Origin of the sequence: Lentisalinibacter salinarum, assembly GCF_040706555.1 — a bacterium.
Classification (GTDB): Bacteria; Pseudomonadota; Gammaproteobacteria; order Steroidobacterales; family Woeseiaceae; genus Lentisalinibacter; species Lentisalinibacter salinarum.
Map to the genome: position 1 here is coordinate 413,304 of NZ_JAPDRH010000004.1, position 56,134 is coordinate 469,437.

Sequence of the window (56,134 nt, forward strand, 5' to 3'; positions counted from 1 at the left end):
CCCCCCCCCCCCCCCCCCCGGATGATCGCTCGGGGTGGTCTCGGTTATGCTCCCCTCTGGCAGAAAGAGGGGAGTAGCCGACATGTCAGACCGTTTCCCGGGCCCGAAGACGCGCCGCATGCTCGAGCGTGGCATCCCCCTGTTCCGCAACGGCCTGAAGTTCGAGGCGGAGATGGAGAAAGCCGGCCTGCGCGGATTCCGTGCGGCCAACCAGATCGTGATCGACCGTGCCGCGGGGGACTTCATCTGGGACCTGGATGGCCGCAAATACATCGATTTCCAGAACGGCTGGGCCACCAACCCGCTGGGAAACGCGCATCCGGAAGTGGTCGAGGCGGTCGACGCTGCCCATCGCCGTTACGGTTTCCACTATGACCATCCGCTGCGCTACGACCTGGCAGAGCGGCTGGCGGATATCATGCCGGAGCGGGCGCTGCCGCGTTTCAGCTACGAGGTGTCCGGTACCGAGGCTGCCGAGGCAGCGGTGTATCTGGCGCTGACCCACACGAAGCGCCGCTACGTCATCACCTTCGCCTCGGCCTATCATGGTTCCGCACTCGCGACCAAGCTCATGAGCGGCTACGACCCGGGCGCCATGCGTTATCTGGAGGCCTGGGACGGCGGCATCATCAAGGCGCCGTATCCTTACAGCGATAGGCGGCCGGCCGGGATAGAGCCGGGGCAGTACGCAGAGTACTGCCTCTGGTATCTGGACAATCACATTCCGGGCTGCATTGCGCCCCGCGACAATATCGCCGCCGTGCTGGTGGAGCCGGGCCTCGCCGAGGGCGGCAACTGGATACCGCCGCGCAACTTTCTGCAGGGCATCCGCGAGATCTGTGACCGCAACGGCTGGCTGATGATCGTGGACGAGGTGCTGACCGGCCTCGGCCGTACCGGGAAAATGTGGGCGGTGGAGCACTACGGTGTGCTGCCGGACATCCTGGTGGTCGGCAAGAATCTCTCGGGAGGCATCGCTCCCTGCGCCGGCATCGCGGCGCGCGACGAGATACTGGGCGACGCCGACGACTTCGTGAGCGGCTCCACCTTCGCGGGCACGCCGGCAGGCTGTGCCGCCGGCCTGAAGACACTGGAGATCTTCGAGCGCGACGGTGTCGTGGAGCATGCGGCCCGGCTCGGTGCGATCGCGGCCGACATCATGGCGGGCTGGCAGCGCTACGGCATCGTGAAAGAGGTACGCGCCAACGGGCTGCTCATGGGCGTCGGTTTCCAGAGTCCGGACTCCGGGGAGAAGGACTGGTGGTATGCCCGCGCCGTGCGCAGCCGCATGCTGGACAACGGCGTCTGGGCCATCAGCGATCGCGAGTCCTCGATCCGGCTCTATCCGGCGCTGAACATGGACGAGGCGGTGATGCGCGAAGGGCTCGGGATCATGGAGGAGGCCATCGCCTGGGTGGATGGACACGGGCAGGACTACGGCGACAGCCCTGCCTGGCCGACGGGGGTGGCCGGTTTTTGAGCTCGATGGCGGCCAAGAAATCCAAATCCTGTCAACCGGCGCGCAGAGCGATATCGCAGAAGTCTGCCGTACTGGCGCGCTGAAAGATGCGCTCCTCGCTGCACCCGACTCGGGAAGAGGAATTCTGCGCTGGTAAGCGCCGCTGCTTCGATTCAGCCTCTGATCGACTGTCGCTTTGGTTCGGTGTCGGCCAACAGGGTGCATGACAATGGCAGGCACGATGATCTGGCCCATGCCCTATCGGGCAGCTTCGCCTTGTTGCCGATCTGCCCCCCGGAGTATTGTATACAGCGGGACGTCGCTCACAGGTCGCCTCACACAGTCCCGGCCGTGATGGCCGGCAGTATTTGCCAGTTCCCAAACAGGGGTGACTGTATGTCCACTTTTCAGAGGATGTTCGCGCTTGCCGTGGTGGTCGCGCTGGGCGCGCCGGCGGCTGCAGGGGCACAGGATTTCAGCTTCACCTACCTCGAGGGCGGCTTCATTGCCGGCTTCGTCAATGACGTGGAGGAGTCCGAGACGTTCACGGACAACGGCACATTCGATCTCGAGACCGATGCCGGCGGCGGCGGCTTCATCGGTGGCGCGTGGCAGTTCTCGAAGAACATGCACCTGTTCGGTGATTATTCCTTGACCGGTCAGGAGCTCGAGGTCAGGGACGGCATCGACACCGTCGAGGGTGATTTCGACGTGGTGCGGTGGCGGATCGGTGTCGGCTATGCCTACCCGTTCTCGCCGACAGCGAGCTTCTACGGGCGGCTCACCTTTGACAATGCCGAGTTCAAGGATGTGCGGGTCGCCGGATTCGATCTCGACGCCGACGTCGACGACGACGGTATTGGCGCCGAGGTCGGCATGATCTGGGCGGCGACACCAGTGCTCCACCTGCAGGGCCACGTGCGCTACACGTCGGTCGGCGAGGTCGTTACCAAGGGCTCCGATACCTTCGACTCGGACACCCTGGTCGCCCTGAACGGCCGCTGGTACTTGCGGCCTGACATCGCATTGATGACTGGCTACGAGTTCGGCAAGATCACCACCTGGAACGTGGGCGTGCGGTTCACGTTCTGAGTTTTTCCAATCCCGCTGCCTCTCCTACTTGAGCGAGCATGGCCGCGAAGCCCCTGTCGGAAGCGGTCATATTCCCGCAATCGGCCTTACGCTCGAGGCCGTGGACCCAGGATACAAGCCGTGCGTTTAGGGAGAACATCTTCCGGATAGAGCATGGCACTCCCAGTTGGGTTGTCGTCGTTGTCCAAATATCCAATTAATTATCCCAACGGCATGACATTCCTGCCATGAGCCACATGACTAATTGCCCACATCGCCGAGTAATACAGGTTGCGCCGATGATGGATTGGACGGAAGGGATCGGACTAGCATTGTAAGATCAGCAGCTTACGGATTCAGTCTATCGGCAAGACGCACCAATGTCGCACCTAATTTTCCGGTTGTTCTGCCATGAATTCGGTGTTGCAACGCTTTCCGGCGGCCATTTACCGACAAGCCCGTACTTCGTTGGAACACAGAATCTGGAGGAGCGGCCCGGAGACCCGATGGCCGAATCCAGGAGGGAAAGCCGCCGGCCGCCAGCGTGCTAAAGGTGCCGCGTAACGTCCATGCGGTAGTGCAAGACACGGACGATGAGAATCGCAGTATCCGTTGTCTGGTAGAACACGATGTGTGAACGGTGCTCGTAGCGGCGCAGGGCAGGCCCGAGCTGCTCGGCGCGTCGGCCGAGTCTCGCATTGGCCGCCAGTTGCTCAAAGCAGGTCCCAAGGTCGTCGCGATAGCGTCGCGCCTGTTCAATGCCGAATCGCTCGATCGTATATTCGGCGATCGCCTCGAGGTCCATCGCCGCCCGCTTTGAAAAACGGTAGTCAGCCATTCGATGCCCGGTATCGAGACTCCGCCGCGGCCCAGATATCGTCGAGACTGCGGTCGCTCGGGCCGCTGGCGAGGCCTTCGTCGATGGCGGCTTTCAGGGCACTGACCTTTTCCTGCTCCCGCCGGATCAGGTCGCGCAGATACTCGCTGTCATTGGTGTAATCACCGCTGGCAACCTGCGCCTTGATCCAATCGTCCTGGGCGTCCGTGAGTGTGATCGTCTTGCGTACTGTCGCCATCTACTAAGACTCCTCTATCGGCGTCATACGATTGATGCAATATAGCATAACGAAAGAGTACGCAGCTGCGTGAGCTGGATCGCGCGACGAAGGCCGGCGTGCTGCCTGAACGACTAGGTAGTTTATCTGATGCCCGGTCGAGTTCAGGTCAAAGACTCACTGTAAGTTCAGACGCCGTGGAGGCAGCTTTACGGGCAAGCAGGCCGGTGTCCAGAAAGCCGGGTTTTACTGGGCGGTCCGAGCTATTGGGGCCAAACCAACCGGCTACGAGCGGACGGTGAGCGATCTAAAGGCCCCGGGCGGGCCTTCTCAACCTGCCTGGGCCTGATCCCGGGCTTCACGGAACATCAAGATCGCCTGTAGCGCGAAGCCACCGGTCATCGCAACGAAGACGCCGAGCGATGCGTCTGCGCTCACGCCGAAAGCGTCGGTGACGAACAGGATCGCGGCGATGGGCATGATCGCCCGGCCACCCCAGCGGATTAGCCATGTGACGAGCCCTCGCTCGGGCAGCGTAAACGTGAATGCAACCAGCGAGAATGCGGCGAGGTGCAGTTTCATTCCCGAAACGAAGACATGCAGCGTGATCCGCTCGCCGGTGATTTCCTGCCCCGCGCCGGCGAGACCGAGCGAGCCCACCATCAGCAGGTTCTCGGATACATCCAGCACCATGGTGGCGAGAATCGCAAGCCCGCTAGCCCACGCGGCAGGCGGGCAGCGGTCACGAAAACCGATGACCGCGAAACAGACCGCCCCGGCATAGCAGAGTGCGAACAATCCATCGAGGAACAGCGCCGTTCGCAATGCCGGGTCGGCAGCCTGCAGAAAGGCGGTGAAGGTTGCCGGGTCCGAGAAGGTCTCCAACGGATCCTGTGCCGCCGTGCCTGATGACGCGAGGATGACAGCCGTACCCAGAAGCATCAGCGTGAGCGAGAGCACACTGAATACACCTGCAGTGCGAAGTGATTGCGCTACGTTCATACTGCGGACTCCGACACTTAGCGATAGGTTAGATCAACCGCCCAGGTAATCCCTGGACTACCAGCGCCGCTGAGATGCCTTACATCGCCGGTTCACGCTGCTTCCGCGCCGAATCGCCGGCATCGCCCGGCCACTTCCCGACGTAGCCGAGCCACCAAACTCTGAGACGTTCTCCGTCGGGCTAATCATCAAGCGCTTATCTTAAATTCTTGAAGACACGCGGGTCTATTGCCGCAGCGCCAAGCATCCCACCTAGCAGGGCTCCGGCGATGCCTGGCGTCGCAACGTCCTGACCCGAGAGGAACAACCCCGGCACCGGCGTCCGCGCATTGAGAGCGTCGGAAAGAAGACGGCGCGGTGTGGTTTCGATACCGTAGAAGCCGCCTTGCTCATGACCCGTGAAAGAGGCAGTAGCGAGTGGCGTGCCGAGCTCACAGTGGACAATTAGCGGTTCGAGCGCCGGGAACTTTGCAGCGAAGAACGCTACGAGCCTCGCTTCGACGTGCTGCTTGAGCGAACGCCACTCGTCTGCGCGTGTTTCGGTTCCGCCCTCGGCAAACTCAACCACATCGGACCATTCAGCCCAGACGAACGCCTCACCCGTATGTCGGTTCGAAGGCCCTGGATTGTGCATGGGATCCTTGAGCGACGGAAACGAGATGAACATCCACGGAATCGGCTCGTCGTCAGTCGGTGACCAGATGACGTCGTTGGTATTCCAGCTCTCGTAGAACCAGTGGTTTGCTCGCGTTGCGCCATGTCGGGCGATATCACCCTCGAAGCCGATGAAGATCTCGAAGTGACACATCGAGGGTTTGAATGTGGCTATCTCCCGGGCCCACTCCTGCTGACGAACATCCTCCGACAGCAAATGCCGAATGGTCACGTGGGCTCCGACAGCCGAGACGATGACCGGCGCCCGGAACTCTTCACCGGAGCTCGTGCGCACACCGACGGCTTTGCCGTCCTCGATCACGATGGCGCTGACCGGTGTGCCGGCGCGGGCGCTGCCGCCGGCTGCCTCGATCACCGGGACCAGACCCGCGGCGATCGCCGAGGCGCCGCCAAGGGGATAGGCGGCCCCTTCGAGGTAGTGGCCCATGATCAGTGCGTGCACAGCAAAGCTCGCCTCCGTCGGTTTGCCACCATAGGTGCCCCATTGTGCCGATAACACAGCGGCCAGCCGCGGATCGGATACGATTTCCTCGATCACCTCGTGAGTGGTGCGGCCACACCACCGCTCGAGCTTTCTCCTGTTCCACCAGCTATGGGCCGCGCGGAAGGGTTCGGGGAGTGCCCGCTCGGTGCTAACCGCCCGCATGGCGTCCTCGGCAGCGGCCAATGCTTCGAAATACGCGTCGATCTCCTCGGCGTGGCCGGGGAATCGATCCTTGAGTTCCATCTTGTATGCGTCGGCGGGGCGTCCGACAGAGATGTCCAGTCCATCCGGAAAGTGCAGCACGTCATAGACCGTGCCGACCGAACGGAACTCGATGGTCCTGCCGCTGAGCCAGTCGAGAATTCGCCCGGCGAACTGATCGTGGCCGAACAATCCGCAGTAGTGGAGACCGACGTCCCAGGTGAATCCGTCCCGGGAGAATGTGTGTGTGAGCCCGCCGATCGTCTGCGCCTGCTCCAACAGCAATACTCTGTGACCCAGGCGCGAAAGGGCGGCTGCCGTCGTCATGCCGCCCATGCCAGAGCCTATGACGATGACATCGAATCCATTGTCGTTTGTCTGCTTCTTCATACCATTGCCTCCCGATCTACACGGTGGCAACGTCACCAGCTCCGAGAATCCTGCATTTCTTCCCGAGCGCCTCTACCTCGCGTTTGAACCTCGCGTCATCCGCGACCCCGAACTTCCTCTTCCAAAGAAACGGAACATTGTAGTGACAGGGAATGACCAGTTCCGGATCGATAAGCTCGACCGCCTGGATTGCGTCATCGACATCCATCGTCCAGGTATTCTGGCCGAATCCTCCGATCGGGAGCATGAGTACAGTCGGTCTCAGACCCTCCCAATCGGTCAGAAGCAGCGAGTCACCGAGATTCAGTACCGATTTCTTCCCGATAGTGACCAGGAAAGCCATCGAACCGATGCCAACACGTTCGTCCGGGCCGGGCGCCTGCCTGTATGTGAATCCAAGCAGCGGCACCGCAATAGGCCCATGCACGGATCGAACGGCCTCAAAAGTGACGCCATCAAGCTTAATAGACTCACCGACATGGAGCGGGTGCAGGTTGTCGTATGGAACCCAGGATGTGAGCCCCCGACCACGCGGATCGACAACGAGCGTTTCTCCATTCTGCATCCTCGTCAGTCCGATACCGCACACGACATGAGCGCCCGACGCAGCGGCGATGCGGTCCGACTGCCAGTGATGGTCGGGATCGCCGTGCGTGATTACGATATGAGTAACCGTGGACCACAGTTCTTTCGGGATCAGACTACGGAGGGCGAAGATCCAGAGGTTCTGACCAGGATCGATTACGATTCTTGCGCCGCCCGCTTCGACGAGAAATGCGTTGTACAAGTAATGGGTGATCTTCACTGACACTACTCCATCTCCAGTCTCGGCCATTGCTGGAATCCGTCAATTATGGGTTGTACTGACGGCGGCTAACCGGAAGACGGCGTGCCTTCGAACCCGGTTGCGGTACCCTCGACCGTGGTGGGAGGAGTCGAGGATGTGTTCGGGACCCGGCGTCGAAATGCGAGATCTACAGATGAATGAGTGCCTGGCAATCCTACTAGCCGCATACCCACTCGTCCTTTCGGCGATCGCGATCTATTGGCAGCTTTCTGGTCGATACCGAAGCCGATCTGCTTGGGCTATTCGGACAATGGCGGCGTCGAGCATCACGGTCTTTGCTTATCTTGCGGCGCCGTGGGCATTTACCAGCTACTATCTTCGATTCATATTGCTCGGCATCTTTGCTGCCGTCTGCTGTTACTCGTACTGGAGGACCACGCGTAGACTCCTCCTTGTCCATGCGAGCAACATCAGCAGCCGCGCTCCCTCGGTGATCTTGCTCTTGCTGTTTGTCGGGCTGAACCTGTCAGCCGTCAGTCCACATTACTATCGCGCGGAGTCGCTTGGCGTGTCATTCCCGCTCGCGAGCGGTAGCTTTTACGTGCTGCAGGGTGGTCAGAGCTTCGCGACAAATCCGTTTCATGTCCTTGCAGACAGCAGTCACGCGCTGGATATTGTCAAGCTCAACGCCTTCGGAAACCGCGCCAACGGCATCGCGCCGCGAGAATTAACCGACTATATGATCTTTGGTGAACAGCTTCGTAGCCCTTGTGCGGGAAGTATCCGGAACATGCGAGATGGTCTGCCGGACAATCGCCCTGGTGAGCCGGATGTAGGACGTCCGGAAGGAAATTACATCGTCCTGTCTTGCTCGGGCATCGACGTGCTGCTCGCGCACCTGCGACGGGACAGTATCCGGGTCAGAGCTGGTCAAAGAGTCGCCCAGGGAGAGCTTCTGGCCAAGGTGGGCAGTTCCGGAAACTCAATGGAGCCCCACCTGCATATCGAGGCGAAGAGGAACAGCAAAGGAATCGGTCTCGTGTTTGATGAGCGAGTGTTGTCGACCAACAGCCTCGTGAGGGATGATCGTGTATATCCATGAGATATCCTACTTCTCCAAGAGTCGAGGGGCGCGTCCGGATAATTTTCACGCCAGAATAGCCACATGAATAATTGCTCACATCTCACGACGGGATGCCCGCCTGTTTCAAAGCCGGAGACGACAAGGCTCCCGTCGGGAGTTGAAAGTCGTCCGGCAACCCGCAATGCGCCGTCTACCGGGAGTCGACGCCGAGCAGGATTGTGCATTGTGCAGATATAGTGCCTGCATTGATGCGAATGCCTCGTGCGACCTTGAGTTATCGGCTCGGTTGGGCAGCGCGGAGAGAAAAGTCGCCACCGAACCGACGCCGGTACTGCGCCGGCGTTACGCCCACCAGCCGAACGAACAGACGGCGGAAGGAAGCCGGATCACTGTAGCCGACCGCGTCGGCGATGTCCTCGGCCGGGCGATCCGTACGCTCCAGCAGTTCCTTGGCGTACTCCACTCGCAGCTGTTGCAGATAACGCAGCGGCGTGACGCCGGCCGCGGCGCGGAAGCGACGCTCGAAGGTGCGCTGGGCCAGCCCGCTCGTCTCGCGGCTGCGGGCCAGGACGTCGCACTCCGTGAGATGTTCACCGATGAACTTCTGTGCGGCGCGCACGATGGAATCGGCGTGCTGCAGCCGTTCCTCGAGACAGGCATAGGGCAACTGGCTCTCCCGTGACCAGTCCACCAGATAGAGTTTCGACGAAGCGACGGCCGCCTCCTGGCCCAGCAGGCGCGCAATAAGATAGAGGACGAGTTCCGTCCAGAGCGAGCCGCCGCCGGCCGTCACCAGCCGGTGGCCCTCGCCGCTCGGGACCAGCGCGCGCTCGGGTTGCACGCGGATTCCGGGGTAGCGGCGCCTGAGCTCCCCGGCGTAGGCCCAGTGCGAGGTGGCGACCTGGCCGTCGAGCAGGCCGGCGGCAGCGGGGACTGCCACGCCTGAACATGCAGCCGCGATCACCGCTCCCGCGGCGTATTGTTGCCGGAGCCATTCCAGCACCGAGTCGTCGTGGGGCGGCATATCGCCGGTCGGCTCGCCCAGCGATGGGACGAAGACCGCGTCGAAGTTGTCGGCCTCGTGCACGGCGGCAGCCGGATGGATCAGAACGCCGTGCCAGCCGGTCACGGGCTTGCGGCCCGCCGCGACAATGACCGTCTCCAGGCCCGGGGCGCCGTCCATACCCCCGCCGCCGAGGCGCACGCCCGCGGTGCTGAAGATGTCCAGCGCGCCGAACAGCGCGCTCGCGTGCGCGGAGGGTACCGCGAGCAGGGCCACTCTGGGCTTGCCGACCGGATTTCGACTCTCTGTGGCGCGATCGGCCCGATTCTGTTCGTATCGCCTCTTCACGCTTCGCCCCCGCTGCGGAGAATGGCGGCCAGCTTCCCTAATTCGGAAAGGATCATGCTGGCAAGGACGGGAATTTTACTATACGGCGCGGTTGCCTACCTTTTGGCGCTCGCGAACATCGCCTACCTGATCGGCTTCATTGCGGACCGGGGCGTGCCGAAGGGCATCAACGACGGACCTGAGGGTCCGCTCTGGCTCGCGCTCGGGGTGGACGCCGGGCTGATCGCCCTGTTCGGGCTCCATCACTCGATTACTGCGCGGCGTCGCTTCAAGGCATGGTGGACGCGGATCGTGCCGCCGTCGATGGAACGGGCGACCTACCTCTATATGACGGCGGTCACTACGGCGTTGCTCGTCCTGTTCTGGCGGCCGATTCCGGTAACGCTCTGGGAGGTGGAAGGCGGCGTCGCCGGCGCCGCGATCGCGGCTGCCTATCTCGGCGTCTTCGGGATGATGTTCCTGGCCACCTTCCATTTCGGCCACCTCGAGTTCTTCGGGCTGCGCCAGGCCTACGACCGTTTCCAAGGCCGCGTTGGCCGTGGCACCGGGTTCGCGGCACGCTGGCTGTACGCCGTCGTGCGCCATCCCATCGGTCTCGGCTGGATGGTCGCGCCTTGGCTCACGCCGCACATGACAGCGGGTCAACTCGTCTTCGCGCTCGGGACGGCGTCCTACGTGCTGGCGGCCACGCCGCACGAGGAGGCCGACCTCGTGGCCGAGCTGGGCGACGACTATCGCCGCTACCGCCAGCGCGTGCCGGCCTTCGTTCCTGGGCGCGTTCCTGCCGCAGGCCGGTCCGCCACCGACGATATTTCCAGTCAACCTCAGGAGATCAACGGATGAACATCAAGCCTCCCAACCGAATCGCACGCAGCTACATCCAGCGCCTCGTTGCGCCGCCCTCCGAGGTCTTCCCGCTGCTCTGTCCCGTACGCGAGGCGGACTGGATCGAGGGCTGGGCGCCGCGGCAGGTGCTGAGCGAGAGCGGCCTGGCCGAGCCGAACTGCGTCTTCACGACTGCCGAAGGGGATAGCGAGGCCGTCTGGGTGATCACCCGTCATGATCCTGGAGTCTGCGCCGTTGAGATGGTTCGGGTTGCGCCCGGGGTGACGGTCTGCCGGCTCACCATCGAAGTGGTCCCCCACGGCGATGGCTCGGCCGCGACGGTGACCTACCGGCACACGAGCCTAGGGCCGGCCGGGGACCAACTCGTCGGCTCGTTCACCGAAGATTACTACCGCGGGTTCATGGAGGAATGGGAGAGGCGGCTGAACCACTATCTGAGTACCGGACGCATGCTCGTTTCGGCGGAGACGTCGGGAGCGGCGTCGTGACCGACAGAAGATCATGGGCAGGCGTACGGGCGTGGCTCATCGCGCCGGCGCTCATTTTCTGGATGGCGGGCAACTTCCTCTGTGTGACCGCATCGGCGGGGTCTGCGACGGACGGGTATCGGAATCCGCTGCCGACCGAGACGCTGCGCGTGCAGGGTCTGACCCGCACGGTGCGATACGTCATCCCCGGGAATCTAGCGGCGGAACCCGCGCTCGTGATCGCATTGCACGGCTCGGGGGGAGATGGCGAACGCTTCCGTCGCCTCACGTCTGCCGCTTTCGATGCCCTAGCCCGCGAACACGGTTTCGTCCTCGCCTACCCCGATGCGCTGGGCGGCCAGTGGAATGACTGCCGCGCCCGCGCCCCCTATCATCGAGCGCTCGCCGGCGTCGACGACGCGGCATTCCTGGAGGCCGTCCGTGAGCGCGCGAGATCGAGGGTCGGCCGGCGGCTGGCGGCGGTGTTCGTCGTCGGCTACTCGAACGGCGGGCACATGGTGTTCCGGCTGGCGCTGGAGACGCCGCGTCGATACGACGCCTACGCTGCCATCGGCGCACACCTGCCGGTGCCGGACGAACTCGACTGTCTCGACGGCAGCGCGCCGGTGTCGATGATGATCGTTAGCGGGACCGAGGACCCGATCAATCCGTGGGCGGGCGGCGAGGTTCGTGCCCCGGACGGTGCGCCGCGGGGCCGGGTGCAGTCGGCCGCCGCGACGGCGGCGTATCTGCGTACGCTCGCCGTGCTGACGGATGCCCCGGAGGTGACCGAATACCCCGATCGGGATCCCGGTGACGGTAGCCATGTGACGATCGAGAGCTGGGGCGAGCCGCCGGAGGCGACTGTCGCGTTGATGAGCGTCGCTGGCGGCGGCCACAGCCTGCCCCATCCGCATGCAGCCTTTCCGCAGCAGGTGGTCGGTCGTACCGCCCGTGACATCGATGGCGCCCGGGCTGTCTGGGAGTTCTTCGCGCGCCACATCAACCGAGGTCCGGGAACAGTCAATCCAACTCGCGATTGAATTGGCTCTTCCTATTGATCCTGGCTCCTGGGCGCGAAAACGTTCTGTTTTGGCGACCAGCAGTTGAGCTACTTTTGACAGCGGTGACCATAGCCGCGGAGCCCATTCGGATCGACCCATTCAAGAATTCCCCATTCGCCATCCTGAAAGATATTCTCAATTTGGCAGACCATCGTCGCTTTGGCGAATTCTCTGGCAAACATCTCTCGTATTGCCTCTCGACCGACAACGGGATCTCGAACAACTTGATGGTTTGTCGCATCCTTCGAGTAACAATCAGCGATTGCATCCGCGTCCGCTCTATTGAAACAATCGACCCACTTTTCGATTATTTGTCGAATAGCGTAGGGGCCGGACTCGTAGATTGCATGCTTCGGGAATCCGAGGCAGTTGACATACCAAATGGCCAGAGCGCCCGGGTCAGGGGCGGCGAACTTGGGTGCAGTGTGAGATCCGTCGAGCCAATTAGTCATGCGAGTCATCTCGCACGTTGAGTCCAGCCGATTCAGGCCAGGCCCATCTGCTGCAGTGCCGGGAACCCCAACAGCCCATATGGGTTCGCAAGCGTCTCGATAATCTCGAAATGATTGTAGTTCTCCGCAGCAATGAGGTTTACGTCCTTGCCTTGCTTGTTGACTGCAGTCGAGAAATCCCGCGACTGCCGCTGAAATTCAGGACTCTCGAGAGTGCCGTACGTGACGATGATCGGGGCAGCGAGGTAGTCGAGATGACGCTGAGGGCTGAGGTCTTCGACTGTCTCGCGGTCGAAGCGTACATACTCTCTTCGATCCAATAGGCTGACGGGCTCGAGATCGTACATGCCGCTGCATAGTAGCCCACCTTTGATGATGTCCTGCGGCAAGTTGAATTGTCCTTGCCAATCGGTTGTCATCGCAACGGCGGCGAGGTGAGCGCCGGAAGAATGGTCCGAAATATGTATTCGCTGCTTGTCGGCGCCGAAGGAATCGGCGTTCATGAAAACCCAGCGAACGGCTCTTCGGACCTGATCGGCAAGTGGCAGCAAACTCCCTCCGGTATCGTCGACGGACGAGTAGTTCACCGCGATGAAGTGGGCACCTGCATTTACAAACGTCTCAGCAAGGAACCCGTGCCGCCTGGAGTCGCCTGTAAACCAGGCCCCCCCATGAACGAAGATATGAACAGGCAAATTCGATCCGTCTGCTGGATATAAATCCAGCGTCTCATCTGGTGTCTCACCGAAACGGAGCTGTCGGGGTTCACCCAGGCGCTTACGGGCTCTTTCGCTGTTCTCCGAGTAGCGTTCCCATATCTCGGACCAGTTCGGTGCCCACGGACCCTGAGAATATGCCCTATCAAGTTCTTCCTGAGTCATACCACCCCAGACGTGGGGATCGGCCGCGCTTTCCGCGTTCGCGGGGGGCACGAGTGCAAGTGATGCGAGACCGAGTGATCCTTGCAGAACTGCCCGCCGAGACAATCCGGGCCGTTCAGAGGATGCGGCAAGCAAATGACGAGTCTTCATGATAGCGCTCCGGAGAAGCAGAAGGCCTTGCCGCGAATGGCGACCGGACCACAAACGCTGACTATAGCGGAATGCGCAGCGACCGGTCCGCTCGGCGCTGCGAGATAGGAATCGGCGAGAGCAGAATCCCGGCTATAGAATCATCGTCGCGCATTTCTATGACATTCCTTCCATGAGCCACATAAATAATGACCCACATCGCCGAGAAATGCAGGTTGCGCCGATGATGGATTGAACGGATGGAATCGGAATTGCGATGTAGGATCAGCCGCTTACGAATTCAGTGTATTGCTGGGTCGCACCAATGTCGCACTCGGTCTTATGTGCACCAGGCAGATTGGCGACTCGCTTTAGCCGTACTCATCGAGGGCACGAGAACCGTGGCCCGCCGGCGGAATTAGCCAGGGAGCACCGCTTTGCTGATGGCATGATCTACACGTGACCATGACCGGATCCATCGTCTGGTACGGCATCCTACTCGACCTTCGTCCATTGATCCTCGGCGATCAGGCGCCACCCCACCTCCCCGGGTCGTCGCAGACAGGTGCGTGACGAAAAACGGTCGGCGCGTACCGGTTCGAATACGTCCCGGATCCGCACGGTGTCTCCACCTGCGGTCCATCCGTCGTAGACCGTGACGAGACGGTCCTGTTCGATCACGACCTTGCCACGGCTGCCTCGGCCGGGCGGGCTCGCGGCGTGATAGTAGATGCCGCTGCCTGAGGGCTCTCGACCCTTGTATCCCTCGAAGACCGTTGTCACGTTGCCGTCGGCGTCGACCTGGCTAATCGTGACGCGCGTGATAGTCCGGTGCGCGTCCACCCATGTCAGGTCCAGCATGAAATGCTGTTTCGCGCCGGAGCCGGTGGTCTTCTCATCCGAACGCCATCGTCCGACATAACGGCCTAACGCCGCGAGCAGGTTTGACGCACTTGTCCTGCGCATCACCTGTCGGCTCGTCACCCGCCATGAAATGCCGCCGTCCTCCGATACCTCCAGCGTCTCCAGATATGAGTTCCCGGTGATCTCGAAGTGCGTCATACGGAATCTCTGTGGATCGGCAGAAGACTGCGGCACGTTCACCATGACCAGTCTGCCGTCCTGCCAGCCACCGACGAATTCATCATGGCGCCCGCTGCTCTCAACTGTCGACCAGTGGAGGCGGCCGTCCGAAGGATCGATGAAATACCAGCCTATCGTCTCGATTGCAGGATCGAGCAGCCAGCCGCGGTGGACGAATACACGGCCGTCGAGCTGAAAGCCGTTGTGGGCGCGGGCGGGGGAGACACGATCCACTGTGCCATCAGGTGCGAGAGACTCCACGCGTTCCGTTTCCCATGCACCTGTCAACGCTTCCAGCCTCAACAGATCCGACTTCGGCTGATTGTCAGCGATGCCCCCTGCCATGGCGGTCAGCAATACATCAGAGACGTAGATTCACCACGGCTTTCAATGCGATCGAGACGTCGCGGGTTCGGTCGTTATCGTTGTCCCAGCCGTGATTCAGGATGAGAAAAAATCGCCAACCGGCACGCGGCTCGAAACGAAGACGGCTGTTCAGTGTGATCGTATCGGTAATATTGTCGCCCTGTATCAGGCTCAGCCACGCCCATTCCGGGCTGAATGCGACGTTCAGTCGCGCACGCGCAACGCGACTCGTGAAACTGCCGGCCGGCAGGCGTATGCGATCCTGCTGCCAGCCGAGACTCGCCATGACGTGCCGGTTGGGTCGCCATTCCACTGTCGGCGCGATCAATGTCGAGTCGCCGTTCAGGAATCCGCCGTCCACGACTTCGAGGGTCAGCGCCAGAGGGCGTTGTCGTCCGGTCTCGACGAAGAAGCCATAACGGTCGGCCGCGTATCGTCCCGGCGGAACCGTGATGCCCTCGATGATCTCGAAGGGCTGCTCCAGACCCTCTGTCTCCTGGCCGGTGAATATCGTGAAGAAGTCGTTCCCACTCGACACGCCCTCGAAGATATTCAAAAACCACGCCTCGGACTGCAACCCGCCGTCCATCCGATCGCTGCGGAATAGCTGTACACGCGCACCCAGCCATTGCCAGAAACCGTCTCCTGATCGGTGACGGTAGCGCCACTGGGTGTCGATCTGATCGATGCCGCGGCGGTTTGCGAAGCCGAGGCCGGGGTTGAAGTTCGCCTCAAGGCGCCGCCAGTCGACGAAGCCTTCGATACGGTCATTGGGATAGTCGAGGCGCAGACCGAAGGCCTGCTCGTTTCCCTCCGTGCCCTCGGTATCGGAGCGTTGGTACCACGCGTCCGCCTGGAATCGCCGGTCGCCCAGGAACCCGGTGCTGCGATACGAGAAATCGGCGCCGATCAGGTGATTGTCCGCGGCGCTGACCGGGTCTCCGTGCGTGACGATGACTCCGACTTCCGATTCACCGAATACGTTCCGCGTGGCGCGGCCGACGAACAGCGTATCGTCGGCGTCGGGTTGTCCGGGCTGCTGCCGGATCGCAAGAGCTCCGAGGTTCCACGCGCCGGCTCGCCCCGACAGCTTCGCGCCGGCGTCAATGTCGAGCGGTCTGCCGTCGGCATCGAGACCGATACGCCGCGAGAAGAAAGGCCGGCCGTTTACGTCCAGATTTCCAAATTCGAATATGCTCGCGTCACGGAGGAAGAAGTCCCGTTTCTCCGGAAAGAATAGTGAGAATCGAGTGAGATTCACGCGTTGCTCGTCGACCTCCGTGGCCGAGAAGTCCGTGTTGAACGTGAGTCCGGCGGTGAGAAACGGGGTGATGTTGTAGAAGCCGGTGAGTGAAGGGTCGAAATCGAAGTGCGGATCGCTGTCGACGGTGTCGCGCCAGGTGGTGGTCAGCGAAGGCACGAGTTCGAGACCCACACCCTGATGCAGGGCCACCAGACCGTCGGCGTAGCCGGACACCGCGGGTGCCAGATTGCGTTCGCGCGACGACCAGGACATCTCCTCGCCGCGGCGGGGGTAGACGCGGGAGAAGTTCAGGCCCCACGTACTCGTGCCGGGATCGAAGGCGATCGATTTCAGGGGGATGGCGAGTTCAGCACTCCAGCCCCAGTCCTGAACCTGTGCTTCCGCGTGCCAGACGGTGTCCCATTCCTCGATGAAATAGTCGTTGCCGACCAGGGCCTCACGGCGGATGCCGTTGGGGTTCACCTGGAAGAAGTAGGCATTGCGACGATCGTTGAAAGTGTCGAACCGTACCTCGAAGCGATCGTCGGAGAAGAACGTCTGGCCGTGGATCATGCCTTTGGCCACCAGCCCTTCCACTTCACTGTCGTAAGCTCTCACTGCGACGTAGATGTGCTCACGGTCGTAGGCGATCTGTACCTCCGTGCGCTCGCTGGGTTTACCTCCGTCGGTGGGCTGGATCTGATGAAAGGCGTCGATCCGGGGTGCTTTCTGCCACGCCTCGTCGTCCAGGTAGCCGTCTATCGAAGGCGGCTCGACATTCTCCAGTCGGAAGGGCTTCGTTCGCGGCGGTTCGAACGCCGCAGGCAGGGAGGCCAGGGTGATGGTGGCGAGCGTGACCGACATTGGGAGCTCACCCTCCGGCCGGAAGATCCGGTACGCTGACCCGGTCTTCGATCATGAGCCCTGCCGGCCGCAGGCCCTCCGCCAGGCCGGTGACGGTTCTCATTCGTCGATCACCTCGATGATCGTGTAGGCGACGCGATACCGTTCCCGGTGTGTCGCCGCCCAGACCACATGAAATCGCCCGCGGGCATCGACCGCGATGCCTGAATAGTCGCCGCCGCCTGGCCAGCTCCTGCCGGCACGTCCGTTAGCTTCGGTCAGCGGGCATGAGAGTTCTTTCCTTGGTATGACCTGCGGTCCGAACGTCTCGCCGTGGTCCAGGGACGCCCGCAGTACGAGACGCTGACAGCCGCTTTCGGGGTCGCGCTCCTGCCACCCCGCCAGTACTGCGCCGTTCTCTGCAGCGGCCAGCATTGGCGTGAGCGCGAGGAAGCCGTCGGGCATGTCGTCGAGTCGAACAGCTTCTGACCAGTCCCCACCGTCGGCGGAGCGGCTGAACAGCAGACCCGCATGGTCGGGCGCGATGCAGGCGTGATACAGGTGATCGGCGGCACCGGTGAGAAACGGGTAGCCGGGGAATAGCGGCGCGTCGGTTCGCGCGCCGGCACAGGCTCCGGTAATGCGGACCGGGGCCGACGTCGTCTGACCATCCTTCAGTGCGACGCCCCAGGCCTCACCGCGCCGCGATTCGTCACTCGCGTCACCTGTGCCGTAATCGAAATAGCCTGCGTAGAGTCCGTGGTCGCCATGTACGGCGAGACCGGTCCCCATCAGCCGCGAGTTAGCGGCACTCGCTTCGACAACCGGATGCACCGCAGGGTCCGAATCACCGGTCTGTAGAAGCTCCAGGACATGCAATGCCGAACCATCTTCGCCGATTGCGTGGTGGCGCCCGTAGAGCACGATGTTATCGGCGAAGGCCTGCAGGATAGGATGCTCGAAACGTCGACGCACCACGCGAGCCTCGGACCACGTCTCGCCACCGTCGAGGGAGCGGGCGAGCACCAGGTCGAGCGGATCACTGTCTGTCTGGTCCCGCGAGATGGTGATGCCGGCAAACTCCACCGTGTCCTCATCCGCGAAGGCGACCCACGGGTCGATGCAGCGATCGATGCCGAGCCGCTGCCGGTGCCAGCCGGTGCCGCCGTCCCGGCTCGTGAAGACGACACAGTCCCAATCGTCATCCGTTATCACCGGTGCGAGAATCGCGGCTATCACTACATGGGACGAATCCGCGGGACTGACCGCGGCCCTCGGCTCAGTGACGGGCTGACGCAGATCCCCACCGAGCAGGGTTACCGGTGCTGCAAATCGTATCGACGCTCCGGCACTGCCGGTCAATAGAGCGAGGGCGATCGGAAACACCGCGAGGTTAACCATCCGACGATCTGTAAAGTGTTGCAAAGGGCTGAACAAGGGCGTCTGCGATGAACCGGTGCTGAGGCGGGACGAACGACGGCGCCCGATCCTTCAGCCGAGTAGTATGATTGGAGCCATGAATTCGCGAGCCCTGACCACGGCGGGTGCGGCGGAGTCGGCTGGCGCACCCCGATTGGCGCTCGGAGCCGGAGCTGCCGATGCGTTCTGGTATTCGCAGCTGGCGGGCTGGAGTGTCTATTTCCTCGTCCATTATGCCGGCGCGCTGATGGACAATGATTACGCCCCCTGGTGGGCTTCGTTCGCGAGCGCCGTCGCCGGATTCGTGCTGACGAGTGCGATGCGGCCCATACTGCAGCGTGTATGGGGCCGGGGACCGCTGTTCCAGGTCTCGACGGCACTCGGACTGGCGCTGATATTCGCGGTCCCGTATTCCGCGGTCAGCGAACAGGCCTACTGGCTCGGGCAGGGCCAGGGCTGGCAACCGGCGTCGGTAATCGATTATCTCGGGAGCGCATTCTGGTGCGGCTCGATTCTGCTTACATGGACGGGCATCTATTTCGGACTGACTTACTACCACGAGGCGCATCTCCAACAGATCCGTGCCGCCACGGCGCTGGGACAGGCCCGGGAGGCGAAGCTGGCCGCACTGCGCGAGCGCCTCAGTCCCCACTTCCTGTTCAATACGCTGAACGGCATCTCGACGCTGGTGCTGGAAGGCCAGCAGGAGCGCGCCGCTGCCATGCTCGATCAATTGTCACGATTGCTGCGCCATTCGATCGAGGAGGCCCCCGCCCAGTTCGTCACGCTCGCCGAAGAGCTGGAACTCGCGGAGCTCTATCTGGCGATCCAGCAGACTCGTTTCGAAGATCGCCTGAATGTTCGCTGGGATATCGACCCGGCGACCAGGGTCTTCATGGTACCGCCGCTCCTTCTTCAACCGTTGCTGGAGAATGCGGTTCGCTACGGGGTGCAGAGATCGGGAAACCGCCGGACGACCATCAGCGTATCCGCCGTACTGGAACATGCGGCGCTTCGGGTCCGGGTACACGACGACGGGCATGCGGTGGATACCGGCGTCGGGGGCAGCGGAGTGGGGCATCGGCTGACACGGGAACGGCTTGCGGCGTGTTACGGGATGGCGGCGCACCTCGAGGTCGGCCGGGACAATGATGGCTATACGGCCTGCCTGTCGTTGCCGTCGGGGACAATGCCATGATGCAGGCACTCATCGCCGACGACGAGCCGCTGGCAAGGCGCGGTCTGCGTGCCCGGCTTGCGGCGCATTCCGACGTCCGGGTCGTGGCGGAGGCGGGAGATGGCGAGAGTGCAGCACGGGCGATCCGGCAGTTCGCACCGGACGTCGTCTTTCTGGATATCGAAATGCCGCAGCTGGCGGGTACCGAGCTGGCTCGTGCGATGCCACCGGCCTCACGGCCGGAGATTATCTTCGTGAGCGCCCATGCCGAGTTCGCCGTCGAGGCGTTCGAGATCCCTGCGCTCGACTATCTCCTCAAGCCGGTGACTGCGGAGCGTCTGCATCGAGCGATCTGTCGGCTGCGCGATCGTCTTGGACAGACTGACGACGTATCGGCTGATACGCGGTGTCTGCCCATCCGCGACGGCGACGCGACGACGCTGCTGCCCATCGCGAGCATAGACTTCGTCTCCGCCGCCGGGGACTACATGGTCGTGCACGCGGACGGGGAGCGGCTGGTCCACCGCGCTACGATGACAGAGCTCGAGAACGACCTGCGACACGCAGGAATCCTGCGCATTCATCGCTCGACGCTGGTAGCGGCAGATCGCGTTCAACGAATCGAGTGCGGGCGAAACGGGGACGGCGACGTCGTGCTGAAAGACGGCAGGCGGCTACGATACAGTCGTTCATACCGTGCGCGGCTCAGCGAATTTCTCGGTCTGGTCACAGTGACCACCACGACGGATAGAGAAGCATAAGAGAGGCCGCCTTCCTCCTGGCGCTCGTTTCCTCGCTCTCCGCGGCCGGGCAGGCCTGGCAGACCCGATTCGATGCCATGCAGGAACCATGCGAGAGGCACTCCGACCTCCCTCAGGTCAACTCTAACGGGAAATCCTGGTGAACTCATGGACCAGATCTCGGGGATAAGGTCGAAAAAAGCCGTCGCGCCCGGCGGACCTCCCGGCGCGGGTGCGCCACCGCACAGAACTCCCTGTGTCAAAGGCGGAGGATGCTCTGGCATACCGCATTTTTCACAGGACACCAGCCATGCACAAACAACATCCTTCCATCCGTGCGATCCGCGGATCGCCTTTCTTCATTGCACTTTCCGCTACCGGCCTGCTTTTGCTGGCAGGCTGTGCCACGGCACCCGTGCCTCCAACCCAGGCGCTGCAGGCGGCCGAGTCGGCGATTTCCAATGCCGAACAGGCCCGGGTCGCCGATTACGCGTCCTCTGAACTCACGACGGCGCGCACGAAGCTCGCGTCGGCCCACACCGCCGCGCGCGACGAGCGGATGATAGACGCCGAGTACCTGGCCATCGAGTCGCGCACGCATGCCGAAGTCGCCCTGGCCCGGGCCGAGGAGATGAAAGCCAAGGCCGTCAACGACGACATGCAGCAGAGCATTGACACTCTGAAGCAGGAAATGCAGCGCGCCACAGGAGAACGTCAATGAACGCCTCAGCCATGACATCAAGCCGAGCGGCGCTGGTCGCCGCGGGTTTCTTCCTTCTGTCTGCCTGTGCAACGACGCCGGAGGTGCCGGAAGCGCCGCTTGAGTCTCGCGTCAAGCTGACCGCACTCCAGTCCGATTCCCAACTCGCCACCCGTGCACCGGTGGAGATGAAGGCAGCAGAGGCTGCTGTCGCAGCAGCCGAAGCGCCTCGCCCGGATGGCAAGTACGCTACCCACTTGGCATTACTGGCCGACCAGAAGGTCGAGATTGCCCGCGCGCGCGCCCAGAGCCGCCAGTACGAGGACCAGCGTCAGGCCCTGAGCGAGAAGAGCGAGCGTGCCCGCCTCGAGGCCCGTACACAGGAAGCCGACCGCGCGCGCAGTGACGCACAGTCCGCTCGCGCCGACGCCGAGTCGGCCAGGGCGGACGCATCCAGCGCACGCGACGAGGTTGCCGCCTCGCAGGCGGCGCGCCTGGAACTGCAGCGCCAGATCACGGAGCTCAATGCCCGTGAAACGGATCGCGGCCTGGTCGTCACCCTGGGCGATCTGCTTTTCGCCACAGGCAAGTCCGATCTGACGGGCGGCGCGGGGGCCAACCTTGACAAGTTGGCGGCCTTCCTCGGCGAGTACGATGATCGCACCGTTCTGATCGAAGGCCACACCGACAGCGTCGGTAGCGAAGAGTCGAACCAGTTCCTGTCGCAGCGTCGTGCGGAGTCGGTGAAAAGCTACCTGGTCGGCCGCGGGGTGCAGGCGAATCGCCTGAGCACGCTCGGGCTCGGTCAGGGCTCGCCGGTGTCCAGCAACGATACCGCTACGGGCCGGCAGCAGAATCGTCGCGTAGAGGTGATAATCTCGAACTCGACGACGCTTTCCGGTACCAACTGATTCTTCTGGTCAAGTTCAGGCCCGCCAGGCGTGAGCCCGGCGGGCCGTTTTTCACCAGCCACCACCGCAAACAGGCAGTAGTCATGAACAAGCAGCAGGTCAAAGGCGAATTGCACAAGGCCAAAGGCAAGGTCAAGGAAGTGACCGGCCGTGCCACGGACAACCATAAAATGGAGCACGAGGGCGAGCGCGAGCAGGCCAAGGGATCCATTCAGAAGGCCTGGGGCAAGCTCAAGGACAAGGTAAGGAAGGCCGCAAAGTGAGCCCTGAGGTCCGCTCTAGTCGCGATCCGGTTGAGAAGGAGCGGCGCCTCCAACTCCGCGAGCAGTATCTACTCTGACTCTGCCAGGCCCTCGGCCAACATCGCGCTCATCTTCAGGGGAAACTCCCCGCCCAGCACCATGAAGACCGCGATCACCAGCAGCAGGTGTACAAAACCACCGATGGTCCCGATCCGAGGCCGGTTTTCGCAGTCCGGTATTCCTGCCCGCGGGTAAAGTCCTAACGACTGCCGACGGATTCGATCGAACCAGCAGTGGTATCCTGGCCGGGCGCATCTCCCGCGGCCGCGAGTTCGGCAAGGGTCTGCGCAAGGTTGTTGCGAGCCGTGTGAAATCCCGGTTCGAGCTCGAGCGCATGCCGGTAGGCGGCTGCGGCCGCCGCCAGGTCGCGTTGCAGGTAGCGTACGTTTCCCAGCGCCGTCCACGCCATGGGCTCTCTCGGCCAGCGTGCCACCGCCGCCGTGTAACCCTCCGCAGCGAGTTCGAGGTTGCCCGTGGACTCGAAGGGTGCCACCGCGCGCAACCAACCGAGCACATCGGCGCTGGCGGGCGGTTCGCCGGCTTCGACCGCTATCATGGCCCAGCGCCCGCCACGGTCCCAGCTGGCGAGGAACGGAACGGCCTCGCGCTCCGCGCGCGGCGTGTAATGCCGGAGCGCATCAGGACCTTCTCCGCTGCCGGGTCGAAGCCTACCAGTACCGCGTAATGCCATACCGGCCAGCGGGCGAGGCCGAGGTTTTGCAGCAACAGCACGGGGTGCCCGTCGCGCAGCTCTGCGAGTATTGGCGCGAGGTTCTCCGGCAGCACGTATGGGACGCGCCCGTGACTGCGTGTCGCCGCAAGCATCTCGGCCTGAAGGCTGCCGCGGCGGTCGGGTACGTAGACGTGAGAGACGAGTTGCGCAGGCGTCACGTCGACGCCGCTGTGGGTAAGCACGGTGGCGAGCGCTGCCGGTCCGCACTGGTATTCATCCTGCGGGAAGAAGGGTACCCGGACGAGTTCGACCGGGTCTCCGGCGTCGCGGAGTACCTGGTGCTCGGGGCCGACAGCGCAGGCGCCCAGCACAAGCTGGGTGATGGTCGCAAGGATCAGGATCTGCGCGCGCACGACGAAGCGCGACAGCCCTTGCAGCGCTTGCACGCCACAAAGGCTGTCGCGAAACAGTGGTTCAGATTTTGGTGAAAATGTTGGTGACGCCTGTCATTTCGAGAATGAACAGGACCACGAACACCACGCCGATCACGGCCAGCACGCCGCCGGCCGGGTCGGTTTCCATGCTGATCGCGAGCTGTTGCAGTTCGGCGTCCGACATTGCTGCCATTCGCGCCCGGACCATTTCGGGTGCCACGCCCCAGTCCGAGAGCTGAGAGGCGACAGTATCCTGTGCGAGTATCATCTCAATCCGGTCCAGCGTATGCGTCCGGGTTTCCTGCGCCACCATCTGTTCCGTGCCCACGATGCCCGCACGGGCGGGCAGTGAGCTCACCAGCATTGCTGCGAGCGTGAGGGCTATCACGACGCTATTCGTACTCTTCATGATTCGACTCCTTGGGGGGGGGTAGCTGCGTGGTCCGCCACGCGCGATACGGGGTAATGGAATTGCAGCGATCAACTGCTTTCAGTACTGAAGATAGCGCATCGACGGACTGCTATCTGTGCGCTGGCGAACCTACCGGGGCTGTTCGGACTTAGCGTGCGGCAGCAGGCGGTCGGTCTCTTTCTTGACCACGGCATAGCATTCGCAGCTCAACCCCTCGAGTCTCTCGCGGTCCAGCACTTCGATGCGTCCGCGGTGATAAGCGATGACGCCGAGCCGTTGCAGCTTACCCGCGGCTTCGGTAACGCCTTCCCTGCGCACGCCGAGCATGTTGGCGATCAGCTCCTGCGTCATGGTCAATTCGGTCGACCGTAACCGATCGAGAGACAGCAGCAGCCACCGGCAGAGTTGCTGGTCGATGCTGTGATGCCGGTTGCAGACTGCGGTCTGCGCCATCTGCGTGATCAGCGCCTGGGTATAACGCAGCATCAGTACCTGCAGGTCGCCATGCCGGTTGAACTCGTCCTTGAGCAGCTGGCCGGCCAGCCTGTAGGCGTGCCCCCCGCTCTGGACGATCGCGCGGCTGGTGGTGCTCTCGCCACCCATGAACACGGCGATCCCGACGATACCCTCGTTGCCTACCACGGAGATCTCCGCCGAAGAGCCGTTTTCCATGACGTACAGCAGGGATATGATCGAGTCAGTCGGAAAATAGACCTGCCGCGATGATTCGCCCGATTCATAGAGAACCTTGCCGAGAGGCATCTCCATCAGGTCGAGATGCGAAAACAGGCGGTGCTGTGCTTCCGTCGGCAAGGCGGCGAGCAGCTGATTCTGTTCCGGGGCAGGCGTGGTCGACATTGGAGTCACGAGTGGCTGTGTTCGTTCCTGAAAGGCTATCCCGGGAACATCTTACCATCTGTACGCCATCGTACATTCAGCGCGCGTCCGCCGGGCCACGTCGCGAATCCCCGGAGCAGGCGCGTGCGCCATCGAAGGGACCTCTCCGCCCGTATCGACCAGCCTGTCGGCAGGTGGCGAAGTGCCACATCACGCCAGCAGCTGGTGCTGTACGGGGAGCCCTGATGATCAGGGTACTGTCCTGAACAGGTTCAGATCTTCAACAATCGGTATCCTCTGCGTTGACGGAGTCCTTGATGTCTTCACAGGCATCTTCAATTGCGTTGCCTGTGTCTTTCGCTATGTCCTTGGTCTTTTGTGCCGCGTCGTCGATAGCCTCGCCAGCATTCTCAGCCGCGCTGTCATTCGTATCACAGGCCGTGACCGTGAACGAAGCCACAGTCAGAAGCAGTAGCAGTTTTGCAATGTTCATAAAGATACCTTCGGGAAATAAGTGAAACGGCTTTGGCCGGTGGAGCGCAGGGCGCGACCAGCACGGTCCTCGCCGCTTATCGGCTTCCGCTGGTTGGGGAATCGTCGCTGGCGCGGCCACGGATCAATAATGACTCAGCGGCAAATCAGCGGTCGGTGCGCTTGAGCACATAGCGCCACCGGGACGGGGCTTGCGGCAGCGCCCCTCCCTCGTTCTCCCAGTCTTGTACGGCCAGGAGGGCAGGTGGAGCAGGTCTTGGAAGACTGATAACCCGCTCCGCAGTAATTGTGGGTGTCGTGTGCGGATTGGTCATGTCCCGGTCACTGTGATTGATCACACTGGCCCGTCCCGGGTATCCGTTCGTCGGGCGAAGCGGAAACCCTCGTGACCCCGACCGGCTTTGGCCTCGTACATGGCGAGATCGGCGGATCGCAGAAGAGCGTCGAGGTGATCGCCGTCGTCCGGGTAAAGACTGATGCCTATGCTGGCGCTGACCCGGATCCGGACACTATCGTCACCGATTATTAGTGGCTCGGAAATGGCGGCCAGAACTGACCTGGCGATCCGCGCCGCGTCCGGCCGGCACGCGACCTCCGTCAACAGGATGACGAACTCGTCACCGCCGCGCCGACAGACCGTGTCGCTTTCCCGCACACAGGCTTCGAGACGACGAGCTATAGCCCGGAGAATCTGGTCGCCATAGTGGTGTCCGTGTTCATCATTGACCTTCTTGAATAAGTTCAGATCGATGAACAGGAGAGCAGCCTTCTGATGATGACGGCGTGCGAGGCTGACCACCTGCTTCAGGCGCTCTTGCAGCAACATTACATTCGCCAGCCCGGTCAGGTGGTCGTGCAGGGCGAGGTAGGCCATGCGCTGGGAGACCAGCCTCGACTGCGCCACATCGCGGAATACGATCACCGCGCCGGTCACGGCACCGTCACGGTCGCGGATGGGAGCCGCAGAATCCTCGATACCGAGCTCGTTTCCATCGCGCCTCAGCAGCACGGACCCAATCGCCAGGCCGATCCTGCGATCTTCCGCGATAGCGCGCTTCGCCGGGTTGGGAGCTGCATCACGCGACGCTCTGTCGACGATCCGGAAGACCTTCTCGAGAGGCTCGCCCAACGCCTCCGCGCGCGGCCAGCCGGTGAGAGTCTCAGACTGCCGGTTCAGAAAGGTGATGGTGCCGGCCAGATCGGTCACCAGCACGGCGTCATCAACGGAATCGAGCATCACCTGGGTGCGCTCTTTCTCAGCGAACAGCGCCTCTTCTGCCGTGCGCAGCACAGATTCGGCAAGTCTGCGCTCAGTAATATCCTCTACGAACAAAAGGATAGCACCGGATTCGCTCTCACTTTGCCCGGTCGAGGCGTGCAACCGGACACAGACGGCACGACCATCCGGTCGGTTGATGCGGGCGTCAGCCTGAAACGGTTCCTTGGACTGGACTGCATGCAACCATCTGGTGTTCACCCGTTCGCGGTCACCCGGATCCAGCGGCGCGCTCCACCGAGCGCCGCAGACCTGTGCACGCGTCAGTCCCGTAATCACTCGGTAGGCTGCGTTCGCGTAGAGGCAGTGGCCCGCCAGGTCGGACAGGCACATGCCCAGGGGGGAGAATTCGCACAGCCGCATGGCCAACTCCGGACCGAACAGGTCCGGCCCGGAGTTCGCAGCCGGCGCGGATGAAAGGCTTCGTACCATCGCTGTTTCGCTCATATGCGGCTTTGACCTCTGGGCGAATCTGACCGTCATGGCCTCGCCGTGCCCTCAATCAGCCCTGCTCATGTTTGCGTTGACTCGTCCCTCGCCTTGATGTCCCCGATCAGGGCTGCCCCCTCTGACTACGGGGCTGCAGCTGGTCCCGGCGCCCGTTCAGCTTCCCGTAGCATTCGCAGGACGCGGACTCGAGAGCGGCACGATCGAGGATAGTGACATCCCCGCGAGAATAGCCGATGACACCAGCGGCCTGCAGCGCTCCGGCCGCCACGGTGACACCGCTCCTGCGGACCCCCAGCATATCCGACAGCACCTTGTGAGTGAGATGGAAACTGCCGGTGCGGACGCGATCATCAGTTAGCAGGAGCAATCGGGCGAGCCGCTGATCGATCTGGTGAAACCGGGTGCAAGCCGTAGTCAGCGACAGTTCCAGCAGCCGCAGGTACAGATATCGCCCCAGCATTCTCCGTAATCCTGGACTGTGGCGCAGTTCCCGACGCAACCGCTGGACGGGAATCCGCATGGCGATGCCCGGGCTCTGTACCAGAGCGCGCAGCGGCACCTCGCCAACGCCAAGCAGCACCGTGGCGCCCAGCATGCCATCCCGGCCGATCAGTCCCATGTCGAGGGGTTTGTGTCCGTCCAGCGAAGCTACCTGGGAGATCAGGGCGTTGTGTGGAAAGTAGGCGTAGCGTGAGCGTTTTCCGGCCTCGCACAGTACTTCCCCGAGCAGTAGTTCGGCGGGCTCACAGGCGCTCAAGAGAGCGGCCTGCTGCCGGCGCGGGAGCGCGGCGATCAGGTCATTGGGGTCTGACGGGGCCGGCGGGGTGACCAAGACGGATTCCTTCTTCGTGCTGCCAGGCACGACGCGCGACTATTCATGTCCCGGGATCGTCGCCTGGCACTCTCTATATGCAGACTCTGCATGAATCGCCGAGGTCCGTCTGTGCCTTAGGGCACCAAGCCGAATCTGGCATGACGTTCTCCATCCAGGGCGTATGATCGAGCATTGTGGGAAGCTGACTCACGGGTCCTATTTGCTGAGGCGATGGTCAGTCTGCTTCATTAATGCGACGAGAATGCCGGGGCTGACAATCTCACTTTGGTGCCAGCGCATTGTGGACGACAGTGTCACTTGCTTGAGGACTTACCGAACACGAGCAGTCCCACGCCGGCGACGGCAGCAGCCGCGCCGAAAAGCAGGAACCAGGTGGTGGAGTCAGTGAAACGGCCGGTAACGGCCTCCGTCACCTGATCGCCCAGGCTCTGGGATGACTGATACCCGAAGAAAAGCAGGATCAGTCCGACAGCGAGCAAGACGATCGCCAGAATTCTGTTGTTCATCGTTTCAGCCTCTCTTCGTGGGGCGGGCATCGCTTTCCGTCCTGGAGCGCGGTCCGCTTTACGATCGCCCGGCTCCGTGCCGGCGAGGTTACAGCCAATAGGCGCCGAGTCGCGAAAAACCTTCCTTGATTCGCAGCCACCAGGACCGCCGCCGCCACTCGGCGAGCGAGATCTGCTCGGACTCCGCGAGGTCCTCCGCAAACATCGCATTCATCTGCCCGGCAAAGTCGCCGCCCAGCACAACCGCGTTGATTTCATCGTTATGTACGAAGCTGCGCCAGTCCAGGTTGCTCGATCCGATGGTCGACCATACGCTGTCGATCACTGCCGTCTTCGCATGCATCACGGCACCCTGTCGCTCGTGGATTTCGACGCCAGCCTTCAGCAGCGTCGCGTAGTGCGAGCGACCAAGGTGGAATATTGCGGCGGAATCAGTATGACTCGGCAACACCAGTTTCACCTTCACGCCGCGCTGCGCGGTATCGGTCAGCGCCTTGAGCAGCACGGCGTCCGGCCCGAAGTAGGCGACCGTCAGATGGACGTCGGTCTGCGCGCGCGTGATGGCTGACACGAGCGTCATGTAGATCGGGCTGGCTTTCTCCTCCGCCCTGCTGCCGATGGCGCGCACAATTCCGTCGCCTTTTGCGGACAGCTCCGGATAGTAGTTGCTCGGCGTCGGCGGGGCTTCCGTCTGGCGAGTCCACGAGTCGAGGAACAGCCGCTGGAACTCTGCCACCACGGGGCCCTCGATCTGGATGTGCGTGTCGCGCCAGCCCTCGCCACTGTCGGTCGCAGCTGCTCTCTTTACATGGGGCGCCGGTTTCCCGAGGGGCACGCTCGAATAGCCGTCACTGATGTTCACGCCGCCGATGAAGGCGATGCGGCCGTCGACTACCAGCTGTTTGCGATGGTCGCGGTTGTTCGCCCGCCAGGTCTTCGGGTCTTCCGCCAGCGGGTTTACGGGGTTGAACTCGATCACCGCAATGCCGCCCTCACGGAGCTCCTCAAAGAACGATTCCGGTGTCAGCAGACCGCCGACGCTGTCATACAGGATATTGACCTGCACGCCGCTCGCCTGCTTCTGGAGTAACAACGCGGCGAACTCCTGGCCGAGTTCGCCGTCGTCGAAAATATAGGTCTCGAGGTTGACATGGTCGACGGCTGACCGGATTGCCTCCAGCATCGCCGCGTGGGTATCCGGCCCGTTCTGCAGCAGCGTCACTTTATTGCCGAGCACCAGCGGGCTGTCTACAGCGATGGTCTGCTCATAGGCCAGGTGCGTACGCAGCATGTCGGGGGTCGCGGTTTCCCGTTCGAGCTGCCCGAGCAGCTGCTCGCCACGGGCTTCCGAAAGGATACCCTGCTGCCCCTGGAACTCGACGTTGGCGGGAATCGCCAAGTCCGGTTCCGCGACCGGCAATGTGGCGCAGCCGGCCGGGCCGAGCACCAGCAGTCCGAGCGCGAGTAGTCCGAGCCCGAACTGCGCGTTCCGATCGGCCGTTCTAGAGCGACCGTCGGCCACTGATGATCTGCAACAGGACCATGACGACTGCAATCACGAGCAGCACGTGTACGAAACCACCGATGGTCGTGCCCGAGACGAGACCGAGCAACCACAGGACGAGAAGGACGACGGCAATTGTGTATAGCATGGACAGCGCTCCCTTGATTAAGTGTCGGCGGGAGTCGCTTTCAATGCCACTCCCCGAATACCAATATGTTCCGAAGCAGCGTGATCGTCTGTGCGTTCGCGCACCGATGAACCGGTCGACCGGCGGTTGAAGCCGTAGTCGCCAAGAGCTGACAGTAACGCGAACTGCCGTACCTGACTTGCCGGTTTCTTTGACGGGAGCAGACTCAGGTGGTCCCGGTTTCCGGGCACCGGATTGCTCCAATTGCTCGGTCCCGGACTGCATCGGTCAGCAACGAAGGTGTATGGTCGTGTCTTGCCACGAGGTACGACTTATGAAACTCGCTATCCTTTCCTGCGGGCCCCGCGCCTACAGTACGCGCCGACTGAAGGAGGCTGCGCTGGAGCGCAACTACGATGTCAAGGTGCTGAATACGCTGAAATTTGCGATCGATCTTCAAAAGGGTGCGCCTGACCTGTATTTCCGCCAGAAGCTGCTGAGCCAGTATGACGCGATACTGCCGCGCATCGGTGCCTCGATCACCTACTACGGCACCGCCGTCGTCCGGCAATTCGAGGAGATGGGTGTTTTTTCCGCGAATACGGCGAATGGCATCACCAACTCGCGGGACAAGCTGAGGAGCCTGCAGATACTGAGCCGTCACCAGATCGGCATCCCCAGGACGACCTTCGTCAGCGACAAGCGGGACGTGCTGCCCGCTATCGAAAGGGTCGGCGGGGCGCCGGTCGTCATCAAGCTGATCGAGGGAACCCAGGGGATCGGTGTGCTTCTGGCGGAATCGCTCAAGGCGGCGGAGTCGATCATCGAGCTGCTGCAAAGCCAGAAACAGGATGTCCTGATCCAGAAGTTCGTCGCCGAGAGCAAGGGCAAGGATATTCGCGCGTTTGTCGTCGGTGATCGGGTCGTCGCAGCGATGCGGCGCGTCGCCCAGGGCCAGGAGTTTCGCAGCAACGTTCACCGCGGCGGCAGGGCCGAACCGGTCGACCTGAGCGATGAGTACCGGGAAACGGCCGTACGTGCGGCGCAGATTCTCGGATTGAGGGTGGCCGGTGTCGACATGCTCGAGGCTGCGACAGGCCCGCAGATCATGGAGGTCAATTCCTCACCCGGGCTGGAGGGCATCGAGAAATGCACCCAGCTCGATATCGCGGGTGCTGTCGTGGAATATATTGCAGCGCGTGTGGACTTCCCGGAGATCGATATTCGCCAGCGCCTGACGGTCAGCAAAGGCTATGGGGTCAGCGAAATTTACATTCGCAAGGACTCCAACTTCGATGGCAAGACGATCACCGAAACGAAACTGCGGGACCGTGATATCAATGTGCTGACCCTGTACCGCGGTACGACCGTAATTCCGAATCCGCGATCCGAGCGGCCGTTGCAGGCGGATGACCGGCTCTTGTGCTTCGGTAAGCTGGACGCGATGCGGGATCTGCTGCCACCGAAAGCGCAGCGCCGCAGGCGCCCGAAAATCCACGAATTGCGGGCCGACTCGAGCAAGTAAGCGGTCTGGCGTCAGAGGATCGTCGAGCCATTCGCCCACGAAACGCCAGCCTCCACTGCCGCGCCGACGTGGCCGGGTGAAGTACAGCCAGGCCGGCCACTATAGCGGTGGCCTCGTAGACGTCACCGTGGCCGAGCGTGACCGCAATGCCATTCTGCCGCTTAGGGTTGCGTTCGTGCGAGACCTGTGTCCAGGAGTCCCGGTTACCGGTGGGGCTCAAACGACTGGTTCGAGATACGGGGGCCAAATCAGACTTCGGAAATCATACCTCAGAGCGGCAAAATGGTCGCTTTGCGGCCACAAGCGGCCGACGCCGTGGTTCGGCTAGAGTGATTTGGACAAATGATACTCGCGCGCTGATTCGCCCTCGACGCGAATACAGTCGGGTTCCAATCCCCAGACCTCGAAACCGAGAGACTCGTACAGTCGTTTCGCATTTGGTGTCTTCTCACTGACGCTGAGATACACAGATTCCACACCTTCGAGGTCCTCCGCATATTGCAGGACCGCCTTGAGGAGATCGGACGCAACTCCTTGCCGCCGATAACGTCGATCCACGAATACTCCCCAGACACAGACTCGATGTGCTGCCTTTATTGGACGATCTCTCGACACTCCCGCCATCGCAACCAGTTCGTGCGCATCAAAGGCTCCAAAGACGGCGTTTTCGGATGCCACAGACAATTGAGCGCGAACCGCATCCGGAGAAGTAGCCACGTCATCGTTGGGCGAGGACAGGAATGCAAAGGGTTCCTCAACTAACGCTCGACGTCTCAACTGGAAGAGCTGGTCAGCATCTCCCGGCGCGAGCCTCCTGACATCAATGGCCATAAATGCCGTCGCTTCACCGGTTTGAGCGAGAGTCCCGATCGGGTCGGAAGCGGAAATCATACCTCAGAGCAGCGGAATAGCAGCGGAATGGTCGCTTTGCGGCCAAGAGTAGAAGTAGTCGCTGATACATTGCGATTGAGCCGCTTCTCCTGAACTGTCCCCGGCAGCCACGTAGCAGCCATATGACGCTGACCAAATCGCTCTAACGTCGTTGATGCCATATACGATGATTTATTCCCACATGTAGACATTTTGGGGCAGATTGCGTATTGTTTTTGCCAGGTACAAAACAAGCCGAGGGGAGCCCAAATGAAATGCAAAGTGGTTCTAGCTATAAATGCTGTGATTCTCACAACGGTTCTCGCCGTCGCAGCACCTGCACTCGCCCAGCACGATAGTGCCGAACCTCAAGGCCTCTCGGTTGTAGGCTCAACCGCATACAATCTTGGTCATAGTTCGATAATCGCAGAATCGTCTGCGCCGCTCGACCATGGTGAGTTAGCAAGCTATCGAGCGGGATCGCCAACCGTGACTCGAGTAACAGGAAAAGAACCATCAACGGAAGTTCGCATATTCGCGGATCGATCGACGTTAATCAGACTTCAGGATTTTGAGATGCTTGTGCGACGCATGCCAGGCGGGCGTGTGCTTATACGTCGTAAATCAGGCGATGGACTGATTTGGTCAACCGTATTGGACCTCGCCGACCAGTTGGCACTCTACGCTGATGCAGGATCGCTCAGAAAAAGCGTCCTGTCATCCACGGTAACCTCTGCACGTTCAGGTTGTTATGAAGTAGGTGCTAGCAACTCCATCTCTCTGAGCAGCTCATTGGGTTTGACTGGCAGTGCCACCACTAACAAGTCACGCGAATCCTATCTTCAGACGACCGGGGATGAATGCCTAGATCGATCGAACGATCCTGTATGTAGCGATTGCAGCCTCTCCGACAGCGTGACACTTTACGGATCGTCGGTGCTGTCGGGTGTCATATGCGCTGGCTCTTCAGGGGCCGCTTGTGGCGCAGCTCTCGTTGCGTTTCTAGGCGCATTGGACAACTTCAACGATGACTGTGGTGAATGCAACGAGAAGTATCCGTATTTTTCTCAATCCACCGACTGCTCAGGTAACGATACCCAAGTCGATTCCGGATCGGCGATGTACGCTGCATATGTCACTTGGTGGCAGCCGAATTACCCGTACTGGAACTCGACATCATTCGGGTCACTACAGAGTACGTTCACATTCGCTCCATACATCGTAAACGTGACTCCGCAGCTTTGATAGCCTGCGGTTAGCCGAAGAACAGGAGTATAGAATCATGGAGAGTATGAGCTGGATCTTCGTAGGAGTCCTAGTTTTGTCTGGCGTTGAATTGATCGCAGTACTAACCGGTCGCCTCCAGCGACAATTACGCCGCGATTCAGTTTCCTGCGGTCTGTTGTTTGGCCTGAGCCTATTCGTGCTGATTGGACTCGGCGATAAGGTCTTCCCGCCTGAGAGCACAAAGTGGGCTATCACTGGTTCTGTTCTGCTATTCAATATCGGGTTGAGCGGCTGGATACTGGGACAGAAGCTACTGTCGTCTCGAAAAGCCGACGGCCAGCAGGCGGATGCCGGTTGATATAGCTGATTAGCGAAAAGGTCTCGAGCGTCGCTTGGCCACCGCTCATCAGCGACTGTGTTTCATGCCTCCGGCGTACTCCCCGCTGAACAACAAGGCAGCGATGACTAGGAGATCAGCCATCGGCCAGGGCAGCCCGGTCTCACGAGCGCTTTTCTTGTTCGGCGCTTGTCGTTCCTTTTGGGTCGGACGCCGACGTCGGATTGAGTACAGGCCGGAGAGCTAGCTAAAGTCTGCTTCGGGTCGGAAGCGGTCATATTACCGAAATCGGTCGTCCGCTTGAGGCCGTGGACCCAGGATACAAGGCATGCGTTTAGGGAGAACATCTTCCGAATAGAGCAGGGTAGTCCCAGTTGGCTTGTTGTAGCTGCCGAAACCCGCAATTATTAGTCCAACCGGAAAACAAAAGTGCGTCATTGCCGGTGCGTCACGGTGCGACATTGGCGATTTTCGGTCCGGAATAGGCCCGCACGTATTCTAGACCCGGGCTCTCGGGCTACGCATCCCTATGACATTCCTGCCAGAATAGCCACATGAATAATTGCCCACATCGCCGAGAAATACAGGTTGAGCCGGTGATGGATTGGACGGGAGGAGTCTGAATAGCAATCTAGTATCAGTAACTTATGAAGTCAGCGTACCGGCGAGTCGCACTCATGTCGCACCCTGTTTTCTAGACGAATCATGCAGATTTGCGACTTGCACAGGACACCGTTGACCGGCCTTGGTTTTTGACTCTATGCGGCAACAACGCAGTGCGTAGAAACATCGAATTCAAACGTCTGACCGACGTTGAGCAGTCCGAGATTATCGAACTGATGAACAATCCGTTGGTAAGACGACAGATGCCGTTAGCGCCCGATCCTTTCGTTCAAAGCGATTGCGAAGCGTTCGTCGCTGCGAAAGAGCAGTTCTGGGCCGACTATGGCTATGGTCCCTCCGCCTTTGTCGTGGATGGCCGCTTCGCTGGCTGGGGAGGTCTGCAGCCGGAGGGAGGAGAAGCCGACGTGGGCCTTGTCCTACACCCGGATTACTGGGGCCTCGGCAAACACCTATTCGCCGAGATCATCTTTCGCGCTTTCGGCGAGATGGGGTTCGATGCGGTGACTGTTCTGCTTCCACCTACAAGGACAAAAATCAAGGGCATTTTACGTTTCGGCTTTAAGCCGGACGGGACGATAGAGATCGAACAGCGGCAGTTTCTCCGTTATCGCCTGAAGAAATCCGATGCGAGAGGTCTATGGTAGACAGAGCGTGTCTTGGTTAGTCGAATTCCTTTGGCTCTGTGGTATCAGATTGCGATCCGATGCGTATGCCGGCCATGCCCTCCAGTTTGAAATTGAGTCCTACCATGAACCGGTGCGATCCAGGCTTCGTGACCACCCCCTGAAACGCCATCGAATCGGCACCGTGCGCTCCCATAGGATGGCCTTATCGAGCCGGAATTTGATCAGTCGTTCCGCTCCGCTGTAGAGCTGAACCTCCTCACCCTTCCAGACGATCTCGGCGTGACCGGTCATGGACAGAAGACCCCTGGTGCGAAAATCGATGAAGAGCAGGCCCACCTTTGGGTTCAAGTGCACGTTGCCGAGCGTGTTGAAGAATTGGTTGCCCGGAAAATCCGGCATCGTGAGCAGGCCGTCAGCATCGATGCGGACGAATCCGGGCTTGCCGCCGCGATGCGATATATCGGTACCTGCCGTGTCGCCAATACCGGGTAGATGGGATGCGATGAAGAGTGTATCGGCGCGGGAAATGATGTGCCGGGCGCGCTCGTCAAGGCGTTGCAGTTCTTTAACGGGGCGCGGTTCAGCGATCCGGTCGATATCGGGCAGGACCGTATGATCCCGGGACTGGATGTATTGCGGACAGTTCCCGAATGCCTGGGCTACCTTGATCCGAAATCGGCCGTTCTGCAGGAACGATACCCTGCCGTTTAGACGGTGGCGCCTTTTTGTCGACAGATTGATACCGAGCAGACCCAGCGGAGCATCCCGGATGAGGTTCTCATTCAGCGGATCGTGATGAATGCATTTCGCCGTCACGTCCAGGTGCCGGGGGTCCGAGGACGTCAGAAACCCTGGGCGGCCGAACAGAACAGAAGCCCAGGGACGACCGACGCGGTCGACGGACCCCACGAACAGCGAGGGGAGCTGCGCATAGAAGTCACGCTGCTCGTCATTCAGATGGTCGCGGACGAAACGACGACCGGTCCTTGCAACGCGATCATGAGCACCGGCCCTTCTCTGTACTGCACGTTCGCCGGCATGGAACGGTGAGGTGGCATCGTCGGTCATTCCAATTCTCGGTTGTCCGACGCAATAAACTCGACACGAATTCCTCCCGGGATGGTGCACATCATGTGCCGCAATGGAAGGCCCTTCAATGGCTCTGGCCCAAACTCGACCGCGACGTCAGCGACCTCGATCAGCCGCTCGTGCAAACCTGCGAGGTCATCGGAATCCACGGTCAAAGCCAGGTGATGTAGGCCGACGTTGTTCCTGCGATCAAATGCAATCACAGCATCGGGATCTATGGTCTGCCAGAGCGTGATCATAGTCTTGCCATCGGTAACAAAAATAGCCGGATAGTCGGCAACTTCGCCGACTTGCTTATATCCCAGCATCTCGATAAAGAAGTCCCGGGTCCGTCCGACATCCGGTACTGTCAGTCCGATATGATGCACACCGCGAGTAGTGCCTCGGGCAATTGGTTCGTTCATTTTTGTGCTCTCCTCAGTGTCGTCTACGGGACCGGAGCCCGGGGTCGCGGCGGCACCATCATCAGGTTTACTTCGCATCCAGGATTGGTCTGTAGAACTTGGTGAATACCATCTCATCCGCGTTTGCGATGTGGCATCCTGCACAGGCTTCGACCGGTTGGGCAGCCGCCGTTTCTGCATAAGGTGGCGCGTGGTGACCGAAGTTGAAGAATCCCCAGCCGTTACTCTCTTTGAAGCGTCGGCTGTCCTTGACAGAGATATCGATGCCATTGCGAGCCGAGGGGAAGTAGCCGCGACCGGAAACCTCGATGGACGAGCCGTCCGGGTTCGTTGCAGGAGTTGTCAGCTGCAGCTCTTTCAGCAGGATCGTGCCCTCTGGCCACTCTCCAGTTGCGCGATAGGCGCGGAAAGCGGTCTGATGCACGTACACGTTATGGTACTCGGGGAACGGTGCGGCGCCGCCGTTCAGTGCGTGCGGCGTCAGCGGGGAGCCCAGGAAAACCCACTGGTGATAGTCCGTCGGCAGCGTGAGTTCTCCTTCGGCGGTCCACTTCGGGCCCCAGTCGTTATTCTGCGCCATCGTCTGGCCCTGTCCGGCTGGCGCACTGACGGTCAGAGCGATTATCACGGCAACGGCGGTTGCCATGGTAATGACCGTGATTGCAGCATTGTGTCGCAGGTTGTACATGGTGTTTACCTCTCAGGAGTTGCAATAGTGGGTTGCCTTTATCCGCTTTACGGGCGCGGGGGTGTCCGCCGGGTTTCGAGCCAGCGGACGGAACTTGAACTATCGGACCGGGACTCACTGGTGGCGCTCAGCGCAACTACGATGAGGACACCTGCCCCCATCACGAGGTAGTACGCCAGAACGAGACCGTTCCAGCCGAATAGGAACGGCGCGGTGACGAAGCCGGCGGCCGCCAGCATGTCGAGCACCAGGTGCGCGCGAAACGACAGCGCGCCGAACAAGCCGAAGTCATAGTCGGTGGCCAGGCTGTAGCCCACGAGCACGATGCCCGCCGCGACCGACAGCCATATCGCCAACGTCGAAGCCGCACTTAACCCCAGCAGGAAAGGCAGGACGATGAGTCCGACGGCGGCGGTGTAGTCGAGTAATCCGTGAGTTTTGGGTGTAAGGATCCTGAAGTTCATGCGGTCTCTCCGTTTCGGGCACCGGCTGGCGGTGCGTCAGTGTCTGGAGAGCGATACTGGCAGATGTAGCGAGACTATGTGTATCATCTAGTCCCGATAATTATACGGAACGTCTCAAAAATGGCCGATCGACTTGTCTGGCTTCTGAACCGCTTTGAGTTACGAGCGAGAGTGTTCCAAGCCGGCCCACTGAGCTGCAGCGCCGTGGCGCCCGCAGATCCTGCGACGGGCCTTCTGCACATCCTCCGGGCCGGGAGCGTCCGGCTTGTTTCCGATGACGGCGCCGAACTCGAGCTGCACGAGCCGAGCGCATTTTTCTACATGAACCCGACCCGGCACCGCATCGAGCCACTCGACGATGATGTCTCTATCGTCTGCTCGACGTTCGAGTTCGGCATTGGTCAAGGAAATCCGCTGCAGACGGCTCTTCCAGATCTGTTCGTGCTGCGCCTCGCTGATTCGCCCGCGCTCGAGCTCACGCTCCGGCAGTTGTTCAGGGAGGTGGCTGAAGACCACTGCGGCCGGGATGCGATCCTCGACCGACTCAGCGAGGTAACGCTCATCCTGATCCTGCGCGACCTGATGGATCAGCATCGCTTGGACATCGGTCTGCTCGCAGGTCTCTCCGACCCAAAGCTGATGCGCGCAATCAATGCGATCCACGAGCGCCCCGATTACAACTGGACGCTCGACAAGATGGCCGAGACGGCGCTGATGTCCCGCGCTCGCTTTGCGGAGCGCTTTCATGATGTGGTGGGCATGACGCCAGGCGCCTACCTTAGTGACTGGCGCCTTGGGCTCGCTAAATCGATGTTACTGAAGGGTGCGTCCGTGCAGACAATCGCGGCCGATGTCGGTTACGGTTCGGCCAGCGCGCTGTCGCGTCACTTCTCCAGCCGCTGCGGAATGTCGCCAACGGAATGGCGCCGCTCGATGCAGGCCTGACGGGATTCAGGCAAGCAGCTCTGCTACGCGTCTCCTTAACGTGGGAAGCAACGTCGCTTCCACCTGCGGGTTGTTGCGCAGCCACGGGGCATTGCGCGGACTGGGGTGCGGCAGCGGGATGGAGTCCGGCCAGAACGCAGTCCAATTGGCGACGTTAGCGGTTAGAGTTGCGGCGCTTGCCGCACCCAAATGCCAGCGCTGTGCGTGCAGCCCGATCAGCACCGTAAGTTCCACGGCCGGCAGCTGTGCAAGCAATGGCTCGCGCCACGCGGCAGCGCATTCTTTTCGCGGGGGCAGATCACCGCCCTTTGCGGTGCCCGGATAGCAGAAACCCATCGGCAGGATCGCAACTTTCGTCGCATCGTAGAAGGTCTGATGGTCGATCCCGAGCCAGGCACGCAGCCGATTGCCGGACGCGTCGTCGAATGGGACGCCGCTTGCATGCGCGCGCCGTCCGGGTGCTTGGCCCGCAATCAGAATTCGCGCAGTTGGCGATGCCTGCACCAAGGGATTCGGGCCGAGCGGCAGGTCTTCGCAGAGACGGCAACGGCGTACCTTTACAAGAAGCTGTTGCAGGGATTCGCTTCGCATGAGTTTCCACAATCCAGAATCCAGCGAATCAAATCGGGGCGGGTGCTCGGCGCCCGCCTCGATGCCTTACAGAGAACCTGCCTCCGTATGCTCGATCTTACGCCAGTTCTTCTCCGCCTTCGCGATGGTGCCGGCACGGTCCTTCTGGAATTCGGTGAAGATCGCCTCGTTCAGGAAAACGTACAGCTTGCCGTTCCGCACGGCCGCGTAGCGCGGGTCTCCGTCAAATTTCTTCGCGACCGACACGCCGAACGTGCAGAAGCCGCCGAACTGCGGCAGGTAACTGGACGGCGAACCCTCGAATGCCTGCTTGTTGGCTTCGCTCGTAAAGTAGTACGCGACGCCGTCGTGCACGGCGGTATATGTCGCGGTGCCGTCGATGCGGTTGCCGAGATCGATAAAGGCGACGGGATCCACGCCATGCAGGCCGAGGGGGGCACCGGCTGCCGTGAGTCCCGTAGCCGTGTTGTACTCATCGGCGGCGTAAGCCGCCGTCGCGCCGAGCAAGCCGAGAAATACGAGTGCGGTGGTTTTCACAATGTTCATGATGATCTCTCCAGTTTTGAATGAATGTCAGTGGACGCAGCGCACTCTAGGTGCGCACTGAGGGCTGGACAATGCGTTCGTAGCGATTTGAGACGAGATGTCACGGTTTCGGGACGATGCGAAAAGTCGATAGGGCGCTTTCGGGGGTCTGTATGTACTCACGAATCAACCGGAGATCTATCCATGTCGTATCCTGAATTGCATCTTGTTAGCCATAAACTCTGCCCTTACGTGCAGCGTGCACGTATCGTGTTGGCGGAAAAGCACATACCTCATGCGATCGAGTTCATTGACTTGTCCCGCAAACCGGATTGGTTTCTGAAGATCTCGCCGCTTGGAAAGGTCCCTGTGCTGTGCGTCGACGGCAGGCCGATGTTCGAGTCCGCGGTCATCGCCGAGTATCTTGACGAAATATCGCCGGGCTCGCTGCACCCAACCGACTCATTCGCGAAAGCTGAGAACCGTTCATGGATCGAGTTCGCGTCGGCTGTACTCAACTCGATTGCGGTTTTTTATCGTGCGACCGACGAGCGCGCATTATCCGCTGCAGCGGTGACACTGCGCGAGCGCTTCGAGCGTCTGGAGCGCGCATTGCGCGGCGGACCGTGGTTCAACGGGGAATCCTTCTCGCTGGTTGATGCCGCGTTCGGTCCGGTGTTCCGTTACTTTGAGGTAATCGAGGAGTACGGTGACTTCGGCTTCTTCGAAGGCCTGTCGCGCGTGGAGGCCTGGCGCTATTCGCTGGCCGCGCGGCCGTCCGTCTCCAATGCGGTCGTTGATGACTATCGCGAGCGACTCAGGGCGTTTTTTCTGGGGCTGGATTCGCAACTTGGGAGGCTGACCGAAGCGGCAGAGTTCGGCGAGGAACGCAAGGGCGGCAATGGTGCGGGCGCGGACTAGAACAAATTGTTTCGCCCGCGGTGCCCGGCACGGTATCACCGTGCCGGGTAGTTTGCGGCACGCTAATCCCCGGTTCCAGTCGGAAGGGTCGCTCAAGAGCGACAGATCGCCAACGGCACGCGCAAATAGAAATTGTCGGAGAACGCTAGTCCACGTCAGTCGCCCGAGCACACAAATCGCGACGGAGCGCAAAGTTCTCTACGATGGAGGGTAGAGACTCCGCTCGACGCAGGACTCTGGAACTCGAAACGTCTCCATGCGGATCGACCTAGACGGTATGGCATAACGGCCGATTGATTCTAAGCAGAGTTTTCTGGCATGCCATCAAGTTACTCCACCCGCACACAAAAGTGCGACATTGGCTATTTTTGGTCCCGAACAGGCGAGAACGAATATTCGACCAAGGCCGGACTGTGAGGCACCCTCATCATGTTCTTACTCAAATAGCCACATGAACAATTGCCCGCATCGCCGAAAAATTTACGTTGCGCCGATGATGGATTGGACGGATGGAGCCGGAAAAGCGGTGGAGGATCAGCGGCTTACGTATCCAGTGTGTTGCGAGGACGCACGAATGTCGCAACCTGTTTTCTGAATGCATGATGCAGATTGGCGACTTGCACAGGATGTAGCGGTGCGGAAATTTGATGTTGATCTCCGTGCACTCAAATAGAGGGTCCGCGTCCGACCCATACAAGCCGCCAGTCCGCTCATGGATCCCCCGTCCTCTCCACCGCTGATACCGCGCATGCCCGAGTCAGTCAGCACGTTGAGGACTCTCCGCAGGACGGCGACCGTATTCGTTATTGCTCTATAGCGATGAGCGTATCTGCGAGGTACCGGACTCAGTACCTCTGCGTTTCGGGACTGACGGACGCGATCGAGCCGAGTTTCCGCAGGCTCTGCAGCGCGCGGGCCCGGTAAAGTTCGGCGCCCTGTTCGCGTGCCACGGCGCGCGCGGCACAGAAGTCCGCTTCCGGCCCGTTCGGAGAGCCGGCACGGGGGCAGCCGGCCAGTGCCAGTTCGCCCCGCAGCCGATACAATTCAGGCCTCGCGAGGCGGTCACCGAATCGCTCGGAGACCTCGAACGCCTGCCTGATGGATTCTGACGCGTCATCCAGTCTGCCGGCCGCGAGCTGTGCCTCCGCTGCCAGCGACAGCTGAAACGCACGGAACAGCATCACCGGTAAGCCGCGCAGCAGCGCGAGACCGTCGGTTATCTTTTCCAGGCCCGTCGCGGTGCTCCCCAGACGTGTTTCGGCCCAGCCTGCGTAGATTCGCGCCCAGATCTGCCACAGCGAAAAGCCGTGCTCCCCGGCTATCGATGCGCCTTCGGCGGAGAATCGCGCTGTTGAGTGAGCATCACCGCTGGCCGCGGACGCGGCGGCGGACATCACGAGAGTGGCGATCGTCATATAGGGGTGCCCGACGGCGCGCGCGTGTGCTACCGCCGTGTCGATCAACAGCCTCGCGTCTTCGGGCTTCCCCGCCAGGGCGCAACCCCATGCGCTGAAGAATCCGGCACAGACACCGACGTTATGGTCGCTCGTATGCGCATTGTGGAGCGTGCAGCCGCGACCCATCACCGTAGGGCCCTCGCCGATCAAACCGCAGAGCGACAGACCTTCCTTGGTCTGCTGCCGGACCGCACGGACGTCGCCAAACATCAGCGCAGTACTCCATCTCGCGTGGTGGACATCGAGCAGGAGTTCCCGTGATTGCAGCGTCTCCGCCGTGCGGGCGAGTTCATCTGCAGTCTCCTGCGCCCGGCTGAGCGGACCCACACTCATATAGTAGGCCCACAGCGCCCACAGTATCGAGAAGCGCTGAGGTGATTGCTCGCTCCCGGCCGCGAGACGCCGCGCGCGCTCGTGGCACAGGCGCACCGAATCGGAGCCGGCTCCCTCGACCGCGGCAAGGGTGCTGCCGAGACTCGCCTGCAGGCTGGCCTCTCGAATACTCCGGAATTCGGGCTCGGGCACGGACCGGATCAGTTGCAGGGCGCGACGCAGGTGCCGAAGCGCAACAGAATGTGCGGCGCGGCGGCGGCAGGTTGCGGCCGCGCTCTGACTGGCGTGAATCGCCAGTTCGGTAGCGAACGCTCGCTCGAAATGATGAGCACTGGCCGCAGCACGAATCCCCGCGGTCGCATCCCCTCCGGCCTTCAGGGCCACGGCACAGGCGTGATGCAGCTCACGGCGCCTGGACGCAGGCATCTTCTTCCCGATTTGCTCGCGCAGCGCCGCATTGGCAAGAAAATACGGGGCAGGGGAATGCCGCTCTCCGGTCGCTGCACCCGCAAGCTCGCGTCGCAGGATTCCTTCGTCTTCCAGTCGCCCGAGCGTTCCCCTGATGACGCGCTCCGAATCGCCGGTCACGGCGGCGATGGCGTCAAGGGTGAACGGCTCACCAACGATGTCGGCCGCTTCCAGGACCCGCCTGACCGTCGCGTCCGCAGCTTCCAGATACCGATCAGCCGCCCGCGCCGCGCGCACGCGACCGCTGACGCCGTTCGATGCCAGTACAGTTGCGACGCCGGCTTCTCTGGCTCGCTCACACACCGCTGCAGCCCGATCTTGGTCGGATGTCACGGAGACCGACGTGATGACGAAGAGGATCGGAGCGGCTATCGGGTTCTCCAGCGTCTCCAGCCACTGGAGGGTCGGCGTGTCGCACCACTGGAGATCTTCGATAACGACGATCAAAGGCCGGTCGGCTGCGATCGCCTTCAGTCCGCCATTGAGTTCGGCCAACATGCGAGTGCGCGTCACGCCGGCAGTGACCTGCCTCAGAACGTCACGTTCCTCTTCACCGATTGACGATGGCAATTCGGCGAGCCATGTGGGAGCAAGACGGCGGAGATGCGAAGCGATGCTCGCTCCGCCGGGTCCCTGACACAGGTCATCCAAGGCCTCGATCAGCGGATGATACGGATCATCCGAACCGAAGTTCTCTCTGCATCTGCCGATGCAGACGCGCCAGCTACGCCCTGCGACGAGATGGCGGAGCAGATAATGTACGAGCGCATTGTTGGATAGGCTGTCGCGGCCACGCACCCAGGCCATCCGGCTTGCCCCGCCGGATTCCGATAACCACCGCGCAACGTCGGCAATTTCCCGCGAGAGTTGTTTCCCGTCGCCATCGAATCCCTCATGGGCCGCCTCATCGACACAGCCGGACGTCCGTGATTCCCGTGCAGGGCGCTTGCAATCGTGGACGAACCGGAAGCCCCGCCGATGCACGGTCTCGATATATCGTGGTCGATGGGCATTGTCTCCAAGCGCCTGCCGCAGTTCGTAAATACACGAACTGAGCGTCGCGTCGGAGACGCTGCAATCGGGCCACACCGTCTCGAACAATTCCGCCTTGGTGACGACGTCGCCAGCGCGGCCCGCCAGCGTATAGAGCACGGCCAGTGACTTCGGCGTGACTCGTACTTCCTCGCGCCCGTCGAACAGCCCCTGCACCGGGTGGACGCGATACGAACCGAATCGCACTGGAGCGCCATCGTTCGGCATGCGCAGTCTCCTCCCCCATCGCGGTCCAGACTGTCGACTGTCTCCCACAATAATCCCAAAGTTTTCCAAAAACTACCTCAAGACTTCCAGCACCCGGTCTGATGCACTCGATTCGGGGACGTCCGAACGCTTGGCGCGGACGTCCCGCAACGAACCGAACCATCTGGAACCCGGGAGGAGAGAGATGAAAAGAAATAATTGCAAACGGGGACGAATCCGCCGTTCGAGCGCATTCTGCGCGGCCGTGTCCGGCGCCATCCTGAGTCTCGTGGCCCTGCCTACAATTGCCGATCACGGCGGGCCGCACGTGGAAGAGATCGCGAGGGGCACATTTATCGACGCCGTCAGCCTCACTGTGCGGAACAAGATCGCCGGGCGCGCGACTCACGTCACTCACGTCAACGACGCTTCCGATCAGCTCATCCTTCACATCACGCTCGATCCCGGCGCGATAGGGGGGTGGCATGGCCATGGCCAGGCCACGGGTTTCCTGGTCAATCTGGGTCCCGGTACTCTCACGAATTACGTCGGAGACACCTGCGCGCCGCGTCAGATCTACCCGGGGCAGGCGTTCGTGGACCCGGGCCACGGCACGGTACATGGCGTCAGGAACGACAGTAACGAGAAAGTGGTACTCATCGCCGTCTTCTTCGGGGTGAAAGGCGCGCCCGTGCTGCCGGACAACGCCCCAGATGACTGCACTGCTATTCCATAACGCGGATCATGTTCCGGATTTCCGTCTCATGCATGGCGTGACTCGACCCTCGTAACCGGCGCCGAGGCCGCAGATGACGGGCAAACATCTCTGCAAATTTGAATGCAAAGGCCATCAGCGTATTCGACCTCTTCAAGATCGCCATCGGCCCCTCCAGTTCCTACACGGAGGGGCCGATGAAGGCGGCGGAGCAGACGGCAGTCGTACATTCAGTAGCCGTGAGGGACTTAGGCGGGAAACTCTATGGGAGGCGAAAGGGATCGGAAGGGGGTCATCAGTCCCTGATAGGAGTTGCGCTATAGGCAATGTTGACCCCTTTAGCGTGTACCGCCTCTTTTTTTGCTGTCCCGTTCCGACCAGAACTAAAACAGATACTCAAGGGCAGACACGAGAAAATTCGCGGTCAGCGTTGGCGGCTCTGTGGGCCGTGGTCGGTCTGGTAGGTCTCCTCAGCCCGTTCGCCCCGTGCGGAGGCGCTCATGAGGCCTTATAGGCGGTACAGGGGGTACAGATCTGTGTCAAATAAGCCTTTTCTATAGCCATTTGGTTAGATGTGAGACAGCTGAGCGAACATCGAAGGGCCAGTTGCGGAGCCGCCCCGCGTACAGGTTGGCATCCCATTGGGTCGGAAGCGGTCATTCGATTACAACCGGCGGTACGTTAGATATCGCGGCCGAAAAAGCGAATGAACAGGTAGGGAGAGCATCTTTCGGGGAGGGAAGGGCGAGCCCAATTTCGGGATGTGTCGCCCTCCATATCAACCAAGAAACGGATTAGCCGGAAATCAAAAGTGCGTCATTGCCGGTGCGACTCGGTGCGACATTGGTCATTTTCGGATCAAAACAGGCCGGATCACATTCACGGCCAGAGCCCAGCGGGTGCGCATGCCTATGACATTCCTGCCATGAGCCACATCAATAATTGCCCACATCGCCGAGAAATACAGGTTGCGCTGAAGATGGATTGGACGGATGAATTTGGATTAGCGTTTTAGGATCAGTGGCTTACGGATTCAGTGTACCGGGGAGTCGCACCGATGTCGCACCCTGATATCTTGTGCACTTGGCTTGGCTTGGCTTGGCTTGCAACTTGCAACGTGCAACACGTACGCCTCCGATATTGGCCTCGGTCTGCTGTCAGGGTCCAAGCGGTTGTGCTGACCAGACCGTCGGAGCAGGGGGGGGACTCCGATTGATAGATCCCGAATGCGTAACGGACGGTGGTATACAGTCTCATTTGGCCGCGACGCGGGCCTGCCAGTCTGATTATCAGCCATGAGCACGATCGATCGCGATGACCTGATCCCTCTCATGCGAGTTCGGGATCTACTCGCCGTGTTATTGCCGGACGGGGAAACACCGGAGATTCTGAACGAAACGGTGACGCTCGCCGACGTGCCAGTGGGCGCCCTATCAGATCCCCGTGGCTTTCTCGCGGTCGACGCGGTTTGGCGTCTCTTCTCTGCCCGGGTTTCCGTCCTCGACGACGAGCTTCTAGGTCAAAGCGCGCGCCGGGTACCGGTGGGCACGCTCGAACTGGTCGCGGCTCGCGCCGCTCATGGCCGTACGGTGGGGGAGGCGATCGAGGTCTTTGCGCAGGCCGTCAATCTGGTGGTCCCGGACCTGCGCGTGAGGTACTGGCGACGCCTTGGAGATGTCCATCTCGCAGCGGATTTTCCCTCGGGCATGTCTGCCGCACGGCAGATTTATCTTGAGATCGCCTGCCTGCCATGGCACTGCACGTTCTGCTGGATGAGCGGCGGCCTGCTGCCGGTGCGCCGCTTCCGGACCGGGCATGGCAGGAGCCGCGTCGCCCCTCAGCTCCTCGCGACGTTCGGCAGCCAGGTGGAGTTCCGCGGTGCTGGCATCGAGATCGTCTATCCGGCAGAGGTGGCCGAGCTTCCGCTGGACGTGCCGCTGCTCGATGAGTGGCGGCAGGGGATGTACGACGCGCTGCTCGCTCAGCTCCGCGGGCGGCACGAAGACCTGGCATCCGGCGATCTCGTCCGTTACGTGGACCATGCGCTGCGCCACGGCGTCACCAGCCAGGAGGCCATCGCCACATCTGCCGGGATGAGCGTTGCTACATTACGCCGCAAGCTCGCCCACCGGAATATCCGCTTCCGTGAGCTGCGGGACGAGATATTGGGTACGGATGCCCTCATGCTGATACAGGCCGGGCACGATGTGGAGACCGTAGCCGAGAGGCTAGGCTATTCGGATGCACGCAGCTTTCGGCGCGCGTTTCAACGCCGCTTCGGCGAGAGTCCCAGCGATTACCGGAGTCGTCTCGGCGGATCCAGCCCGGATCATTGAGCGAAAATGTCCCCTGCAGTTCGAACGTAATTGTCCTTCCGACAGGGTCTTCCTGGAGTGATAGTGGCGTCTGGTCACACGTTTCGGGGGAGAAACCATGGCTCGGCAATACACTCGCCTGCGCACAGCTTTCCTTTTTGTCCTGGGCTCTACGGTCGTTGCTGGTCCCGCGCTGTCTCAAGACCGGCAGGTCATTGAAGAGGTAGTCGTCACCGCACAGAAGACGGAACAATCCGCTCAGGACATCGGAATCGCGATCAACGCCCTATCCGGCCAGGAACTGGAGGCGCGACGCATCGAGACGCCGCTCGACATCCAGGCCGTGGCGCCCAACATCAACGTCAAGGAGATCTCGCCGGGGTTGTTTCCCGTGTTCACGATCCGCGGGGTCGGACTGAATGACTTCAGCGCCAACAACAACCCGACGGTGGGCGTATATCTGGACGAGATCTTCCTGACCTCGACTACCCAGCTCACTTTCCAGCTCTACGACATCGAGCGCGTTGAGGTGCTAAAAGGCCCCCAGGGGACCCTGTATGGTCGCAATACGACGGGTGGGGCGATCAGTTTTATCACCGCGAAACCCGCCATGGAGAACGACTGGAGTGTCGATCTCGGCGCGGGTGACTACGATCTCGCGGAGGGCGGCTTCATGCTCAATCGTGCGCTGAGCGATACGCTCGCGGTCCGCTTCGCTGGTCGCGCCGTCAATCAGGGCGAGGGTTTTTACGAGAGCCGCACCCTGGGCGGCGAGGACATCGGCGCCCGGGAGGAGTACGCGGGGCGCTTCCAGGTCGCCTGGCTGCCGACTGACGCCATCGACGTGAACCTGAAGATCGAGGCATCTTCCGCCGATTCTGAGGCCGGCCAATTCGAGCACTTCGGGACGTTGCAACCGGGCGTGTTCCCACCGGCGCCGTGCCAGCCGGCTCTCGAGGGCCGCGTCGATCCTGTTAACTGCGTCGACGCGCTCGGCTACAGCGATCCGGACGGTGATCCGTTCACGGGCGACTGGAACAACGACGCCCGTTACACGAATGACAGTTTCGGCACGACGCTGACCGTGGACGCCGCCATTGGGGCGGGCACTTTCACCTCCGTGACCGGTTGGCTGTCTTTCGAGCGCAAGGCTTACTCAGACACGGACGCAGGACCGTTCGTGCAGGCGGAATTCGATGTGCAGGACGAGATCGACCAGATCACGCAGGAGGTTCGTTACGCCTGGTCCGTGATCGATGATCTGGATCTTATTGTCGGCGGCTTCTTCTCCCGGGACGAGGTCGATATCCGCGTACCGGGTGATCTGTCGGACTTGCTGCTGACCCAGGTACTTATCCAGTCGGAGCAGACCACCACCTCTGCTGCAGCCTTTGTCCACTGGGACTGGTTTCTCACCGAAGCCTGGTCGCTGACCGGCGGCCTGCGCATCACGACGGAGGAGAAGGAGTACACCGGTGGTATGGCCGACCAGAACCCCTTCGGCACGTCGTGCCTGCTGAGCCCGGTGTGCAACCCGGGGTTCGTCGGGCCCTTCCAGCTCGCGTTCAACGAGGACGAGATCGATGACACCGAGCCTTCCTGGCGGCTCGGGCTGAACTATCACGCGAGTGACGATGTGCTCGCTTATGCCAGCGTTGCCCGCGGCTTCAAGTCCGGCGGGTTCTTCGGTGGTGGCTTCGTAACGTCCGATGCCGCGCTCGAGCCATTCGACAGCGAGACGCTGACGGCCTGGGAGGTCGGGTTCAAATCCCAGATTCTCGGCGACACGTTGAGGCTGAACGGCGCGGCCTTCTATTATGACTACGAGGATGTGCAGACCTTCACACAGGTGCCCGCCGGCGGCCTGACCGTGCTCAAGCTCTCGAACGTCGACGAAGCGGAGATTCTGGGCGCGGACTTCGATCTGCTGTGGCGACCGATTGACGGCCTGGATCTGCAACTGGCCGCCGGCTGGCTGGATACGGAGCTTGGCAGTTTCGCGGCACCAGGCGGTGGGCAGCTGCCGGCGGGCAACGAATTGCCCAACGCGCCGAAGCTGAGCGCGAACGCGCTCGCGCGCTACGAATGGCCAGTCGGGGATCTCGGATTCCTGTCAGTCCAGGCGGACTACAGCTATACCGACGAGACCTTCAAGGAGGCCGTCAATCGTCCGCTATTGGCCGCAGACGACTATTCGGTCTGGGGCGCGCGGATCGCGCTTCGGGATGTCGACGATCGCTGGGAGGTTGCGGTCTGGGGCAAGAACCTCGGCGACGAGGAATATCTCCTGCATGCCTTTGATAACGGCATCGGCAACGGCGGCCGAACCTACGGCGCGCCCCGTACCTGGGGCGTGACGTTTAATCTGCGGGCCCTGCGCTAGTACGTCGGTATGGTAATCGAGGGTACTGTCGGCCGGGGATTCGAACCGGTTCGCGAGGTCTTCGCCGCCAATTTCCAGCGAGCTGATGACTACCGGGAGTCCGGCGCCGGTTTCGTCGTCTATCACCGTGGCGAGCAGGTCGTGGCGCTGTCCGGTGGTCACCGGGTACCGCAGAGCGCATCTCGCTGGACACCCGATACCCTGGTAAATGTCTGGTCGACGACGAAAGGGGCGACGGCCATCGTACTCGCCTGGCTTGTCGATCGCGGTGAGCTCGACTACGAGGCGCCTGTTGTGACTTACTGGCCGGAGTTCGGTGCGAATGGCAAGGCGCAGATCACCGTGGGTCCGGCCCTTTCCCATCAGGCCGGATTGTCCGGGTTCCTGGAGCCCGTGCAGTTGGAAGACCTCTACGATCGCGAGTATATGGTCTCGTTGCTCGCGGACCAGACGCCGTTGCATACGCCGGGCGAACAGACCGTCTATCATGCAATGACGTTCGGATTCATCGCGGATGAAATCGCACGGCGAATCACCGGTTCAGGAATTCGCGCGCTTCTCGCGACGGAGCTGAAGGCTGCGGACACATTCGATTTTCGGATCGGCGTGGGTGCGACGGAAGAGGACCGTGTGGCACCGGTTATTCCGCCGCCTGTGGAGAATCGGGAAGTTCCCGCTGACATGCCTCGAGCTGCGCTCCTCGCACTCACCAATCCTCTGCTGGATGCCGGCGTCGCGAACTCCGGGGAATGGAAATGCGCGGAGCTGCCGGCGGCCAATGGCCATGCAACCGCTGACGGGATCGCCAGGCTCTACCACGTCGTCAATGACGGTGCGACACCGGACGGGAGCCGAATCCTCGGAGGGCAGGCACTCGCGGCGCTGAAAACGGTGCGCTCGTCCCGCGTCGACGGTCTCCTGGGCCTGCCGCTCCAGTGGTGCTCGGGCATCGTCCGGAACAACATCGGCCTCTATGGGCCCAATCCCGACGCGTTCGGCCACAGCGGCTGGGGGGGGTCTTTCGGTTGTGCCGACGCCGCCAACGAACTCTCCATGGGATACACGTGTAGCCGGATGGGCGGTGAGCTGGTTGGCGATCCGCGCAGTACGGCACTCTGCGCGGCCGTCTACCGGTGCGTGGAAGAGGCGAAGAGGGCGGCTCGCTGATGAGCCCGCCGAGGCCGGATTCACACTGGGGCCGCGCTCAGTGGAACAGCATCCACGGCGACAGCCGCAACTCCGATGCCGTACGCGCTGCGACGAACACCGACTACGAACGGCAATGGAGCGCCCTTGAAGGTGCCGCGGTGCTGTTCGGTCCCTCCGTTGCCGAGGACGGCACTCTCTATATATGCAGTGGGCGCGGATGTGGAACGAGTCACTTGCATGCTTATGACGCAGACGGTGCCTTGCTCTGGGAAAGCAGGCCATGGGATGGCCGCCAGGGCCTCGGTCCGCGAGCGGTGCCCTATGCGCCGTTGATCGACGGTGAAGGCAACATTTTCGTTGGGGATCAGGAGCACTTCTGGTGTTTCACACGGGAGGGGACACTCCGCTGGAAGACGGCATTCGTGAAGCTCGGCGCAGCCGAGAGCTTTGCCTCGTCCATCTTCTCGATGGACGGCTACGTCGGCGGCGTAACGCTGGATGGCCGGTTGATACTTCTCGACCGCGAGGACGGTTCCCTCGCAGTGCCCGTTCTGACGCTTCCGGCTGGTGTCTGCCCGCGAGGCCCGGCTCCGCCCCCTGGGTTATGGCAACCGGGACTGATGGATGCCGGCACGGCCAGAGCGATCTATCCGGGATTCTTCGGCTTCGACTACCCGGTCACGAATTCGCCCTCGGTCAATCCATCCGACGGTTCGATCTACATTACCGGCGCCGGTCGCGATGCCGGACAATCCATCCTGTACGCATTGCGCGCCACTCGCGGCGGAGCCGAGATCGCTTTCGCCATACCGTTCAAGGGCCGTTGTGCGACGACGACCAGTGTCTCTCCCGATGGCGCACAGGTCTATACCGGAAACTCCGCCGGCCGACTGGCGGCCTACGATACCGACAATGGTCGCTGTCTCTGGACCTACGACGAGGCCGGACCCGCCGCGTCACCCACCGTCGGGCCGGACGGGGTCGTCTACACGGGAACCAACACGCTGCCCAGTCGCCCTTCGACGGTCAGCGCACTCGACCCTGTCAGCGGCCGCGCAATCTGGCAACGGGACCACGATGAACTTGCCGCCTCCCTGCTTCCCTGTCGTGACAAGTTAGCGCCATTCTTCCCGGAGGAGCAGCCGCGCGCCGTCGTCAACAGCGTGCCGACAATTACGTCCGATACTCTCTGGGTCGTGCTCCTGTTGGGTTACCGTTTCCACGATCCTGCCTCCGGTGTCTTTCTGACTCAGCCACACCGGGTAGTGTTGACTGGGCTGGACCCGGCCGACGGGTCACTACGCACTTGGGCGGAATTGCCGGATAGCAGCGAGGCTTCGGTCGTTGTTGCCCGCGACGGCACCATATACACCTGCCATGCGTCAATGATGAGTTCCATCTTCTGGTACGGCATCAATCCAGTACTGCCAGAGAGTCATCGAACCCCGTTACGGCCGGTTGGCGGGTTCACTGCACTCGGGCAGGCCGAGCGCTAGTGCAGATGGAAAACAAAAGTGCGTCATTGCTGGTGCGTCACGGTGCGACATTGGTCATTTTCGGCTTGGAACGGGCAAGAACAGGTATCGGGCCAGATCCCGCCGGCTACGCATCCCTATGACATTCCTGCCAAAATAGCCACATGAATAATTGCCGACATCGCCGACAAATCCAGGTTGCGCCGATGATGGATTGGACGAAAGGATTCGGAATCGCGGTTTAGGATCAGGTGCTTACGAATTCAGTGTGTCGGCAAGACGCACCAATGCCGCACCCCGTTTTCTGGGCAAATCTTGCTGATTCGGCTATTGCACATGCGGTCACCCCAATGCCGGTAGACCGGGACCACCATCAGTCCGCGAACTGGGCGCGTACGAGCGGACTGCGAACGGCCCGCCAGATTATATGGACATTCTGGTGCACACTCCCGGCGCGGCTTGCGGCGTACGCTAGCAACGTATCGAGGGCATCGCGATCGTAATAGTGTCCGCTGAATACCAGCGCCTCGATACGGCGGGTATTGTCGATGTCCTGCAGTGGGTCCGCGCTCACGAGGAGTAGGTCGGCCGTCTTGCCGATGTCCACGGAGCCATAACTGTCGTCGAGCCCCATATACGTGGCCGGGTTGATGGTGGCCGTACGCAGCGCCGCTGCGGGTGACAGTCCTGCCTCAACGAGGAAGGCCAGCTCGTCATGAAGACTGAAGCCCGGGTAGACGTAGGTGTCGAACGAATCCGTGCCGGCCATCAGCCCCACGCCGGCTGCGTGCGCTTCCCCCACGTGGCGCAACGCCAGCAAATAGAGTGCGGCACGTACGTTGCGGCCCGAGGCGTCGAGTGCCGTCGCGGCGTTGCGGTCGGCATCCGGGGTCCACATGAGTTGATGCAGCACCTCAGGCACGTAGCGGCGCCTGGCATCATCGCGAAACGCCGGGTCATGCGCCATGGCGCCCATGCGCAGAGTCTGCAGCGTCGGAGTCCACCATGTCTGCGACTCCGCCATCGCCGCCATCAACTTGTCGCAGCGCGCCTCGTCCTGACCGTCGACGAGCTCGGCGATGAACTCGGTGTCGTACGCTGCCAGAGGATCCGGCAGTGCACGGAACGCCTCGGCCTCCCGATAGCATTCCAGAGCGAAAAGCCTTCCGTGCTCGATGCTGCGTTGCCCGGCATCGATCACCCGCTGCAGTGATACTTGCAGGGGGCGATGCCCCGCGAGGCCGAGTCCGTGGGCCGCGGCGGCGTCGGCCAGCACGCCATAGGCTGTCGGCGAGACGGCCGAGTAGACCTTGAGGAAGTCCACGCCAGCCTGTTTGTAGAAGCGTGCGAGTGCGTCGGCATCCGCCGCATTGCGCAGGCGGAAGAACGATTCGAATCCCGCCGGTACCTCGTCGCCACCGTTGATCTGGAAGCTTGACTGGCCGACGTAGCGCGGCGACAGGCCCGCCCCGGAGGCAAGCTCACGATTCCACTGTCTGCGGTCTGCGATGCAAGCGATGAATGGATCGGACTGCGACATACAGCCCCACATCTCGCGCACACCCGTGACGCCATTCGCGATAAACAGCGGATGCTGGTACTGGTCGGCAAAGGTGTTCGAGTGGGTGTGCATGTCCCACAGTCCCGGCATCAGGTACTTGCCGGTCCCGTCGGTTTCGTGAGCGCCAGGCGGCGCGACGGCATCTGCGCCGATGGCCGTGATAATCCCGTCGCGTACGACGACATCGGTGGCTTTCCTCGCCGTGCCTGTCTCGACGTCGACGACGCGTACGTTGCGTATGACGATATCGCCGGCACGTCCCGGCCGAGGCATCTCGGGTGGCGGCCAGGCGACGAGGCCGGCGAACACCAGCACGATGCCGGCGACCAGTGCGGCGAGTGACAGCCCGACGAAACGTAGCAGTGCAAGCATGGCGCTATTCCAATGGCATCTCGAAACCAGGCGAGAATGCGATCGGAATAACATACTTGCGATTGAGCTCCGCGTAGCGGTCGTCGATTGGAGCAGCTTCCTCGCTGGCGCTCGGATTCCATACTACCTGGATCTGGCGCAGGCCGGGTTCGAGGCGGGTGAGCGGCACCAGACCGATCAGCCCTCGCATCCTCAGGTCGGCACGCTCCGCAGGCACAAATGTCGCCATCGATACCGGTCTGCCTTCGATGCTCACTGCCCACAGCTGGCGCAGGCAGTCGACGCGGTCCGGTGCTTTCTCGGCGCTGCCGCAGAGTTGATCGAGAACGAGATTGTCGCGAAGTGGCTGATACGGCAGGAACAGGCGGACGAAGCTCCCGCTCTGCGTGAAGCTATCAACCCTCGGCCAGCCGCGCAGCCGATCGTGTGGGCTGGGCATATCCTCGTAGTAGGTGCTGCGGAGTCCTTCCTGCACCTGCTCATTGTTCAGATACGTGAATTGCCCGGAGACTGTGAAGTTGCGCCAGGCGGTGGCACGGGTGTTGCCGACGATAACGATGAAGGCAATGCTGAGTATCAGCGCTATGAAGAAGACGACCGGGCGGGTATTGCTCTGCAAAGTCAGTTTTACCGGCAGCACGAGGCGCTGCGGGTATGCGAGTCCGGCGACGCGCCGCAGCGCCCGGACCACCGCCCCGTAAATGCGGCTATCGCGAAGACGCTCAACGCGAGATGCAAGCTGCGCATCCAGTAGGTAGGCAAGCAGCGGCACGCCGACGAACAGGGCCAGCAGCCCGATCATGCCGATGAGCATCCCGGCATTGGTGAGTCCGAAACGTGCACCAACGCCGCCGGATACGACCAGAACAACCACCAGAATCGTGCCGAACCAAAGCACGCTCAGCGTGAGCATGCTAATCACTGCGAAAAGTGACGATGCGAGTCGGTCAGTGTTCTGGATGACCGTATCGAGATCCGGCAGCGTCTCTCGATAGTGCTGGCGGCTCAGCGGACCAAGTCCCGGCATGTTCTGCCAGTTGATGCCCTCCGGAAAGACTGTACGCAGGCCAATCAGACCCACCCAATATGCGCGTGCCATCAGGTGCACGACAAAACACGCGGCCAGTCCGTAGCAGGTACCCGCCAGCAGTGTGGTGCCTATGGTTCCGGCAATGGCCAGGCTCGTCGACAGATGCGTGTAGATGTCGGCGAACTTGTCGAATAGCCAACCAGGAGCAGAAAACAGCGCGAAGATCGTCAGGCCCGAGATGATCAACTCTAGCTCGTCCGTACGATCGCGCAGCCGATCCATTACTTCGGGATCGGCCCGTAGATGATCTTGAGGTTCGCCTTCGTTCGCCAACAGGTACCGCCTTCGCAAATTCTTTGTTGCTGAATAGAGTCGATCGGCAGGCAGATCAGCTTTCCAGGCGGATCACACGTTCGCTCGCGCGGAACACGTCAGGCGACTGACCTCTGTGGAACGAACTGACCTAGCCGCTTTTCTTCTTCAGCGATGCGCCGATGGCTGCACCGATCGCTATTCCAATTGCGATGCCCGCACCGACATTTCCAATAGCTGCGCCCAACGCTGCGCCGAGTGCGAGACCAATTGCTATTCGTGCGCCTACCTCGTTCAATCCAATCCCCTCCGTCGGATCGGGAGCGGTCATATTATCGCAATCGGCCGCAGGTTCGATGTCGCGGCTACAAATTGGAGTGGCCAAGTCGGCAGAGCATCTTCCAGGGAGGCGAGGGCGAGCCCAGTTTCGCGATGCATCGCCTTCCACATCAACCCAGAATTGAGCTAGCCCGAAAACAGGAGTGCGTCATGGCCGGTGCGACTCGGTGCGACATTGGTCATTTTCGGGCCAAAACAGGCCGGATCACATTCACGGCCAGAGCCCGGCAGCCGCGCATCCCTATGACATTCCTGCCAGAATAGCCACATGAATAATTGCCCACATCGCCGAGAAATACAGGTTGCGCCGATGATGGATTGGACGAAAGGGATAAGAATAGCGTTTTTCGATCAATTACTTATGACTTCAGTGTATCGCCAAGTCGCACCGATGACGCACCCTGTTTTCTAGGCAAATCTCA

Annotated in this window: 54 protein-coding genes; 22 read left to right on the forward strand and 32 right to left on the reverse strand. The window is 61.4% G+C overall.

Going from position 1 to position 56,134, the window contains the following annotated elements; all coding sequences use genetic code 11:
• Nucleotides 1-82 precede the first annotated feature (82 nt).
• Entirely contained in the window at nucleotides 83-1,480 is a 1,398-nt protein-coding gene (locus ACJMKZ_RS17450; protein WP_405234498.1) for an aspartate aminotransferase family protein, read from the forward strand.
• A gap of 375 nt (nucleotides 1,481-1,855) precedes the next feature.
• The gene (locus ACJMKZ_RS17455) at nucleotides 1,856-2,551 is read left to right on the forward strand and encodes an outer membrane beta-barrel protein (protein ID WP_405234499.1); all 696 of its coding nucleotides are present in this window, start codon (nucleotides 1,856-1,858) and stop codon (nucleotides 2,549-2,551) included.
• Between the two features lie 526 nt (nucleotides 2,552-3,077).
• Here the strand turns inward: ACJMKZ_RS17455 and ACJMKZ_RS17460 are convergent.
• The 5 genes from ACJMKZ_RS17460 to ACJMKZ_RS17480 form a co-directional block, all read right to left on the reverse strand.
• The gene (locus ACJMKZ_RS17460; RefSeq protein ID WP_405234500.1) at nucleotides 3,078-3,368 is read right to left on the reverse strand and encodes a type II toxin-antitoxin system RelE/ParE family toxin; all 291 of its coding nucleotides are present in this window, start codon (nucleotides 3,366-3,368) and stop codon (nucleotides 3,078-3,080) included.
• On the reverse strand, nucleotides 3,361-3,606 hold the full coding sequence (locus ACJMKZ_RS17465) for a type II toxin-antitoxin system ParD family antitoxin (RefSeq protein ID WP_405234501.1): 246 nt from the start codon (nucleotides 3,604-3,606) through the stop codon (nucleotides 3,361-3,363). Before ACJMKZ_RS17465 ends, ACJMKZ_RS17460 begins: the two co-directional genes overlap by 8 nt.
• Nucleotides 3,607-3,915: 309 nt before the next feature.
• Entirely contained in the window at nucleotides 3,916-4,587 is a 672-nt protein-coding gene (locus tag ACJMKZ_RS17470; protein ID WP_405234502.1) for a hypothetical protein, read from the reverse strand.
• 196 nt (nucleotides 4,588-4,783) lie between these two features.
• Entirely contained in the window at nucleotides 4,784-6,337 is a 1,554-nt protein-coding gene (locus ACJMKZ_RS17475) for a phytoene desaturase family protein (RefSeq protein WP_405234503.1), read from the reverse strand.
• A 16-nt stretch (nucleotides 6,338-6,353) separates the two neighbouring features.
• On the reverse strand, nucleotides 6,354-7,172 hold the full coding sequence (locus ACJMKZ_RS17480) for an MBL fold metallo-hydrolase (protein ID WP_405234504.1): 819 nt from the start codon (nucleotides 7,170-7,172) through the stop codon (nucleotides 6,354-6,356).
• A 145-nt stretch (nucleotides 7,173-7,317) separates the two neighbouring features.
• Between ACJMKZ_RS17480 and ACJMKZ_RS17485 the strand changes: the two genes are divergently transcribed.
• Nucleotides 7,318-8,226: a M23 family metallopeptidase gene (locus ACJMKZ_RS17485; RefSeq protein WP_405234505.1), complete on the forward strand. Its 909-nt coding sequence runs from the start codon at nucleotides 7,318-7,320 to the stop codon at nucleotides 8,224-8,226.
• Between the two features lie 256 nt (nucleotides 8,227-8,482).
• Here ACJMKZ_RS17485 and ACJMKZ_RS17490 read toward each other — a convergent pair whose 3' ends face one another.
• The gene (locus ACJMKZ_RS17490; RefSeq protein WP_405234506.1) at nucleotides 8,483-9,487 is read right to left on the reverse strand and encodes a GlxA family transcriptional regulator; all 1,005 of its coding nucleotides are present in this window, start codon (nucleotides 9,485-9,487) and stop codon (nucleotides 8,483-8,485) included.
• Between the two features lie 93 nt (nucleotides 9,488-9,580).
• Between ACJMKZ_RS17490 and ACJMKZ_RS17495 the strand changes: the two genes are divergently transcribed.
• Genes ACJMKZ_RS17495 through ACJMKZ_RS17505 form a run of 3 tightly spaced genes read left to right on the forward strand, consistent with a single transcriptional unit; the run spans nucleotide 9,581 to nucleotide 11,915 of the window.
• Complete coding sequence (locus ACJMKZ_RS17495; RefSeq protein ID WP_405234507.1) at nucleotides 9,581-10,402, forward strand: methyltransferase family protein; 822 nt, start codon at nucleotides 9,581-9,583, stop codon at nucleotides 10,400-10,402.
• Complete coding sequence (locus ACJMKZ_RS17500; RefSeq protein ID WP_405234508.1) at nucleotides 10,399-10,893, forward strand: SRPBCC family protein; 495 nt, start codon at nucleotides 10,399-10,401, stop codon at nucleotides 10,891-10,893. Before ACJMKZ_RS17495 ends, ACJMKZ_RS17500 begins: the two co-directional genes overlap by 4 nt.
• Nucleotides 10,890-11,915 carry an alpha/beta hydrolase family esterase gene (locus ACJMKZ_RS17505; protein WP_405234509.1) on the forward strand — a complete coding sequence of 342 codons (1,026 nt, stop codon included), beginning with the start codon at nucleotides 10,890-10,892 and terminating at the stop codon, nucleotides 11,913-11,915. The genes ACJMKZ_RS17500 and ACJMKZ_RS17505 overlap by 4 nt, the downstream gene beginning before the upstream one ends.
• Before the next feature lie 68 nt (nucleotides 11,916-11,983).
• On the opposite strand, the gene ACJMKZ_RS17510 is transcribed toward ACJMKZ_RS17505, so the two are convergent.
• The 5 genes from ACJMKZ_RS17510 to ACJMKZ_RS17530 form a co-directional block, all read right to left on the reverse strand.
• Complete coding sequence (locus tag ACJMKZ_RS17510; RefSeq protein ID WP_405234510.1) at nucleotides 11,984-12,397, reverse strand: YybH family protein; 414 nt, start codon at nucleotides 12,395-12,397, stop codon at nucleotides 11,984-11,986.
• Nucleotides 12,398-12,420: 23 nt separating this feature from the next.
• Nucleotides 12,421-13,419 carry an alpha/beta hydrolase gene (locus ACJMKZ_RS17515; RefSeq protein WP_405234511.1) on the reverse strand — a complete coding sequence of 333 codons (999 nt, stop codon included), beginning with the start codon at nucleotides 13,417-13,419 and terminating at the stop codon, nucleotides 12,421-12,423.
• Between the two features lie 474 nt (nucleotides 13,420-13,893).
• Nucleotides 13,894-14,826 (reverse strand): hypothetical protein, encoded by a 933-nt coding sequence (locus ACJMKZ_RS17520; protein WP_405234512.1) that lies wholly within the window; start codon nucleotides 14,824-14,826, stop codon nucleotides 13,894-13,896.
• Nucleotides 14,827-14,842: 16 nt separating this feature from the next.
• Nucleotides 14,843-16,954, reverse strand: a complete 2,112-nt coding sequence (locus ACJMKZ_RS17525; RefSeq protein ID WP_405234513.1) for a carbohydrate binding family 9 domain-containing protein — start codon at nucleotides 16,952-16,954, stop codon at nucleotides 14,843-14,845.
• Between the two features lie 99 nt (nucleotides 16,955-17,053).
• Nucleotides 17,054-18,334, reverse strand: a complete 1,281-nt coding sequence (locus tag ACJMKZ_RS17530) for a sialidase family protein (protein ID WP_405234514.1) — start codon at nucleotides 18,332-18,334, stop codon at nucleotides 17,054-17,056.
• 115 nt (nucleotides 18,335-18,449) lie between these two features.
• Here ACJMKZ_RS17530 and ACJMKZ_RS17535 point away from each other — a divergent pair, with 115 nt between their 5' ends.
• From ACJMKZ_RS17535 to ACJMKZ_RS17555, 5 genes are all read left to right on the forward strand, one after another.
• Nucleotides 18,450-19,550, forward strand: coding sequence for a sensor histidine kinase (locus ACJMKZ_RS17535; RefSeq protein WP_405234515.1), 1,101 nt, complete (start codon nucleotides 18,450-18,452; stop codon nucleotides 19,548-19,550).
• Complete coding sequence (locus ACJMKZ_RS17540; RefSeq protein ID WP_405234516.1) at nucleotides 19,547-20,290, forward strand: LytR/AlgR family response regulator transcription factor; 744 nt, start codon at nucleotides 19,547-19,549, stop codon at nucleotides 20,288-20,290. The genes ACJMKZ_RS17535 and ACJMKZ_RS17540 overlap by 4 nt, the downstream gene beginning before the upstream one ends.
• A 289-nt stretch (nucleotides 20,291-20,579) precedes the next feature.
• Entirely contained in the window at nucleotides 20,580-20,990 is a 411-nt protein-coding gene (locus tag ACJMKZ_RS17545) for a DUF4398 domain-containing protein (RefSeq protein WP_405234517.1), read from the forward strand.
• The gene (locus tag ACJMKZ_RS17550) at nucleotides 20,987-21,880 is read left to right on the forward strand and encodes an OmpA family protein (protein ID WP_405234518.1); all 894 of its coding nucleotides are present in this window, start codon (nucleotides 20,987-20,989) and stop codon (nucleotides 21,878-21,880) included. The genes ACJMKZ_RS17545 and ACJMKZ_RS17550 overlap by 4 nt, the downstream gene beginning before the upstream one ends.
• A gap of 83 nt (nucleotides 21,881-21,963) precedes the next feature.
• Nucleotides 21,964-22,143, forward strand: coding sequence for a CsbD family protein (locus ACJMKZ_RS17555; protein ID WP_405234519.1), 180 nt, complete (start codon nucleotides 21,964-21,966; stop codon nucleotides 22,141-22,143).
• 238 nt (nucleotides 22,144-22,381) lie between these two features.
• Here the strand turns inward: ACJMKZ_RS17555 and ACJMKZ_RS17560 are convergent, their stop codons facing one another.
• The 10 genes from ACJMKZ_RS17560 to ACJMKZ_RS17605 all read right to left on the reverse strand — a co-directional run bounded on the left by ACJMKZ_RS17560 (nucleotide 22,382) and on the right by ACJMKZ_RS17605 (nucleotide 29,749).
• Nucleotides 22,382-22,738, reverse strand: a complete 357-nt coding sequence (locus tag ACJMKZ_RS17560) for a hypothetical protein (protein ID WP_405234520.1) — start codon at nucleotides 22,736-22,738, stop codon at nucleotides 22,382-22,384.
• Nucleotides 22,735-23,301, reverse strand: a complete 567-nt coding sequence (locus ACJMKZ_RS17565; RefSeq protein WP_405234521.1) for a PA2778 family cysteine peptidase — start codon at nucleotides 23,299-23,301, stop codon at nucleotides 22,735-22,737. The genes ACJMKZ_RS17560 and ACJMKZ_RS17565 overlap by 4 nt, the downstream gene beginning before the upstream one ends.
• Before the next feature lie 28 nt (nucleotides 23,302-23,329).
• Nucleotides 23,330-23,698 (reverse strand): PA2779 family protein, encoded by a 369-nt coding sequence (locus ACJMKZ_RS17570; protein ID WP_405234522.1) that lies wholly within the window; start codon nucleotides 23,696-23,698, stop codon nucleotides 23,330-23,332.
• 132 nt (nucleotides 23,699-23,830) lie between these two features.
• A complete protein-coding gene (locus tag ACJMKZ_RS17575; RefSeq protein ID WP_405234523.1) occupies nucleotides 23,831-24,559 on the reverse strand; it encodes a Crp/Fnr family transcriptional regulator in 729 nt (242 codons plus the stop codon).
• Nucleotides 24,560-24,818: 259 nt separating this feature from the next.
• Nucleotides 24,819-25,031, reverse strand: a complete 213-nt coding sequence (locus ACJMKZ_RS17580; RefSeq protein WP_405234524.1) for a hypothetical protein — start codon at nucleotides 25,029-25,031, stop codon at nucleotides 24,819-24,821.
• 333 nt (nucleotides 25,032-25,364) lie between these two features.
• A complete protein-coding gene (locus ACJMKZ_RS17585; protein WP_405234525.1) occupies nucleotides 25,365-26,753 on the reverse strand; it encodes a diguanylate cyclase domain-containing protein in 1,389 nt (462 codons plus the stop codon).
• 106 nt (nucleotides 26,754-26,859) lie between these two features.
• Nucleotides 26,860-27,588: a Crp/Fnr family transcriptional regulator gene (locus ACJMKZ_RS17590; protein ID WP_405234526.1), complete on the reverse strand. Its 729-nt coding sequence runs from the start codon at nucleotides 27,586-27,588 to the stop codon at nucleotides 26,860-26,862.
• A gap of 296 nt (nucleotides 27,589-27,884) precedes the next feature.
• Entirely contained in the window at nucleotides 27,885-28,097 is a 213-nt protein-coding gene (locus tag ACJMKZ_RS17595; RefSeq protein ID WP_405234527.1) for a DUF3185 family protein, read from the reverse strand.
• A gap of 88 nt (nucleotides 28,098-28,185) precedes the next feature.
• Complete coding sequence (locus ACJMKZ_RS17600) at nucleotides 28,186-29,619, reverse strand: phospholipase D-like domain-containing protein (RefSeq protein WP_405234528.1); 1,434 nt, start codon at nucleotides 29,617-29,619, stop codon at nucleotides 28,186-28,188.
• A complete protein-coding gene (locus ACJMKZ_RS17605) occupies nucleotides 29,600-29,749 on the reverse strand; it encodes a lmo0937 family membrane protein (protein ID WP_405234529.1) in 150 nt (49 codons plus the stop codon). Before ACJMKZ_RS17605 ends, ACJMKZ_RS17600 begins: the two co-directional genes overlap by 20 nt.
• 313 nt (nucleotides 29,750-30,062) lie before the next feature.
• On the opposite strand from ACJMKZ_RS17605, the gene ACJMKZ_RS17610 reads away from it, so the two are divergent.
• Nucleotides 30,063-31,253 (forward strand): RimK family alpha-L-glutamate ligase, encoded by a 1,191-nt coding sequence (locus tag ACJMKZ_RS17610; protein ID WP_405234530.1) that lies wholly within the window; start codon nucleotides 30,063-30,065, stop codon nucleotides 31,251-31,253.
• 324 nt (nucleotides 31,254-31,577) lie between these two features.
• Here the strand turns inward: ACJMKZ_RS17610 and ACJMKZ_RS17615 are convergent, their stop codons facing one another.
• On the reverse strand, nucleotides 31,578-32,144 hold the full coding sequence (locus ACJMKZ_RS17615; protein ID WP_405234531.1) for a GNAT family N-acetyltransferase: 567 nt from the start codon (nucleotides 32,142-32,144) through the stop codon (nucleotides 31,578-31,580).
• 1,261 nt (nucleotides 32,145-33,405) lie between these two features.
• Between ACJMKZ_RS17615 and ACJMKZ_RS17620 the strand changes: the two genes are divergently transcribed.
• Nucleotides 33,406-33,708 carry a hypothetical protein gene (locus ACJMKZ_RS17620; protein WP_405234532.1) on the forward strand — a complete coding sequence of 101 codons (303 nt, stop codon included), beginning with the start codon at nucleotides 33,406-33,408 and terminating at the stop codon, nucleotides 33,706-33,708.
• Nucleotides 33,709-34,463: 755 nt separating this feature from the next.
• A complete protein-coding gene (locus tag ACJMKZ_RS17625) occupies nucleotides 34,464-34,955 on the forward strand; it encodes a GNAT family N-acetyltransferase (protein WP_405234533.1) in 492 nt (163 codons plus the stop codon).
• 99 nt (nucleotides 34,956-35,054) lie between these two features.
• On the opposite strand, the gene ACJMKZ_RS17630 is transcribed toward ACJMKZ_RS17625, so the two are convergent.
• The 4 genes from ACJMKZ_RS17630 to ACJMKZ_RS17645 all read right to left on the reverse strand — a co-directional run bounded on the left by ACJMKZ_RS17630 (nucleotide 35,055) and on the right by ACJMKZ_RS17645 (nucleotide 37,582).
• Nucleotides 35,055-36,005: a pyridoxamine 5'-phosphate oxidase family protein gene (locus ACJMKZ_RS17630; RefSeq protein ID WP_405234534.1), complete on the reverse strand. Its 951-nt coding sequence runs from the start codon at nucleotides 36,003-36,005 to the stop codon at nucleotides 35,055-35,057.
• On the reverse strand, nucleotides 36,002-36,430 hold the full coding sequence (locus ACJMKZ_RS17635) for a VOC family protein (protein ID WP_405234535.1): 429 nt from the start codon (nucleotides 36,428-36,430) through the stop codon (nucleotides 36,002-36,004). Before ACJMKZ_RS17635 ends, ACJMKZ_RS17630 begins: the two co-directional genes overlap by 4 nt.
• Before the next feature lie 67 nt (nucleotides 36,431-36,497).
• Nucleotides 36,498-37,118 (reverse strand): cytochrome P460 family protein, encoded by a 621-nt coding sequence (locus ACJMKZ_RS17640; RefSeq protein ID WP_405234536.1) that lies wholly within the window; start codon nucleotides 37,116-37,118, stop codon nucleotides 36,498-36,500.
• A gap of 47 nt (nucleotides 37,119-37,165) precedes the next feature.
• Nucleotides 37,166-37,582 (reverse strand): hypothetical protein, encoded by a 417-nt coding sequence (locus tag ACJMKZ_RS17645; protein WP_405234537.1) that lies wholly within the window; start codon nucleotides 37,580-37,582, stop codon nucleotides 37,166-37,168.
• 120 nt (nucleotides 37,583-37,702) lie between these two features.
• On the opposite strand from ACJMKZ_RS17645, the gene ACJMKZ_RS17650 reads away from it, so the two are divergent.
• Nucleotides 37,703-38,527, forward strand: a complete 825-nt coding sequence (locus tag ACJMKZ_RS17650) for an AraC family transcriptional regulator (RefSeq protein WP_405234538.1) — start codon at nucleotides 37,703-37,705, stop codon at nucleotides 38,525-38,527.
• 6 nt (nucleotides 38,528-38,533) lie between these two features.
• Here ACJMKZ_RS17650 and ACJMKZ_RS17655 read toward each other — a convergent pair whose 3' ends face one another.
• Nucleotides 38,534-39,118 (reverse strand): uracil-DNA glycosylase family protein, encoded by a 585-nt coding sequence (locus ACJMKZ_RS17655; protein ID WP_405234572.1) that lies wholly within the window; start codon nucleotides 39,116-39,118, stop codon nucleotides 38,534-38,536.
• 66 nt (nucleotides 39,119-39,184) lie between these two features.
• Nucleotides 39,185-39,664 carry a YHS domain-containing (seleno)protein gene (locus ACJMKZ_RS17660; RefSeq protein WP_405234539.1) on the reverse strand — a complete coding sequence of 160 codons (480 nt, stop codon included), beginning with the start codon at nucleotides 39,662-39,664 and terminating at the stop codon, nucleotides 39,185-39,187.
• Between the two features lie 183 nt (nucleotides 39,665-39,847).
• On the opposite strand from ACJMKZ_RS17660, the gene ACJMKZ_RS17665 reads away from it, so the two are divergent.
• Nucleotides 39,848-40,564, forward strand: a complete 717-nt coding sequence (locus tag ACJMKZ_RS17665) for a glutathione S-transferase family protein (RefSeq protein ID WP_405234540.1) — start codon at nucleotides 39,848-39,850, stop codon at nucleotides 40,562-40,564.
• Nucleotides 40,565-41,409: 845 nt separating this feature from the next.
• Here the strand turns inward: ACJMKZ_RS17665 and ACJMKZ_RS17670 are convergent.
• Nucleotides 41,410-44,082 carry a winged helix-turn-helix domain-containing protein gene (locus ACJMKZ_RS17670; protein WP_405234541.1) on the reverse strand — a complete coding sequence of 891 codons (2,673 nt, stop codon included), beginning with the start codon at nucleotides 44,080-44,082 and terminating at the stop codon, nucleotides 41,410-41,412.
• Nucleotides 44,083-44,266: 184 nt separating this feature from the next.
• Between ACJMKZ_RS17670 and ACJMKZ_RS17675 the strand changes: the two genes are divergently transcribed.
• The 6 genes from ACJMKZ_RS17675 (at nucleotide 44,267) to ACJMKZ_RS17700 (ending at nucleotide 52,119) form a co-directional block, all read left to right on the forward strand.
• A complete protein-coding gene (locus ACJMKZ_RS17675) occupies nucleotides 44,267-44,797 on the forward strand; it encodes a cupin domain-containing protein (RefSeq protein ID WP_405234542.1) in 531 nt (176 codons plus the stop codon).
• 98 nt (nucleotides 44,798-44,895) lie between these two features.
• Nucleotides 44,896-45,099: a serine dehydratase beta chain gene (locus ACJMKZ_RS17680; protein ID WP_405234543.1), complete on the forward strand. Its 204-nt coding sequence runs from the start codon at nucleotides 44,896-44,898 to the stop codon at nucleotides 45,097-45,099.
• A gap of 972 nt (nucleotides 45,100-46,071) precedes the next feature.
• A complete protein-coding gene (locus ACJMKZ_RS17685) occupies nucleotides 46,072-47,112 on the forward strand; it encodes a helix-turn-helix transcriptional regulator (protein ID WP_405234544.1) in 1,041 nt (346 codons plus the stop codon).
• Between the two features lie 97 nt (nucleotides 47,113-47,209).
• On the forward strand, nucleotides 47,210-49,474 hold the full coding sequence (locus ACJMKZ_RS17690; protein WP_405234545.1) for a TonB-dependent receptor: 2,265 nt from the start codon (nucleotides 47,210-47,212) through the stop codon (nucleotides 49,472-49,474).
• 9 nt (nucleotides 49,475-49,483) lie between these two features.
• Complete coding sequence (locus ACJMKZ_RS17695; protein ID WP_405234546.1) at nucleotides 49,484-50,641, forward strand: serine hydrolase domain-containing protein; 1,158 nt, start codon at nucleotides 49,484-49,486, stop codon at nucleotides 50,639-50,641.
• Nucleotides 50,641-52,119 carry an outer membrane protein assembly factor BamB family protein gene (locus ACJMKZ_RS17700; protein ID WP_405234547.1) on the forward strand — a complete coding sequence of 493 codons (1,479 nt, stop codon included), beginning with the start codon at nucleotides 50,641-50,643 and terminating at the stop codon, nucleotides 52,117-52,119. Before ACJMKZ_RS17695 ends, ACJMKZ_RS17700 begins: the two co-directional genes overlap by 1 nt.
• A 352-nt stretch (nucleotides 52,120-52,471) precedes the next feature.
• On the opposite strand, the gene ACJMKZ_RS17705 is transcribed toward ACJMKZ_RS17700, so the two are convergent.
• The 3 genes from ACJMKZ_RS17705 to ACJMKZ_RS17715 all read right to left on the reverse strand — a co-directional run bounded on the left by ACJMKZ_RS17705 (nucleotide 52,472) and on the right by ACJMKZ_RS17715 (nucleotide 55,671).
• Nucleotides 52,472-54,031 carry an amidohydrolase family protein gene (locus ACJMKZ_RS17705; RefSeq protein WP_405234548.1) on the reverse strand — a complete coding sequence of 520 codons (1,560 nt, stop codon included), beginning with the start codon at nucleotides 54,029-54,031 and terminating at the stop codon, nucleotides 52,472-52,474.
• A 4-nt stretch (nucleotides 54,032-54,035) separates the two neighbouring features.
• Nucleotides 54,036-55,394: a hypothetical protein gene (locus ACJMKZ_RS17710; protein ID WP_405234549.1), complete on the reverse strand. Its 1,359-nt coding sequence runs from the start codon at nucleotides 55,392-55,394 to the stop codon at nucleotides 54,036-54,038.
• Nucleotides 55,395-55,524: 130 nt separating this feature from the next.
• Complete coding sequence (locus ACJMKZ_RS17715; RefSeq protein ID WP_405234550.1) at nucleotides 55,525-55,671, reverse strand: hypothetical protein; 147 nt, start codon at nucleotides 55,669-55,671, stop codon at nucleotides 55,525-55,527.
• Between the last annotated feature and the right edge of the window lie 463 nt (nucleotides 55,672-56,134).

Coding starts and splice junctions, on each gene's coding strand:
- ACJMKZ_RS17450 (WP_405234498.1), top strand. CDS start 83: ATGTCAGACCGTTTCCCGGGCCCGAAGACGCGCCGCATGCTCGAGCGT.
- ACJMKZ_RS17455 (WP_405234499.1), top strand. CDS start 1,856: ATGTCCACTTTTCAGAGGATGTTCGCGCTTGCCGTGGTGGTCGCGCTG.
- ACJMKZ_RS17460 (WP_405234500.1), bottom strand. CDS start 3,368: ATGGCTGACTACCGTTTTTCAAAGCGGGCGGCGATGGACCTCGAGGCG.
- ACJMKZ_RS17465 (WP_405234501.1), bottom strand. CDS start 3,606: ATGGCGACAGTACGCAAGACGATCACACTCACGGACGCCCAGGACGAT.
- ACJMKZ_RS17470 (WP_405234502.1), bottom strand. CDS start 4,587: ATGAACGTAGCGCAATCACTTCGCACTGCAGGTGTATTCAGTGTGCTC.
- ACJMKZ_RS17475 (WP_405234503.1), bottom strand. CDS start 6,337: ATGAAGAAGCAGACAAACGACAATGGATTCGATGTCATCGTCATAGGC.
- ACJMKZ_RS17480 (WP_405234504.1), bottom strand. CDS start 7,172: ATGGCCGAGACTGGAGATGGAGTAGTGTCAGTGAAGATCACCCATTAC.
- ACJMKZ_RS17485 (WP_405234505.1), top strand. CDS start 7,318: ATGAATGAGTGCCTGGCAATCCTACTAGCCGCATACCCACTCGTCCTT.
- ACJMKZ_RS17495 (WP_405234507.1), top strand. CDS start 9,581: ATGGCGGCCAGCTTCCCTAATTCGGAAAGGATCATGCTGGCAAGGACG.
- ACJMKZ_RS17500 (WP_405234508.1), top strand. CDS start 10,399: ATGAACATCAAGCCTCCCAACCGAATCGCACGCAGCTACATCCAGCGC.
- ACJMKZ_RS17510 (WP_405234510.1), bottom strand. CDS start 12,397: ATGACTCGCATGACTAATTGGCTCGACGGATCTCACACTGCACCCAAG.
- ACJMKZ_RS17515 (WP_405234511.1), bottom strand. CDS start 13,419: ATGAAGACTCGTCATTTGCTTGCCGCATCCTCTGAACGGCCCGGATTG.
- ACJMKZ_RS17520 (WP_405234512.1), bottom strand. CDS start 14,826: ATGGCAGGGGGCATCGCTGACAATCAGCCGAAGTCGGATCTGTTGAGG.
- ACJMKZ_RS17525 (WP_405234513.1), bottom strand. CDS start 16,954: ATGTCGGTCACGCTCGCCACCATCACCCTGGCCTCCCTGCCTGCGGCG.
- ACJMKZ_RS17530 (WP_405234514.1), bottom strand. CDS start 18,334: ATGGTTAACCTCGCGGTGTTTCCGATCGCCCTCGCTCTATTGACCGGC.
- ACJMKZ_RS17535 (WP_405234515.1), top strand. CDS start 18,450: ATGAATTCGCGAGCCCTGACCACGGCGGGTGCGGCGGAGTCGGCTGGC.
- ACJMKZ_RS17540 (WP_405234516.1), top strand. CDS start 19,547: ATGATGCAGGCACTCATCGCCGACGACGAGCCGCTGGCAAGGCGCGGT.
- ACJMKZ_RS17545 (WP_405234517.1), top strand. CDS start 20,580: ATGCACAAACAACATCCTTCCATCCGTGCGATCCGCGGATCGCCTTTC.
- ACJMKZ_RS17550 (WP_405234518.1), top strand. CDS start 20,987: ATGAACGCCTCAGCCATGACATCAAGCCGAGCGGCGCTGGTCGCCGCG.
- ACJMKZ_RS17555 (WP_405234519.1), top strand. CDS start 21,964: ATGAACAAGCAGCAGGTCAAAGGCGAATTGCACAAGGCCAAAGGCAAG.
- ACJMKZ_RS17560 (WP_405234520.1), bottom strand. CDS start 22,738: ATGATAGCGGTCGAAGCCGGCGAACCGCCCGCCAGCGCCGATGTGCTC.
- ACJMKZ_RS17570 (WP_405234522.1), bottom strand. CDS start 23,698: ATGAAGAGTACGAATAGCGTCGTGATAGCCCTCACGCTCGCAGCAATG.
- ACJMKZ_RS17575 (WP_405234523.1), bottom strand. CDS start 24,559: ATGTCGACCACGCCTGCCCCGGAACAGAATCAGCTGCTCGCCGCCTTG.
- ACJMKZ_RS17580 (WP_405234524.1), bottom strand. CDS start 25,031: ATGAACATTGCAAAACTGCTACTGCTTCTGACTGTGGCTTCGTTCACG.
- ACJMKZ_RS17585 (WP_405234525.1), bottom strand. CDS start 26,753: ATGAGCGAAACAGCGATGGTACGAAGCCTTTCATCCGCGCCGGCTGCG.
- ACJMKZ_RS17595 (WP_405234527.1), bottom strand. CDS start 28,097: ATGAACAACAGAATTCTGGCGATCGTCTTGCTCGCTGTCGGACTGATC.
- ACJMKZ_RS17605 (WP_405234529.1), bottom strand. CDS start 29,749: ATGCTATACACAATTGCCGTCGTCCTTCTCGTCCTGTGGTTGCTCGGT.
- ACJMKZ_RS17610 (WP_405234530.1), top strand. CDS start 30,063: ATGAAACTCGCTATCCTTTCCTGCGGGCCCCGCGCCTACAGTACGCGC.
- ACJMKZ_RS17615 (WP_405234531.1), bottom strand. CDS start 32,144: ATGATTTCCGCTTCCGACCCGATCGGGACTCTCGCTCAAACCGGTGAA.
- ACJMKZ_RS17620 (WP_405234532.1), top strand. CDS start 33,406: ATGGAGAGTATGAGCTGGATCTTCGTAGGAGTCCTAGTTTTGTCTGGC.
- ACJMKZ_RS17630 (WP_405234534.1), bottom strand. CDS start 36,005: ATGACCGACGATGCCACCTCACCGTTCCATGCCGGCGAACGTGCAGTA.
- ACJMKZ_RS17635 (WP_405234535.1), bottom strand. CDS start 36,430: ATGAACGAACCAATTGCCCGAGGCACTACTCGCGGTGTGCATCATATC.
- ACJMKZ_RS17640 (WP_405234536.1), bottom strand. CDS start 37,118: ATGTACAACCTGCGACACAATGCTGCAATCACGGTCATTACCATGGCA.
- ACJMKZ_RS17645 (WP_405234537.1), bottom strand. CDS start 37,582: ATGAACTTCAGGATCCTTACACCCAAAACTCACGGATTACTCGACTAC.
- ACJMKZ_RS17650 (WP_405234538.1), top strand. CDS start 37,703: ATGGCCGATCGACTTGTCTGGCTTCTGAACCGCTTTGAGTTACGAGCG.
- ACJMKZ_RS17655 (WP_405234572.1), bottom strand. CDS start 39,118: ATGCGAAGCGAATCCCTGCAACAGCTTCTTGTAAAGGTACGCCGTTGC.
- ACJMKZ_RS17660 (WP_405234539.1), bottom strand. CDS start 39,664: ATGAACATTGTGAAAACCACCGCACTCGTATTTCTCGGCTTGCTCGGC.
- ACJMKZ_RS17665 (WP_405234540.1), top strand. CDS start 39,848: ATGTCGTATCCTGAATTGCATCTTGTTAGCCATAAACTCTGCCCTTAC.
- ACJMKZ_RS17670 (WP_405234541.1), bottom strand. CDS start 44,082: ATGCCGAACGATGGCGCTCCAGTGCGATTCGGTTCGTATCGCGTCCAC.
- ACJMKZ_RS17675 (WP_405234542.1), top strand. CDS start 44,267: ATGAAAAGAAATAATTGCAAACGGGGACGAATCCGCCGTTCGAGCGCA.
- ACJMKZ_RS17685 (WP_405234544.1), top strand. CDS start 46,072: ATGAGCACGATCGATCGCGATGACCTGATCCCTCTCATGCGAGTTCGG.
- ACJMKZ_RS17690 (WP_405234545.1), top strand. CDS start 47,210: ATGGCTCGGCAATACACTCGCCTGCGCACAGCTTTCCTTTTTGTCCTG.
- ACJMKZ_RS17695 (WP_405234546.1), top strand. CDS start 49,484: ATGGTAATCGAGGGTACTGTCGGCCGGGGATTCGAACCGGTTCGCGAG.
- ACJMKZ_RS17700 (WP_405234547.1), top strand. CDS start 50,641: ATGAGCCCGCCGAGGCCGGATTCACACTGGGGCCGCGCTCAGTGGAAC.
- ACJMKZ_RS17705 (WP_405234548.1), bottom strand. CDS start 54,031: ATGCTTGCACTGCTACGTTTCGTCGGGCTGTCACTCGCCGCACTGGTC.